Genomic DNA, 57,671 nt, shown 5'->3' on the forward strand with positions numbered 1-57,671 from the left:
ACTTGAGCGGAAATCTTTTTTTGCTTTGGAGAAAGCTTTGGCAAAAAAAAGATTGGGAGCGGAAGGCGGAAATAGCTGCCATAAAAAATATTAAACGATTATCCGACACAGTCAAATAACCGCCTTAAAATTATCGAAAATTAATCAATATCGTCCCAAAAATCGAAATAGTTGAACCATTGAAGCGGATATTTTTGAATCATCGATTCAAGATTTTGAGTGTACGAATTTAAAAGTCCCTGTGCATCACGCTTTTTAACGTTTTCAGCGACTCTTGCATACAAATGATAATGAAGATTTTTTTCTTTCATTACATAGACATAGACCACCGGAACACCCAATCTGGAAGCAATCATGAAAGGCCCTGCCGGAAATTTTGCACTTTTCCCAAGCAAATCTGCTGCGAGGAATTTAGAGCCTTCAAAATAACGGTCACCCGTAAAACAGATTAATTCATTTTTTGACAATGCTTCATTAATGTCGAAAATATGCGACATATCGTCTTTTACATAGATAAATTTGATATTACTCTGCTTCACAGAAACGCTTTCGAGATATTCTTTAATGACTGTAACTTCCTGATCTGTTGTCACTAAATTAATCTGACAATCGAAGTCAATTTCAGCAAAAAAATGCTCTGCAATTTCAAAATTTCCAATATGTGCACTAATGAGAACGCCGCCTTTTTTTTCGGCTAAAAGATTTCTGAGGTTTTCTATTCCGTCGAATTCGTAGGTGTATTTATCCCTTAAACCAGCTGAAATAGCTGTTTTATCAATTAAAATCGTTCCGAAAGTAAAATAACTTTTAAACAAGGAGATTTTTGTTTTCCAAAAACCGTAATTGAGTCTTTTCTGAAAATAATATCGATAATATTTGTTGCTATTTTTTTCGAATAAAAAATAGTAAAAAGCAACAAAGTAGAGCACAAAATATGAACTTCGGATCCCGATATTTCTAATGCACCAGACGAATATTCTATATCCTAAGATGGTACCTTTAGATTTGCCTTTCCACTTGTTCATAAATTCAATTTGCCAATTTATCAATGTACCAGTTTAACAATTCACATCAATTGATACACTGTTAGATTGCTATATTGTTACATTATTTGAGAGTAAAGTTTAATCGATAACTATGCGTTTTTTTGAGCGATTTTGTTTTCTATTGCCGAATAGAAATCATTAAAAGTGATGATGTCTTTAAAGTCTGCTTCACCTAGTTTTATTCCAAAATTAGACTCGATCACCACGACCAAATCTATATAATCTAAACTGTCTAAGCCCAAAGTCTTCTTGAAATGGGCATCATTACTGATTTCGTCACCATCTACCTCAAACTCATTGATTAAAAAATCATTAGCAATGGCAACAATTTTTTCTCTTTCCATGTTTTTTATTCAAATTTTTTAACGATTAATGCGGAATTGGTTCCCCCAAATCCGAAAGAATTCGACAAAAATACGTCAATTTTTTGATTTTTAGTTTCGGAGATTAGATTTATCTTTAGAGCATCTTCATCCGGATTTTCTAAATTGATGTTGGGAGCTATGAAATCGTTCTGCATCATTAAAATTGAGTAAATTACTTCACTTGCGCCCGCCATCCAACATTCGTGACCAGTCATTGATTTTGTAGAACTTACCGGGACTTCGCTACCAAAAATTTCGTGAATTGCTTTTGCTTCGTTTGCATCACCAATTGGCGTTGAAGTCGCATGAGCATTGATATAATCGATATCTTTTACTTCTAAACCTGATTGTTTTAAAGCACGGTTCATCGCTAAAGCCGGGCCATCAATATTGGGTGTAGAAATATGTCCGCCGTTTGATGAAAAACCGTAACCCACGATTTCACCTAAAATGGTTGCTCCTCTTTTCTGGGCAGATTCAAGGCTTTCTACAATTAAAGTTGCCGCTCCACCGCTCGGAATAAGGCCGTCTCTTTCAGAATCAAATGGTCTTGATGCTTTTGTAGGCTCGTTTTCTCGTACCGAAAAAACACCCAAACCATCAAAACTTGCCATTGAATATTTGTTGGTTTCCTGCGCACCACCGCAAACAATCATCTCCTGAAAACCATTTTTAATCATCATATAAGCCAATCCCAAAGAATGAGAACCGCTTGCACAAGCCGCACTGATTGTTAAATTGATTCCTCTTAATTTAAAAATAGTAGAAAGATTCATCGTTACTGTTGAGTTCATCGATTTGAAAATCGCTCCTGAACCCATCAAAGTGGTGTCTTTCTTTTCTCTTGCAATGTCAATAGATTCTACAACAGCCTGAGAAACACTGTCGTTTCCATATAAAATTCCGACTTCGTTTTGATCTAGAAAATTCTGGTTGATATTGGCTTGTTTTAGAGCATCTAATGTTGCAATGTAAGCATATTCGCTTTCCTCGCCCATGCTTACACGCTGACGTCTGCTGAGAAGATTTTTCAAATCAGGTTTTGGAACAACTCCCGTAAGACCTGATCTGAAACCAAATTCTTTTCTTTCATCGACTAAAACAATTCCCGATTTTCCTTGATACAGGGATTCTTTCACTTCTTCCAAAGAAGTGCCGATGCAAGAATAAATTCCCATTCCGGTAATGACTACCCTATTTTCCATGTTAAAAAATGTAACAATTTATCAATTTAACAGTGTAACAATTTTAAATATGTGACAATTAAAAACTCTGTCATTCTGAGCGGAGTGAAGAATCTCATTGGTACATTGTTAAATTATTACATTGCTAGATTATTACGAGTAAATTCCTCCGTTAATATTAATAATTTCTCCTGTGATGTACGAAGATTTTTTTGATGCTAAAAAGGCAACCAAATCTGCCACTTCTTCTGCTTCACCAAATCTGTTGGCAGGAATCATTGCTTTCAATTCATCTTCGTTGAAATCCTGCGTCATATCGGTTTTAATGAAACCTGGTGCAACTGCGTTCACTGTGATATTCCTTTTAGCAACTTCTTGTGCCAAAGCTTTTGTTGCTCCGACTAAAGCACCTTTTGCTGCAGAATAATTGGTTTGTCCAGCCGTTCCTTTTACTCCGGAAACAGAAACCATATTGATGATTCTGCCGTATTTGTTTCTCAATAATTTCTGAATGAAGAAATTGGTCACATTATAGAAACCATTTAAACTTGTGTTAATCACAGAATTCCAGTCTTCACTTGGCATCCACATGAATAATCCGTCTCTTGTGATTCCTGCGTTGTTTACGATAATTTCTACTACAGAATTTGGATTATTTTCCTGCCATTCTCCTAAAACCTTTAAAGTTTCTTCAGCATTTCCTACATCGAATTTAAGAATTTCTCCGGTAGAACCCAATTCTTCCACTTTAGCTAAAGTTTCCTTTGCTGCAGCTTCATTTGAAGTATAATTAATTAATATGTGATAGTTTTTCTCTTCAGCCAGTTTTATACAGATTGCTCTTCCAATTCCTCGAGAACCCCCTGTTATGATTGCACATTTCATATGTGTTTCGGTTTGTTTATATATTGACAACTAAAAGCAGTCAATAATTACGTTGTCTTTAAATATTTTTTCACTTCCTCCAAATAAGGATACATTACCATGTCATTCGAAAATACCGGAATAATCTTTCTGATATCATCATATAATGCTTTGGTTTCAGATGAAACTTTATCTTGGTACCCAAGGTATTCTATCGCCTGAATCACAGTAATGGCTTCAATCGCCAAAACCTCAAAAGCATTCTCGATTACTTTTCTGCAGATCACTGCTGCATTGGTCCCCATACTTACAATATCCTGATTATCATTATTATTAGGAATACTGTGAACGTACATCGGGTTTGATAACATCTGACTTTCTGCTGTTGTAGAAGTTGCCGTAAACTGAACGCCCTGCATCCCAAAATTGAAACCTAATTTACCCAAATTTACAAATGGAGGCAGAATTTCATTAATTTTTGAGTTTAAAAGATAATTCAATTGTCTTTCAGCCAGCATCGTCAATTTTGTCACTACAATTTTAAGCTTATCCATTTCCAAAGAAATATAATCTCCATGGAAGTTTCCGCCGTGGTAAACATGTTGGTCTGCCACGTTGATGATTGGGTTATCGTTTGCTGAGTTGATTTCGTTTTCCAAAACCTTTTCAGTGTATTCCAACGTATCGAGAACAGGCCCTAAAATTTGCGGAATACATCTTAAAGAATAATATTCCTGCACTTTTTCTTTAAAAACCTTTTCCTGCTCCTCAAAATGAGTGTACAAATGATCGGCTCTTTTTCTTATTAATTTACTGTCAGACAAATGAACACGCATTTTTTCAGCGATTTTCTGTTGCCCAGCATGAAGTTTCGTTGCGTTTAACACTTCCGAAAAGTGATCGTCGTACGCCTGAACTATTTCGTTGATTGCACACGATAATTTCAATGAGATTTCAGTAAGCTGATTCGCTTTATAAGCATTAACCACACCTATCCCGGACATCACAGAGGTTCCGTTCATTAACGCTAAACCTTCTCGAATCTCTACCTGAATAGGTTCTAAATTTTCAATTTCAAAAATTTCTTTTGTTGATCTTCTTTCGCCTTTATAAAAAACTTCACCTTCCCCAATTAGAACTAAAGCTAAATGTGCCAATTGCACCAAATCTCCGCTTGCTCCTACGCCTCCGTGCTCGAAAATAAGTGGTGTAATATTTCTGTTAATTAATTCTTTAAGTAAATTGACAACAGATTCATGCACTCCCGAATTTCCACGAGACAAAGTGTTCAATCTTGCCAACATACAGGCCTTAACTTCATCAGCAGGAAGGGGATTTCCTATACCCGAAGAGTGGCTTCTGATTAAATTATATTGTAACTGGTGCGTATCTTCATCGCTTATTTTGAACTGAGCCATCGGTCCAAAACCGGTATTCACTCCATAAATTACTTTATTTTTCGAAAATTCTTTAAGAAAAGAAAAACTTTCATTCACCCTTTGGAGAAGTGAAGGATCCAATTCTATGCTTTCGTTTTCAACAATAATTCTTTGAAAATCTCTCAGTTCTAAAAAGTTATTTATTTTCATCAATTAAAAGTAATAGTATATAATTTTGTAGAATATAATTAATTGTCACTAATTTTGCGCAAAGATAAAAGTTTTATTAAACAAATGGACAAAGAAATTGTTGATGTTTTAGTAATTGGAGCTGGGCCTTCCGGATGCGTATCTTCTGCTTATCTGAAGAAGAATAACATCAATGTGAAAGTTGTTGAAAAAACAAAATTCCCCAGACTTGTCGTTGGCGAAAGCCTTATTCCCAGAGTGATGGATCATTTTGACGAGGCCGGATTGTTTTCTGCATTAGATAAAATGGGCTTTGAAAAGAAACTCGGCGCACGTTTTATGCGGGGAGACGAAGTCTGCATTTTTGATTTCAGCAACAAATTCGGAGAAGGATGGGACTGGACGTGGCAAGTTCCAAGAGCAGATTTCGACAATACTTTGGCTCAGGAAGTTATCAATAAAGGTGTTGACCTTGAATTTGAAACTGAAGTAATAGGAATTGAATTTAACGGAACAAATTCTATCACCACCGTAAAGAACAAAGACGGAAAAACAAAAGAGATCCACGCAAAATTCGTGATTGATTCCAGCGGCTACGGAAGAGTTTTACCTAGACTTTTAGATTTAGAAAAACCATCAAAATTATCTCCGCATTCTGCTATTTTTGCACATGTAGAAGATATTAACAGAGAAGAAGGGGAAGAAGGAACTTTAATTTCTTTTGATATTATAGAAACCGAAGTCTGGCTTTGGGTCATCCCTTTTTCTAATGGAAATACAAGTATCGGAATCGTCGGTCCGACCGAATATATCGAGAAATTATCTGAAAACGGAGATCCTACAGAAGCTTTGAGAAAAGCTATTTCTCTTTCTGATTATTACGTGAAACGTTTCGGAGATGTAGAATTTCTTTTTGAACCAAGGCATTTAAAAGATTATTCCTGTTCGGTTAAAAAATTATACGGTGACGGATTTGCTTTGACGGGAAATGCGTCAGAATTTCTTGATCCAGTATTTTCATCAGGAATGGCATTTGCCACCGAGGGCGGAATGACTGCCGCAAAGCTGGCAATAAGACAATTAAACGGCGAAAAAGTCGACTGGCAAAAAGAATATTCAGATTATATTTTATACGGAGTCAACGTTTTTACAACCTACGTGAAAGAATGGTACACCGGAAATCTTCAGGAATTATTTTTCCATCAGCCGGAAAATCCTGATGTCAAAAGAAAAATTTGCGCTGTTTTGGCAGGTTATGTCTGGGACAAAAAAAACACATTCGTGCGAATACACGATACCGCAGTCGTAAACCTGGCAAATTTCATTAAAGCAGAAAAAGAACAAGCATAAAAAAACCGGTCTGAAAATTCTCAGACCGGTTTTTTTATTTTAAAGCTTCCTTTATTGCTTTTCCTAGTTCTTTCCCTGTCTTTTCGTATGCTGCAGCGATCCTACCGTATTCCATACCGTAATCTACTTTGCTTCCGCTGCCTTCGATTTTATCTCCTTTTATTGTTGCTAAAACATTTGAAGGATTTGCAGTTTCAACAATCGTTATTTCTGATGATAATTTCCCGGGTTGCATGATAAATCCACTCCATCCTGCGTACATCCATTTTGGATGGATGATTAAGGTATATTTTGCAGCAACATTTTGGCTAAATTTGATTTTCTTTGATTTATTTAAACCTTCGATGAATTTTTCTGTCCAAATCGTTTCCGCATGCTGCTCCCAAATATCAATCCATTTTTTCCACGCTTCTTCCCCTTTTTTGGCTACCGTTTCTTTATGTCTTCTTTCTAAATATTCAGTTTCTGTAAAATTTTCGGCCTGAAAAAGCGGGCTTCCGTAATTACGTTCAACATTAACTTCTGTTTGGCCTTTTAAAAAATTCAGATTTCCAGATTCTACGGTCAGTTTATTTTGAGCGAAAATAGTTGTGGCAATTGGTAACAACACCAATAGAAATATTTTTTTCATATTTTTAATTTAAGATTACAAATATACTGTCAGAAAAAAGAAAATTTATCTTAAATGAACAATAATATTTCTAACTTATTTGAATAAAATTTTAAAATTTACCTTAAATCAATAAACGTAATCGGTTTTCTACTGTTTGGGTTGAAAACTGTTTTAGACAAAATATCAAAATTCACCATTTCAATTTTCGGGCTTACTCTCAATTTTGCACGGAAATGATCTCTCACTTCTCCTTCAAAACGTTCCTCTTCTCTTTCTGTGCTCAGTTTAATGATAATTTCATCTAAACCGATCTCATTCGACTGAATGACAATCTGGTAACATAAAATCCCTTCAAAATCATTCAAAATATCATTCATTGCAGGCGGATACAAAGTTGTTCCTTTATATTTGATCATCTGTTGCTTTCTTCCCACAACCGGACCTAATCTCATCGTACTTCTTCCGCATTGACAAGGTTCGTAATGAGCTTTAACTAAATCTCCCGTTTTAAATCTCAACAAAGGAAGTGCTTCAACACCTAAAGTAGTTATTGTTAATTCTCCACTTTCTCCATCTTTTACTGCATTTCCTTCGTCGTCGAGAATTTCTGTTATAATTAATTCCGGATGTTGATGACCACCAACTTGATGTTCACATTCAGTAAATGCAGTGCTCATTTCCGTGGAAGCATATGTTGAAAATAATTGAATATTCCACTTTTCTTTAATTTTTTGTGAAAGAATATTATCTGTAAAGTCTTGGTTTTTGATACTTTCACCAATACACACAGCTCCGTAAACGCTTGAATTTTTATAATCAATTCCATGCTTTTCAGCATAATCAATCATTTTTAAAAGAAAAGAAGGAACAGTAATCAAATATTTCGGTTGATACCTGAAAATAGAATCCCATTGAAGTTCGGGAATTCCCGGTCCCATTCTTACAACACTTGCACCCATTTTTCTCAATCCTAAAAAATAGGCAAGTCCGGCCATGAATCTTTTATCAATAGTCGTAATCATCTGTACAACATCTCCTTTCTGAATTCCTGCACAGGCAAAAGAAATCGCTTCGTTGTAAGCTAATCTTTCAAGATCTTTATCAGACAAACCGAAAGTTACAGGATCGCCTAAAGTTCCTGAAGTCGTGCTGTAATCGACAATTTTATTTTGTGGAATACAGAAAAAATCGTCATTATTTTCTTGAATATCGTTCTTGGAAGTCGTTGGAATTTTCTGCAAATCTTCCAAAGTCTGAATTTCAGAAATTTGAATATTATTTTCCTTAAATAATTTCTGATAAAAAGGCGAATTGCTTTCAAGATATTGTAAAAGCTCCTGAAGTTTTTCTTCCTGAAATATTTTTATATCCTGAATATCTGCTTTCTCGATGAATGGGAAAAGTTCCAATAGTTTAATTTTTAGAAGACAAATTTATTTAAATTAAAATTAAAAGATTAACGCATTTAACAATTAAAAAAATCTGTGAAATCTGTGCAATCTGTAGGTTTTATATTTCCTGCTGATTACATAGATTTTCACAGATGATTGCGTCGAACATTAAATTAAAATCTTTAAAATCTGCGGGAGAAAAATAAGTTTTGACTAAAGCCAATTTCGGTCTTCAAATTTGAAAGCGGGCTAAAGCCCACTCCTATTGATAAAGACACATACATTATATTTCAAGATTTTAAAAATTCACATTTCACCATTGACAATTCACAATTTAAAACACTCTTATTTCTTACAACTTTTCAATAGACGGAATCAAAATAAAACATATATTATAAACCGACAAAAATCACTAAATTTGCCAACTTGATTAATCAACGAAATTGAGAAATTACAATGAGCCAATTTAAAGAATATAAAAACCTCAACCTTATAGATGTAGCCGAGAATGTTTCGGAATTCTGGAAAGCAAACAACACTTTCGAAAAAAGTGTAGAAACACGTCAGGGAAATCCTGAGTTTGTGTTTTACGAAGGTCCGCCTTCAGCCAACGGAATGCCCGGAATTCACCATGTTATGGCAAGAGCGTTGAAAGATATTTTCTGTCGTTACCAAACGCAAAACGGGAAACAGGTTTTCCGTAAAGCGGGTTGGGATACGCACGGACTTCCTGTGGAATTAGGAGTTGAAAAAGAACTCGGAATCACTAAAGAAGATATTGGCAAAAAAATTTCGATTGAAGATTACAACAAAGCTTGTCGTGAAGCAGTAATGCGTTACACAGATGTTTGGAATCACCTGACCGAAAAAATCGGGTATTGGGTAGATCTTGAAGATCCGTATATCACATACAAGTCGAAATATATGGAAACAGTTTGGTGGTTGTTGAAGCAGTTGTACAGCAAAGAATTGCTATATAAAGGTTACACCATTCAGCCTTATTCTCCAAAAGCAGGAACCGGACTTTCTTCTCACGAATTAAATCAGCCGGGAACTTATCGTGATGTTACCGACACAACAATTGTTGCTCAATTTAAAGTTAAAAAAGATTCTTCTGAATTATTCAACGATGTTGGTGGAGATGTAAACGTTTTAGCATGGACGACAACTCCTTGGACTTTACCTTCAAACACAGCTTTGGCGGTAGGAAGAGATATTGAATATGTTGTGGTGAAAACTTTCAACCAATATACTTTCGAGCCTATAACGGTTGTTTTGGCGAGAGTTTTATTAGAAAAGAATTTCGGTAAAAAATTCGTGGAAGGAACTGATGAAGATTTGGCAAACTATACTTCAGACAGCAAAACAATTCCATTTAAAATTGTAAAAGAATTTACCGGAGAAAAATTAGCCGGAACTCAATACGAACAGTTAATTCCTTGGTTTACGCCGGATGAAACCCCTGAAAAAGCGTTCAAAGTAATCATCGGGGATTTTGTAACGACGGAAGACGGTACAGGTATCGTTCACATTGCTCCAACTTTTGGTGCGGATGATGCGAGAGTTGCGAAAGAAAACGGAGTTCCGCCGATGTTGGTGAAAGATGAGAATGATAATTTGGTTCCGTTGGTTGATTTGCAAGGTAAATTTATCAAAGGAGATAATGTTCCGGAGACTTTCTCAGGAAAATACATCAAAAACGAATATTATAACGAAGGAACTGCACCTGAAAAATCTTGGGATGTAGAACTGGCCATTGTTTTAAAAACAGAAAATAAAGCTTTTAAAGTTGAAAAATATGTTCACAGCTACCCTCATTGCTGGAGAACCGACAAACCTGTTTTATACTATCCGTTAGATTCTTGGTTCGTAAAAATGACGGCTGTAAAAGACCGTTTGGTAGAATTAAATGAAACCATCAACTGGAAGCCAAAATCTACAGGAGAAGGCCGTTTTGCCAATTGGTTGGAAAACGTAAACGACTGGAATCTTTCCCGATCAAGATATTGGGGAATCCCTTTACCAATCTGGAGAACAGAAGATTTAAAAGAAGAAAAAATCATCGGTTCTGTAGAAGAATTATACAACGAAATTGAAAAATCTGTTGCTGCAGGATTAATGAAAGAAAATCCGTTCAAAGGATTTGAAATCGGAAATATGTCTGAAGAAAATTATTCTTTGGTTGATCTGCACAAAAATGTGGTTGACAAAGTAGTTTTGGTTTCAGATTCAGGAAAAGCAATGAACCGTGAAAGCGACCTTATCGACGTTTGGTTCGATTCAGGGGCGATGCCTTATGCGCAGTTGCATTATCCTTTTGAGAATAAAGAATTAATCGATAATAATAAAGCGTTCCCGGCAGATTTCATTGCGGAAGGTGTTGACCAGACTCGTGGTTGGTTTTACACGCTTCATGCTATCGGAACTGCGGTTTTTGACTCAGTTGCTTACAAAAATGTAATGAGTAACGGACTTGTTTTGGACAAAAACGGTCAGAAAATGTCAAAACGTTTAGGAAATGCAGTTGATCCGTTTGAAACTCTTGCGGTATACGGACCAGATGCAACGCGTTGGTACATGATTTCGAATGCAAATCCTTGGGAAAACCTGAAATTCGACATTGAAGGAATTGATGAAGTGAGAAGAAAATTCTTCGGAACTCTTTACAACACGTATTCATTCTTTGCTCTGTATGCAAATGTTGACGGATTTAAATTCGCCGAACCCGCGGTTCAAAATCGACCGGAAATCGACCGTTGGATTTTATCTGAATTGAATCTTTTAATCAAAGAAGTAAAAGCATTCTACGAAGATTATGAGCCAACAAGAGTGGCAAGATCGATCAGTAATTTCGTGAATGACAATTTATCAAACTGGTATGTAAGATTGTGCAGAAGACGTTTCTGGAAAGGAGATTATTCTGATGACAAAATCTCTGCTTACCAAACTTTATATACGTGTCTTGAAACTGTTGCCAAATTATCGGCACCAATCGCTCCGTTCTTTATGGATCAATTGTATCAGGATTTGAACAAAGTAACAGGAAAAGACAGTGTAGAATCTGTGCATTTAACGGATTTCCCGGTTGCGGATGAAAGTTTAATCGATCAGGATTTGGTTGAAAAAACCCATTTAGCACAAAACATTACGAGTATGGTTTTCTCTTTGAGAAAAAAGGAAAACGTAAAAGTTCGTCAACCGTTACAAAAAGTGTTAATTCCTGTGTTGGATAAGAAAACTGAAGAGCAAATTTTAGCCGTTGCAGAATTAATTAAGCAAGAAGTTAACGTTAAAGAATTACAATTGATCAATGCCGAAGAAGCATCTCATTTAATTGTAAAACAGATCAAACCAAACTTCAAAACTTTAGGCTCGAGACTTGGAAAAGACATGAAAGTTGTTGGTAGTGAAATTACTAATCTTTCTGCTGAGCAAATCTCATCTTTAGAAAAAGAAGGAAAGATAGATATTCAAGGATATGAAATTACATTGAATGATGTAGAAATTTCAACAAAAGATATCCCGGGATGGACGGTAACTTCAGATGGAAAAACAACTGTGGCACTAGATTTGAAGATGACTGATGAATTGAAATCTGAAGGTATCGCAAGAGAATTTATCAACAGGATCCAAAATCTGAGAAAAGAAAAAGATTTTGAATTAACAGACAGAATAAGCATCGTTTTGGAAGAAAACACACCGTTTCTTCAACAAATCAAGCAAAATGAAGAATATATTTCATCTGAGGTCTTGTCAAATAAAATAGAAATTGTATCTTCACTTTCAAATTTTAACGAAATCGATATTGATGAGATTAAATTTAAAGTGAATGTTGAAAAAAATTAATATATAACTATTGTTTTTTCAATTTCCAAATCATAAATTTATTAAAAAAGAAAAAGACAATGCAAGACGAAAGAGTAAAATATAACGACTCTGATTTACAAGAGTTTAAAAAGATAATCAAAGAAAAAATTGAGAAAGCAGAGAAAGATTTACAACTGATCAGAGAAAGCTTTATCAACGATCAAAATAATGGGACTGACGATACTTCGCCTACCTTCAAAGCTTTTGAAGAAGGTGCAGAAACGCTGAGCAAAGAGCAAAACTCTATTTTGGCAGGAAGGCAGGAAAAGTTTGTAAGAGATCTGAAAAATGCTTTGATAAGAATTGAAAACAAAACATATGGCGTTTGTAGAGTCACGGGAAAACTAATTCCGAAGGAAAGACTTTTGGCTGTACCGCATGCTACTTTGAGTATTGAAGCTAAAAATATGAAGAGATAATTATTTTTATCTTATTTTTGTAAATAATTAATTGGGTTTATATAATGTTTTACAGCATTGTATAAACCTAATTTTTAATTATATCTATGAGTGAATTTTTGATTTTAGGGATTATCCTCGTCGTTGTTTTATGGTTTTTTAATAAAGATCGAATCAAAAACAGATTCTATCCGGAAAAGCCTAAAAATCTGACGATCGATCAGCAATTCAACTCAGACAAGCGAGAAAGAGAAAAAGAAATCGACAGACTTCTCAGCAAAATGGGCAAGAACGGAATCAATGATTTGTCTGCAAAAGACAGAAAAAGGCTCGACGAACTTTCAAAACATTAAGTCTTCGATTACGCTGAGACTGACAAAAAAAATAAAATTAAAATGGAAGCATTAATTGTACACCCAAAAAACCAAATGGAGCTGAATGCGCTGAAAAGCGTAATGAAAGACATGGGAATTCGATATGAAAAATTTCATACCAGAGGCGCAAAAACTCAAACTTTTGAGAAAAAAACTCCTGTTAAGAAAGAAAATACTGGTAAGGATTTTAAAGACAAACCAAAGACGAATAGGTAATGAAGAAGATTGCACTCATCACTTTTCTTATTTTATTAATAGATCAGGCTTCAAAAATTTACATCAAAACGAATTTTAACCTTAACGACAGTGTTTCTGTTTTTCCGGGTTTTAAATTAACATTTGTAGAAAACCCGGGCATGGCTTATGGTTTTCATTTTGGCGGAATGCTTGGCAAATATTTTTTAGTGATTGTTCGTATTTTTCTGATTGGCGGAATGGTTTACTTGTTCAACAAATGGCTTAAAAGAGGCGAATCTAATTATCTGATTATTCCAATGTCGATTATTTTTGCCGGAGCAATTGGAAATCTTATCGACGGAATGTTCTATGGTTTAATTTTCGACAGCGGAATGGTTTACGACGAAAACGTCAATCAATGGATTGGTTATGGCGGAGTTTCTAAGCTGGTTCCTTTCGGAGAAGGATATTCTACTTTTATGAAAGGCTGCGTTGTTGATATGCTGCATTTTCCGTTAGTGGACTGGTACGTTCCTGAAAGCTGGCCTTTAATTGGAGGGAAACACCTTGAGTTCTTCAAATACATCTTTAATGTTGCCGATTCTGCAATCACTGTTGGGGCCGCATTACTTTTAATTTTCAGAAAAAAAGCTTTTCCAAACGGACTTGAGTTCTAAAATATTTCATACTTTTATGAAACCTTCAAGGTTTAAAATGTATGAAAAGAATTATAAAAAATACAATCAAAATTTTCCTGCTGCTTTTTGTGGCAGGAATTATTTTTATCATTTGGTCAAATTTTACCATTAATAATCAGTCGGAAGATTATGTAACTTCTAATATTTCAACTTTACCAAATGAGAAAACGGGACTTCTTTTAGGAACAAGTAAAACTTTATCCAACGGAGCACCGAATGCTTATTTTTTTAATCGAATTGAAGCTGCTGCAGAATTATTTAAATCAGGGAAAATTCAAAACATCATTGTAAGCGGAGATAACTCTAAAAAGGATTACAACGAGCCCGAAGAAATGAAAAATGAGCTCATTAAAGCCGGAGTTCCTGCTGAGAAAATTTTCGAAGATTTTGCGGGTTTCAGAACTTTAGATTCTGTTCTTCGTGCAAAAGAGATTTTTGGACAAAATTCATACATCATTATTTCTCAGAGATTCCATAATGAAAGAGCGGTTTATCTTGCTAGAAAAAACAATATTGAAGCTTGGGGTTATAATGCTGCAGATGTGAATAAATATGCCGGTTTAAAAACTAATGCGAGAGAAAAACTGGCAAGAGCAAAGGTTTTCTGGGACTTTATGTTTGGGGTAGAACCGAAGTTTGGCGGGGAGAAGATTTTAATTCCTTAACTTTATTCTTCCCGCTAATTTCGCAGATTTACACAGATTTTTTGTTGAAAAATATTTCATTTCAAATAATGTTTTTACAAAATATAAATCTGCTAAATCAGCAGAATCCACGAGAGAATTTTAATTTTTGGCTAAAGCCAATTACCTTTCTAAATAAATAGAGCTGGCTAAAGTCTGCTTCTATTGATAAAAAACTTTCTATAATCCTCGGTGTAAATCTGTGAAATCTGTAGGATAAATACCTAAATTTGCAGTTCAATAATTTCTTAAAAATAATTTTAACAAATGTCAAGAATTCTTACCGGCATACAAGCCACCGGAACACCGCACCTTGGAAACCTTTTGGGTGCAATTATTCCTGCAGTAGAGCTTTCTAAGCAAGCAGGAAACGAATCATTTTTATTCATTGCGAATCTTCATTCGCTGACGCAGATTAAAGATGCAAAAGAACTAAAACAAAACACCTACGAAATTGCTGCGGCTTGGCTTGCCTGCGGACTTGATACCGAAAAAACATTTTTTTACAGACAGAGCGACATCCCTGAAACCTGTGAACTTTCTTGGCATTTATCATGTTTTTTTCCTTATCAGCGACTTACTTTAGCGCATTCTTTCAAAGATAAAGCAGATAGACTCCAAGATGTAAATGCAGGGTTGTTTACTTATCCTATCTTAATGGCTGCAGATATTTTATTGTATGATGCAGAAATTGTTCCTGTAGGAAAAGATCAGCTTCAGCATTTGGAAATTGCCCGTGATGTAGCTTCAAGATTTAATAATCAGATGGGTGAAGTTTTGGTTTTACCTCAAGCCGAATTGCAGGAAGACACCAAATACGTTCCCGGACTTGATGGCCATAAAATGTCTAAATCGAGAGGAAATATCATCAACATTTTCTTACCCGAAAAAGAATTGAAAAAGCAGGTAATGAGCATCGAAAGCGATTCTAAATCTCTGGAAGAACCGAAAGATCCTTCTACAGACAAGACTTTTGCTATTTATGAATTGATTGCGACGCCTGAACAAACAGAAGAATTAAGAGCAAAATATTTAGCCGGGAATTTCGGTTACGGCCATGCTAAAAAAGAGCTTTTAGATTTAATTTTAATAAGATTTGAAAAAGAAAGAGAATTGTTTTCTTACTATATGAACAATCTTGAAGAACTTGAAGCAAAACTTCAGGAAGGTGCAGCAAAAACAAGAGTAATTGCTACGGAAACTATTAAAAGAGTGAGAGAAAGTTTGGGAATTTAATTCTGAACACCGAGAGGTCAAAAAGCAATATAAATATTTCAACCAAAGCAAATTCATTTTTGCTTTGGTTTTTTCTTTTATATTTTTCATGCATGCAAAATTTCACATTTATTCATAAAGACAATAGAAAAATAAATATAAAAACCTATAATACAAGCACTTAAAATTTTATATTTTTCAAAAAAAAGTGAAAAGTGTTGCATGACAATTATTTTTTTGATTCATTTGTAAAGTTGAACCAAATGCGCAGAAAGTTTAAACACAAATTAATTTTAATTATTAAATAATTATTAAATGAAAAAATTATTATTCGCAGCTTTTTTAGTTGCCGGAACAACTTTAGGGTTCGCTAAAGACAACGTACAAAATCCAAAATCTACAAACAACGAATCATCGAAAGTAGAAAGCAATGTTGAAAAACCTCAAACAATTTACCAGTTTGACTCTCTTGAAGAGGCACAAAAATTTTTAGCAGAGTGTAAAGATCTTGTGGTAGTTACAACAGTAAAGGATGGACAAACAGTAATACTCTCAACACATGAGTCAACTCGTCCTTGTATTCTTGAAAATCCAGGAACAAGAATTTATGTGATAAAAGCGTAGTTTATTTTCAAAAAAGAAGGCAAGAGGTTTTCTCAACCTCTTGCTTTTTTAAAAAAACAATTTTATGAATAAATACATTACAATATTCGTACTAATTTGTTCTACACTCACATATAGCCAAGTTAGTGTTACTTACGAATCTATTATTAGACCAATCATAAATTATAATGGTTTTAATTTTCCAGATAGTCAAAAAGCAGAAATCGAAAGACAGATTTTAGAGAATGCCAAAAAACCGGAAAAATATGTGCTGTACTATAATGATGGTAATAGTTTTTTTCAAAGAGATTCTAATGAAAAATTATCAACAAGAGAGCAAAAGACGGAATTCTTTCGCTTAAAAGATAATAGAGGTCTTTATAAATTAAGTGATTATATTGTAGAAGAATTTTATGGATATTATCCCATGGATGATGTAAGCGTAGAGTTTACAAACGAAACACAAACTATTGAAAACTATAACTGTAAAGCAGCACTTTACAAAATAGGAAATGATGAGAGCAAAGTTTGGTATACCGAAGATATTCCTGTTTCTGCTGGACCGTACAATTACTATAAAGTACCTGGTCTAATTCTAAAAGTAGAAAGTCCGAATCTTTTATGTTATGCAACCAATGTTTCAAAAAATGTGAGTGAAAATGACATAAAAAAGATGGACCCGACCTTAAAAGTATATGAAGGTGACAAACTAAAACTCAAGAATCAAGAAGGGGGTATTAAATTTTTAGAAAATAAAAGAATGAAAGCTAGTGAAATGATAAAAAACATGCAAAAGAACTAAAGAACCGAAAGGTTTTGTATTGATTATAAATACTAATGAAGTATCTAATTACTTTCCCTTTTCTTTTCTTTGTTCACTTTTTTTGGGGGCAAAATATTGAAGTAAAAACAATTAGCAAAGAAAAGAAAAATCTTGATAATGTAAATGTACAATTAATAAAAAACAACAAAACAATAAATTTCAAAACTACAAACGAAAACGGTGTTTGTAGTTTTGTTGTTTCTGAAAAAGGCATTTATACTTTAAAATTTACTTCTTTGCTCTACAAAACAAAATTTGTAGAGATAAATACCTTTGAAAAATCTGATTTTGAAATCTTATTGGAGCAACAAATTACCGAAATTCAAGAAGTTAAAATAAAAGCACGCCCAAAAATAGCATTTGCAAAAGGAGATACTATTTCCTATAATATAAAGGTTGTAAAAGACGGAACAGAAAGAACCGTAGAAGATTTAATCAAAAAATTACCCGGGCTGGATATCAATGAAAACGGAAAAGTTACCAATAATGGAAATATTGTAGGACAAGTTTTGGTTGATGGTAACGAATTTTTTGGTAAAAACCATAAAATGGCAACCCAAAACATTACTGCAGATATGATTGATGGTGTTGATTTTTGGAAAAACTACACAACCATGAGTGGAAATCAATCGACTGCTTTAAATTTAAAATTAAAGGACGAATACAAAGGACGAATAACGGGAAATGCACAAGCCAATTACGGCAATAAAAATAGTTATCTTGCTCATGCCAATTTATTCAAATTTAGCAAAGCAGGCAATATAGCCATAATCGCAAATGCTAATTCCATTGCCAAAGACCCTATAGGAATGATGGATTTTTATGAAATGAACAAGCAAGATGATGGAGATAATGGGAATGATGCTACACGTCTTGATACACCTACGTTCTTAAATAATGACGGAAGGGTGAAAGATAAAAACAATCAATTTGGTGCACTACAGTATTCAAAATCAAACAAAACCTTTTCTATAACTGCATTTTCAATCTTCAATACTGCCCAATTAGAAAAACTATCAACTATTAGCAGAATTGCCTTTGAAGGACAACCTGCAACATATAATTTATATGAAACTCGGACAGAAAAAAATAAAGGATTTTTTGGTACAACACAGATAAAAATAAAAAAGACATTCGCAGACAAAAGTTTTCTTTATTACAATTTTGGATTTAATACTGCGGAGGATAACTTTAATCAGGAAATAAATAGAAATTCAAATCTTATCAATACATTCTATGATATAGAAAATGGTATTAAAAGTAACACATTAGGAAATTTTATTTCCTGGAATAAAAAATTCAATATCACTAAAATCTCAATTGATTTTTCACAGCAAAAAAATACAAAAAAATCAATTTTACAGATGAACTCTTCAGAAAATCTATTCCAAAATCCCTTCAACAATTTATTACAAATTTTGGATTTAGATTCAGAAAAATATTCTTTACAGTTTAACTTAAAAAACAATTTTAGCTTTGCGACGATAAATTATCGTTCCGGATATTTTTATAAAAATGAGGATGCCAGATTATCAGAATTTTTCACCTCTGAATCTGAAGTGAAAAATTTAAAAACTTACGATTTTATCAATGAAATATTTATTCAAAAGGGCATAGGAAGCTTTGATTTATCAGGAACTTTAACATCTCATTTTCTTAATTTTAACCAAGTAGAAAAGTATTATTTCGACAAAAATTTTAAGATACAATACAAGTTACAATCAAAGGCAAGTATGGTTTTCGCTTTGGAATATATAAATCAGTATAAATCTCCCGATTTTATTCAACTATTATATGATCAAAATTACAACCGTAACTTATCATATATGCGGAATGCTTCATTATCCCCAGAAACTTTGGTTAATGCCAATGCTTTCAAATTCAATTTTATTAGTTTTAATTTATCCAAAGGAAATTATTTTTTTTCAATACTAGCGTACGAAAAAGCCAACTCCAATTTTTCAACAGACGTAACCAATTTTGGATTTTTTTCTCAATCACTTAATGTTCTTGGTAATTTAAACGATCGCTGGTTCTTACTTACTTCAGATGATAGAAGAATAGGAAATTTTCTCACATTGAAATCTAAATTTACAGGATCATACAGCCGCACAAATAATTTCGTCAGTCAGCAATCCAATGAAACCAGCATAAAAAACATAGAAATAGGGCAAAAAATTTCATCCAAATCTAAGGAAATTCCTGTACAATTTGATTTAGGATATACATTTACTAAATCATTTTTTAAGCAAAGTCTTTTTAATACATCTTCAAGTCAACAAAATCTAAAATTATCTTTAGGGTTACGTGCAAATATTCATAAAGAATGGTTGGGAAATATATTAGGAGAGTACTTCATTCAGAAAACGCAACAAACTATATTAAAAGACTTTCTGTTGGGCGGACAAATTTCTTACAGAAAAGAAAATTCTAACTTTGAATACAATTTACTATTCAATAATATACTGAATTTAAACAATTTTGAATATATTAATAGTTCTGTAAGTTTATTAGGAACGGAAGAAACTGCAATAGTTGCATTACACGGTTATATTACGGGAGGTTTAAAATATTATTTTTGATCATTAAGCATTTCAGACTTTCTTACAAATATTCTTTAATCTGTAAAAGATGTTTTATCACTTTAAGATTTTCAACTTCTTTATTTTCATTTAAAACATCAAAGAAAATAACATCCATGCCAAAGTTCTGAGCACCGATTACATCAGCAATCCAATCGTCACCAATCAAAATACTTTCTTCTTTTTTAGCATCAGAAAGCCCTAAAGAATACTCAAAAATTGCAGGATTAGGTTTTCTTACTCCAACCGAATCTGCGCTTGTAATCGTCTGAAAATAATGATCAACTTTTGAAAGAATACATTTTCTTTCCGTCACTTCCTGAAAACCGTTTGAAATAATATGAAGCGTATAATTTTTAGCTTTTAAATAGTCTAAAATATATTGTGCGCCTTCAACCAGATGATTATAATTCAAAATTTTATCTAAAAAATGTTCTTCAAAATACATTGATAATTCCAGATCATCAATTCCAAAACGCTTGAATGTATCGTAAAAGCGGTGCTTTCTAAGATATTCTTTATCAATTTCGCCATCTCTGATCTGCTCCCAAAGCTTTTCATTGATTTCATGATATACAGAATGAAATTCTTCAAAATCAATAGTATGTTTTAAAGTAATTTCCTCTTTATCGAAAAGATCTTTTATTGTTAAATAAGCGTTTCTGCGGTGATCCCAAAGCGTATTGTCGAGATCAAAAAAAATGTGCTGAATTTTCATACAGCACAAAATTAATGATTTTTAATTTTTCGAAAGATGGTAATGATTATTTTTAATCTTTACAACGTCAAGACTTTTTGAGAAACTAAGCAAAAAATCAATGGTTTGTTTTTTGGGTTTCAAACTTTTCACTTTTAAAGAATCGTTATTTTTCATAGGCAAAAAATGTTTCTTCTTTAAAACGTGAAACATTGTGAATTATTATCTCGTCAGGACAATATTATTTTCTTCCATTATTTTTCTTAGGTTGATTAATGCATAGCGAACACGTCCCAAAGTAGTATTAATACTCATATCTGTATGCTCGGCAATCTCTTTAAAACTTAGTCCGTCAAAAAACCTGAGTTTTATCACCTCCTGTTGATTCTGTGGTAAAAACTGCAGCATTTTTAGCAAATCCTCCTGAATCTGCAGGCTTACCAACTGATCTTCAATATTTTCTGAAGGCTCTCTAATTAAGTCGAAAATAGAAAACTCGTCACTTTCAAAAGTAGTTTCTGAAACTTTTATATTTTTTGCTTTAGCACGAAAATGATCAATAATAAGATTCTGAGCAATTCTTTTTGCCCAAAGAATAAATTTACCTTCTTCGTTGTAACGCCCTTCTTTAAGCATTACAATAATTTTTATAAAGGTATCCTGAAAGATATCATTCGCCAAATCCTGATCATTTATTTTATATAATATAAACGTAAACAATTCTCTCTGGTGGCGATGTATAAGGGTAGATAATGCTTCTTCGTCTCCTTTTTGGTATAGAGAAATTAATAGACTGTCCGTTGATTTCATAACTCATCTCATATATTATCCGCCGACAAACATTTTCCTGACTTAAATCAAGTGAATTTTTAGTTTGCCAAAACAGTATTAGAGTAGAGTCTTATCTATAAGCATTTAAATTATGCTGTAAATATAAATAAAATTTTAATAACTGTTAACCATTTATTAATAATTCTGAAGAATTATTTAAAAAAGATTACTTTAACATGTCATGTAAGAAAGATGTTGGAATATTTAATGTGAAATTAACATTTACTCCTTTCAATTCTTTACCATTTAAACCAGAATTTCCAATAGGAAAAGCATAACCTCCGGTAAGATCTAAAATTCCAAAAAGAGTAACTCCAATTTTGGGAGCCACATACTTATTTGTTCCCTCAACTCCAGCAAGAAAATAGTAAGAATGATAAAAATCTACATTCTTTTCAAAATTAAACAAAACATCAGCCTGTAATTTGGGCATTATGGCAAAATCCGAATTTGCAGAACCCATCAAAGCGGAAGCTCCCAAACGATAAATGACATCATCATTTTTAAGAAACATCAGTTTCCCGCCTACTTCACCGAAGCTTTGATTTTGGTACACATATCCTACATTAATCATTTTGTGCACTGTGTATTGTGCTTTTATAAAAGTGCTTACGAAAAAAAGTAAAAGTATGGTAATTGCAAATCGCATTTTCATTGTAAAGTATTTAAGTGTAAAAATAAAAAAAACTGCTTTAGCATATTCATGTTAAAGCAGTTTCTATACCGAAAAGCAGAATTAAATTCCGAAAGCGGATTTAATTTCTTCTACTTTATCTAATTTCTCCCATGTGAAAAACTCTAAACCTGTAAGAGTCAACTCATTTTTGTGCCCTTTATTAAAGGTTTTATCTGCAACGAAATGCTCTCTTCCCATGTGTCCGTAAGAAGCAGTTTCCTGGTAGATAGGATTTCTTAATTTTAAATTTTGCTCGATAGCGTAAGGTCTCAAATCGAAAACCGTAGAAACTTTTTTAGCAATTTCACCATCATTTAAGCCAACTTTAGAAGTTCCGTACGTATTGATGTATAAACCACAAGGTTCAGCAACACCGATAGCATAAGAAACCTGCACCAAAACTTCATCTGCAACACCGGCAGCAACTAAGTTTTTAGCAATGTGTCTTGTAGCATACGCAGCACTTCTGTCTACTTTTGAAGGATCTTTTCCAGAGAACGCACCACCACCGTGAGCACCTTTTCCACCATACGTATCAACGATAATTTTTCTTCCTGTAAGGCCTGTATCTCCGTGAGGACCACCGATCACGAATTTCCCCGTGGGGTTAATGTGATATTTGATCTGATCATTAAATAATGCTTTAATTTCCTCAGTTTGTAGAGCTACAACTCGAGGAATCAAAATCGTTTTAATGTCTTCTCTGATTTTATTTAACATTTCTTCTTCAGCAGCGAAATCGTCATGCTGAGTAGAAACTACAATAGAATCAATTCTTACCGGTTTGTGATCGTCAGAATACTCAATCGTTACCTGAGATTTTGCATCTGGACGAAGGTATTTAATTTCAGAATCTTCTCTTCTGATTGCAGAAAGTTCTTTAAGAATAGTATGTGCTAAATCTAAAGCTAAAGGCATATAGTTTGCCGTTTCGTTGGTAGCATAACCGAACATCATTCCCTGATCTCCCGCTCCTTGTGCGTTTGCTTTTGTTTCGAAAGTTTCGTCGGCAACAACTCGGTCAACACCTTGGTTAATATCCGGTGACTGTTCGTGGATCGCAGAAATTACTCCACAAGAATCTCCGTTGAACATATATTCACCTTTTGTATAACCAATTCCGTTGATTACTTCTCTTGCAATAGTCTGAACGTCCAAATATGCATCAGATTTCACCTCTCCTGCCAAAACAACCTGTCCTGTAGTAACCAAAGTTTCACAAGCTACTTTTGAAGTTTTGTCGTATGCTAAAAAGTTATCGATCAATGCATCAGAAATCTGATCAGCAATTTTATCCGGATGTCCTTCTGAAACAGATTCAGATGTAAATAAATAAGACATATTATTCTTTGTATTTTTTAGATTAAAATATGTGAAGAAAAAATGAATAATTGCCCGAAAATGCTAAAAGAGAATTACTGTTTTAGCATTTTTTTAGAGAGGTTGCAATCAGGTCAAATTTTTCCTCGTTAATAAACGTCTGCAAAGTTAAGTACTATTTTTTAATACTCAAAAACTTTTATCGATTATTATATTTTTATTGAAACATGCTTCAAATTGCCTCCTGATACAATTATTGAGGCTTAATACTTACAAAATCTTTTGGAGCATTATTGAAATTAAGCTTCGTTTCTAGAGAAGTTTTTATAAAAGAACTCAACTCATCAATGATTTTTTGTTTGAAAGTTGGCTTATAATAAATGATCTTGATCTCTCTATATGGGAAAGGTTTTTTAAACCGGTAAACTTTACCTTTTTGTTCTTCTGAAAGTTGATTTAAGGCTAATTCAGGTAAAATACTTATTCCTCCTACTTTGTCAACCATGTGTACCAAAGTCTGAATATTGGATGCTAAAAAATCTAAATTTTTAGGCTTCAAAGTATTTTCTTTTAAATGACAGATATTTTCAAACTGATTTCTCAGACAGTTACCTTCTTCCAAAAGCCAAACCTTTTCTACATTTAATTCTTCAGGAACGATAAACGTATTTTTCTTGTTTGCTTCAGTATCTGAACTGTAAATCATCAATTCTTCATTAAACAAGAAGTCCTGATAAAATTCGTTGGCGTTATCATAAGGCGTAGAAATAATTCCGGCATCCAACTCTCCTGCTTTTAAAGCTTTAATAATATTGTCTGTCGTCATTTCCTTTACATTCATCTGAATTTTAGGATTGTCCTGCAGGAAATTAAAGATTTCTGTAGGCAAAATAAATGAAGAAACGGTAGGAATTATTCCGAGATTAATGGTCCCGCCCAAAATATTATTTAATAGATTCGCCTTGTTTTTAAGCTCATTTACAGCTTCTATAATTACTTTCGCCTGATCTATAATTTGCAATCCGACATCAGTTGTTCTGATGGGGTGAGTTGTTCTGTCAAAGACCTTTACATCCAGCTCATCTTCAAACTTCTGTATCATTGCACTTAATGTAGGCTGAGTAATAAAGCACGCTTGAGCGGCTTTACCAAAATGCTTATACTTATCTACAGCGATAAGATATTCCAATTGCTGAATGTTCATTTGATTAATATTATCTATGACAAAGATATAACGTTTTTGGCAGAAGCCATTAAAAATTCAACTAAATTTGATTCTTAAAAATTCGATTACATCTCAAATCATAACTATATGGATAATAAAAAATTAACAACAGGTAGCGGAGCACCATATTACGAACATCAGGATTCTCAAACTGTAGGTGCGCGTGGTCCGGTGTTGTTACAGGATTTTATTTTACAGGAAAATCTTGCTCATTTTGTGAGAGAAAGAATTCCGGAAAGAATTGTTCATGCCAAAGGAAGTGGAGCTTACGGAAAATTTACAGTCACTCATGACATTACAAAATATACAAAAGCCAAATTATTTTCTCAGGTAGGAAATTCTTGTAAAATGTTTGCCCGTTTCTCTACTGTTGGTGGCGAAAAAGGAAGCGCTGATACCGCAAGAGATCCTCGTGGATTTGCTTTAAAATTCTACACGGAAGATGGAAATTGGGATTTAGTAGGCAACAATACACCCGTTTTCTTTATTAAAGATGCTAAAAAATTCCCGGATTTTATACATACTCAAAAAAGAGTTCCAAAGACCAACTTAAAAAGCCCAACCATGATGTGGGATTTCTGGAGTTTAAATCCGGAATCATTACACCAGGTTCTGATTTTAATGTCAGATCGAGGGACACCTTATGGCTTCAGACACATGCATGGTTTTGGGTCTCATACCTTCTCGATGATTAATGAAAATAATGAAAGAGTTTGGGTAAAATTTCATTTTAAAACAAAACAGGGAATTAAAAACTTCACCAACGACGAGGCAACGAAAATGGCAGGAGAAAACCCTGATTTTGCTCAGGAAGATCTTTGTAACGCAATCGACAATGGCGACTTCCCGAAATGGACGATGTATATGCAAGTAATGACCGAAGAGCAGGCAAAAGAATTTAGATGGAATCCTTTCGATATTACCAAGGTTTGGTTTCAGGGAGATTTTCCTTTGATCGAAGTTGGTGAAATGGAGCTGAATGAAGTGCCGGTAAATTATTTTGCACATGTAGAGCAATCTACTTTCTCACCAAGTAATTTGATCAACGGAATCAGCTTTTCACCTGACAAAATGCTTCAGGGAAGATTATTTTCTTACCCGGATGCTCACCGATACAGAGTTGGCGTCAATGCTCATCAGTTGGAAGTCAACAGATGCCCGTTTGCGGTCAATAATTACCAAAGAGATGGTTTTATGGCAGATTCATCTCATTATCAAGATAAGCCCAACTACTATCCAAACAGTTTTGATGATATAAGACCAGATTCGTCTTACAAAAATTTTGAATATGAGCTGGATAGCAACCATGTGGCTAATTTCAACAGAAATGAAAATGACGACGATCATTACACCCAACCCGGACTTTTATATACAAAAGCAATGAATCAGCAAGACCGAGAAAACCTGGTAAAGAACATTATAGATCACATGAGGGGAATTGATGGACCTAAAAAAGACGAGATTATCAACCGCCAATTGTGTCATTTTTTCAGGGCAAATATTGAGCTTGGCATGAAAGTGGCATCAGGTTTAAGTGTCAATATTGACACCAACATGATGAATCATTCAAAATAAACTATTAAATAATAAACACTTAAAAGGGAAAAAAGTTATTTTTTTCCCTTTTTATTTGCAAAAAATTTTTAATTTGCAAGTTCTTAAAGATTAAGAGAATAATGACTTACGAAAATATACTGCTAAAGAAAGACGAGAAAACTGCTGTAATTACAATCAACAGACCTGAGAGTTTAAATGCATTAAATGCACAAACAATAAAAGAAATCAGTTCTGCACTAGATGAATTACAGTCTGACAATGAGGTAAGAGTAATTATTTTAACCGGAAGTGGAGAAAAATCGTTCGTTGCTGGTGCAGATATAAAAGAATTTAGTAACTTTAGTCAGGAAAAAGCTGAAGAATTAGCCAGAAACGGTCAAAATATTCTTTTTGACAAGATAGAAAACCTGTCTAAACCCGTAATTGCTGCAGTAAATGGCTTCGCTTTGGGCGGAGGTTTAGAGTTGGCAATGGCATGTCACATCAGATATGCATCTGATAATGCTAAATTGGGTCTTCCTGAAGTGACGTTAGGACTTATTCCCGGATATGGAGGAACCCAAAGACTTCCAAAATTAGTAGGAAAAGGGATTGCTAATGAGATGATTTTCTCAGCAAAAATGATTCCTGCACAAAAAGCAAAAGAAATTGGTCTGGTAAATGAGGTTTTCCCTATTGGTGAACTTCTTTCTAAAACAGAAGAATTGGCAAAAACAATTGCAAACAATTCTCCAATGGCTATTTCACGCGCTATTAAAGCAACCAATCTGTCTGATAGTGATAAAGGTTTTGAAACCGAAATTAAGTATTTCGGAGAGCTTTTTGATTTAGAGGACAAAAAAGAAGGAGTTTCTGCTTTTATTGAAAAAAGAAAGCCTAACTTCTAACATACATATCACAAATTATTTCGAAAAAACCGATGCAGAAGTATAATAAGTTTGACAAAGCTTATCTTAAAATGGCTCAGGAATGGGCAAGACTGTCCTACTGCGAAAGAAAGCAGGTAGGAGCTCTTATCGTAAAAGATAGGATGATTATTTCAGATGGATACAATGGTACCCCATCAGGATCTGAAAACTGTTGTGAAGACGAAACCGGCAAGACCTACTGGTACGTTTTACATGCAGAGGCAAATGCAATTTTGAAACTGGCAGGCTCTACACAATCTGCCCGAGGTGCAACTTTGTACCTTACACTATCACCCTGTAAAGAATGCAGTAAGCTGATTTTACAGGCAGGAATTTCGAGATTAGTCTACATTAATGCTTATTCGGATGACGAGGGAATTGCTTTTTTAAAAGAACATCACATTGAAATAATACAGGTTACAGAGAATGAATTAGAAATTTAACAAAAAAACACAACACGATGACTTGGGATGAAAAAATTAAAGATTTTGAAATCTTTCTTCGCTTTGAAAGAAATTTTTCAGAAAACACACTTGACGCTTATGTTCGCGACATTAAAAAACTTAAAGACTACGCAGTAGGATACCTTGAAAATACAGGTCCTGAGAAGATTACCTATGATAATCTACAGGAATACATTTTCAATTTATCTAAACAAAAATTCAGCGAACGGTCACAAGCGAGATGGATTTCTTCCATTAAAGCTTTTTTCAGATATTTACTGGAAGACGAAATTCGAAATGATAATCCTTCAACACTTCTAGAAGGGCCAAAATTAGGGCTTTATTTACCCGACACCTTAAGCCTTGCTGATATTGAAAGAATTATTCAAGCTATCGAAATAGGTTCTGATCTTGGCAAAAGAAATCACTGCATTATTGAGGTTCTGTATGGCTGCGGATTAAGAGTTTCCGAATTAATAGATGTTAAAATATCAAATATTAATTTTAAAGAAAACTATATCAAAGTCGTAGGAAAAGGAAACAAAATACGTTTTGTTCCTTTAGCCGAATATACAGCAAACCTTTTAAAAGAATATATTACGGAAGTACGTTTTAGAAATAAAATTAACAAAAAGCATGAAGACACCCTTTTCCTTAACAGCAGAGGAACTTCAATGTCTCGCGTTATTGTATTTATAATTATAAAAGAACTAACCGATAAAGCGGGAGTAAGCAAGAAAATATCGCCACACACCTTCAGACATTCGTTTGCCACGCACTTATTGCAAAACGGTGCAGACTTGCGTTATATTCAGGAAATGTTGGGGCATTCAAGCATTACGACAACCGGGATTTATACCCATTTAAAAACTGAAGAACTTCGGGATGTGATATTAAATTTTCACCCGAGAAATTCTAATACTGCTTAATGAAAATACTAAAATTTTGTCCGAATTGCGGAAACCAAACCCTCAATTGGGACGGAGAAAAAAAGTGGAGCTGCCCTGAGTGCAGCTTCACTTTGTATAATAATGTTGCCGGAGCTGTTGCTGTCGTCATTCGCTGCGGAGATGAAATCTATTTAACCAGAAGAAATCAGGAGCCTAAAAAAGGGAAACTTGATTTGGCAGGAGGATTTGTTGATCCCAAAGAAAGTGCAGAAAACACATGCAAAAGAGAACTCTTCGAGGAATTGCAACTTGAAATTGATATTAAAAATCTGAGATATCTAACGAGTCTTCCCAATGTTTACCAATACAAAGAAATTGATTATAATACGATTGATTTGTTTTATGAATATCGTGTTTCAGAAAAGTTCGAAGTCAATATAGAACTATCTGAAATTTCGGAAACTCAATGGATTAAAGCTTCAGAAATCAATCTGGAAGATATTGCTTTCGATTCTCAAAAGAAATTCTTTGAACAGTATTTAAAAGATTTTAATTAGAAGTATTTTCTAGTATTTTTTAGAGTCTAGGACTTCTTGAAAATAAACATTTAAAAGCTTCCTTTCATTGGTTGAGAGGTTAGCTTTTTCGTGGTAAATGATATACGCAGGCATTGGCATCATTTTATTGTCAACCATCTCTATTGCTCGGGTAAGCATTTTGTGCTTCAAATCTTTATTGTATGTTTCCCAAACAGAGAAATTTAAATATTTTCTTCCATCGTTCACATGGCTTTTAATCGACCAGGAAAACGGAGCGACATATGCATATTTAGGGTAAACCGTTTCATCGGAATGACAATCATAGCATGCATTTTTAAGTAATGTAACTACTTTTTTCGGAGCATTTTCAACCTTAATAAAGTTTTTGCGTTGATCTACAGGCTTATTTACCTTATCCACCGGAATAAACTGAATGATTGCAAAACCTACCAAACACCAAAAAACTATTTTTTTAAACTTCTGCATTATCTTCTTAATTGAAGGTCTTTATTTCCTCTGGTTCCAGAATTATTATTCTGAATAGAATTATTCATAGGATTGGTTGTCGATTTCTTCTCACCAGACTGAGCTTTTGCAGGACTCGTAGCTGTACCAAATTTACTGATGTCAAGCACTCTTTTATCGTTTAGATCCCAGGTTTCGGTTGATGTCCATAAAGGTCGGATAACCGCAGTCTTGTAATAAGTATACGAATCTTCCGCAAAAGTTGAATTTTCGAAATCTGCAGCATCCCAATAACGGTTTTCGTTATTATCTACCAAAATACGAACGATATATTCTCCCGGTTTCAATATATCAAACGTTACCGTATTTCCGCTTGTATACTTCTGATATATCGGTTTTTCTGAAGAATCTAAAAGCTGTAGCCAATATTTTTTAATCGGAGCATTTTGAAGCTCAATTTTTAAAAGTCCATAATTCTCAATCTTATCAACTTCAAAATCGAAACGTTTCGACTCCGAATTTTTTTCATAATAAGATGAAATCGTAGTTTTCGGAATTGTCAGCTGATATTTTTTCCCGGAAATGAAATCCGACGTTACTAAAATCTGGTAAGGATTTGTTTCAGATATTTTTGCAGTAAATGGTTGTGCCGTTGTGCTATCAATCGTTAAAGTCCACTTTTCAGGATAAATTTTATCAATAATATAATTGGACGAGATTTTGAAATCAGTTTTTGGAGGCAATAAAGCTCCACCATTTTCACTAACAACATCCATCACATTCTTTTTGTTGTACTTATAAAAAGAAACAACAGTATCTTTCTTCGCAGCTGTATCGTAGCTGAACTCAAGTTTTTCGTTTACGGTTTGCCCAACATCGCTTTTTACAGCATCAAACCAAATCTTTACAGAATCTGATTTTGGAGTATGGGTAACTTTGATATCTTTCAATTTTTCACTTATAGAAAGAACCTTTACTTCTTCGGGGTTGCCTTCAAAAGTCATCAAAATCCCACCCGGCATTTCTTTTAATTCAGGGTTTTTAAATGGTTTCTTAGATGGATACAATTTTAAATTTAAGCCTGAAATAGATTTCTCAACAACAACGGTATCTTTTTGAAATCCAATTTTTTCTTTTCCGGGGTTGTAGATAGAGTTTTCATTATCATCATCAAAAGCAATAATTTTGTATTTACCTTTTGCAAGATAATTTAGCTCATAATAACCGTCATCATCTACTTTTGTGATATAATAGGGCTTTTGCCGGTAATCCATACTGTCTTTCAACTGATAAAGACCAACCACCATTTTATTATCGGAGCTGCTTTTCTTTTTTAAAGCTAAAGCATCCGTAACCTCCCCGCTGATGTATAAATCATCGAGCTTTTCGCCTGTAGAAAAAGCAAAATTATAATACCTCAAAACATTTGCTTCACTGTTATCAACAATCGCATTTCCAAAATTGAAATTATACGTTGTATTGGCCTGCAAAGTGTCGGTCCACTGAATCACCAAAAACTTATTGGCAATATTAGATGGGAGAATTCTTTTGATATTCTTTATAGGTGGCGAAATATTAAGATTTTTATTAATATCCTTTAAGGTAATATATTCATTAAAATCTATACGAAGTTCTTTAATATCTCTTCTCACATTGACTCTTGAGGAATCTATATTTGAGCCTATAGCCTCTGGAGCCAAGGTATCTTTAAGACCGCCGACTGGTGATCCCACTCTAGCACAAGACTGTACAAGAATTCCGATAATGAATAAGAGAAGAAATCTTTTCATGAAATTATTTGAGCAAAAATAAACATTATTCTCCAAAAACTTCAGTTCCTGTTTTCAAAGTGTCCTGATTATCATTCATAATGCTGTGAAGCTTATCTTTCTGAGGTGGAAAATCTTCAAACAGACCCGACAAAGCCAGAGCCGAATAAACTTTACCCGAATATTTATTTCCGATAGCTATAATAGTAACTTTTGATTTTAAAAGGTGAGCAAAAACAGAATTTGTGCCGTGCCACCAACCGTTATGATAGGTTAGTTTTTCTCCGTTATCAAAAATTTTCATTCTAAAGCCTAGACCATAATTGTTTTGTCCGGCCTTTTCATTGCTGTAAGGCGCAAAAATCATCTGCATCAATTCCGGCTTTAAAAAATCTTTAGAAAACATGGCTTTAGAAAAATTATAAAGATCTCTTGGCGTTGTATACACATTTTTATCCCCATAAATAAGATCTAAACGATCTAAAGGATACAACTTATTTCCACCATAATAAAATGACTGCGACGCGGTAGGAATATCTTTTTCCTGAAAGATATAGGTATTATTCATTTTCAATGGTGTAAAAACCATTTCTTGCATCGCCTGCGGAAAAGGAGTTTTAGTAACCTTTTCAATCAATAAAGCTAAAAGCGCAAAATTGGTATTGCAATACATAAAACCAGTATCGGTATCTCTTGCCAGCTCAGGTTTGTATTTGATGATCATATTCAAAACATCCTGATTGGTAATGTAAGTTTTTGAAAGTTCTGCAGGAGCCGGATGAATTTTGGTAATGAAGTATTCGTATTTTGGAAGACCGCTTCTTTGGTCTAATAAAGTCTGAACTGTTACATTCGGATAAGGAAATCCAGGAAAGAATTGCGTCAAATGGTCGGAAAGCTTTATTTTTCCGGCCTCAATTAATTTCATCATTGCCATTGCTGTCATCGTTTTTGAAACGGAAGCAACATGCAACGGTGTATTTTTGTTTATAGGATTTTGATTGCCCTCTCGTGCAAAACCTCTGTAATTTTCATATAAAATCTGATCTCCTTGTGCGACCAAAAAGCTCCCACTCAAATTACCTCTTTCCCAAACCTTCTTATAATATTGGTCGATATAATTTACCGCATAATCTTTATCTACAAGATTAAAATCTCCGGAAGCAAACACTTTGGTTAAATCTACATTTCCGTAATTGGGAAGATTGGTCGTAGATTCTGCTGCTTCAGAATTTTTTTCAGATTTATTTTTACAAGAAAACAGGAATAAAAATAGAGTAGTAATAAATACAAGGTTTAACTTCTTCATGAGATCAAAAAAATGAACGGCAATTTAACAAAACTCTATTCAAATATGAAAAGGCCGTTATCAATTATGAATTATTTAACACAAAATTTCACACCCCAAAAGAGTAATCTAATTTGCTGATTTTTAAACTAGCCAAACGATGCTATAATTTTATCTACAATCACCTGCGCCAGCTTTTCCTTGCTTTGATGGGTCCATCCTGCGATATGAGGGGTTACGATTACTTTTTCTGAGTCTAAAAGATATTGCAGATCTTCATTTTCTCTTGTGCTGAGCGAGGTCGAAGTATCTAATTTTTCAAAAGAAGCTTTCTCATATTCTAAAACATCAAGACATGCACCTTTTACCTTTCCTGACTTCAACGCTTCAACTAAATATTTCGTTTCTACATTTTTTCCTCTTGCCGTATTCACAAAATAGAACTCATTTTTCATTTCATTAATAAACGTTGAGTCAATTAAATAATGAGTTTCATTTGTCATGGGAATATGTAAGCTTAAAACTTCTGCTTTTTGTTTTAGCTCTTCCAAAGAAACCTGCGTTGCAAATTCATCTGAAAGACCCGGAAGAATATCATGAAAAATCACCTTACAGCCGAAACCCGAAAGTCTTTTTGCGGTAGCTTTTCCCATATTTCCATAACCGATAAGACCAACTGTTTTCCCCAACAATTCATCACCACGGTTTTCTTCACGCAGCCAAATTCCTTCTTTCACTTCATTTGAAGCGATGAAAAGACGGTTCATTAGAATCAATAACATTCCCACCATATGCTCGGCAACAGAATCTCTGTTTCCTTCAGGAGAATTAATCAATTGAATTCCCAATCTTTCAGCAACAGGAATATCAATATTTTCCATGCCCGCTCCTACTCTTGCAATGAATTTTAGGTGAGTTGCTTTTTCTAAAAAGTTTTCATCTAAAGGAATTCTGCTTCGAATAATTACCCCATCATAATTTTGAATTTTATCACAAACCTCATCATATGAAGACGTAAAATCTTCTTCTAAAATAAAGTTTTTAGCTAAAAGCTGTTCTGTAATAAGGGGATGGTTTTTATCTAAAAGAAGGATTTTCATAGCTTAAACATTTAGAATCAAAAAAATAAATGCTTTTAAGTTTGCAGAGGCATTACACTCAACAAAATTAAAAGCATTTAAGATATAAAACAATTATTTATCCGTTTCTGGTTGTGGCTGTTCCTGGAACAATTTTTTAAGCTCCACAGAATCCGAAGGCTTCATTCTTCCGGAAAGAATTAAAGAAAGTTCTTTTCTTCTCAATGCTGCAGCATAACGTTCTTTTTCAACATCAGTTTCCGGCTCCATATCTGGAATTGGGATTGGTCTGTTGAATTCATCAACCGCCACAAAAGTGTAAATACCTTTATTGGTCTGAATCTTTTTGTGATTAATCGGATCGTCTAACCAAACATCTACATAAATCTCCATCGATGTAGAAAATGCACGAGAAACTTTAGATTCCATTACAACAATACCTCCTTCCGGAATAGGATGGTCGAATGAAACATGGTTTACAGAAGCTGTCACCACTCTTCTTTCGCAATGTCTGGTTGCCGAAATGGAAGCACAACGATCCATTCTTGCCAACAACTCACCTCCAAAAAGATTTCTAAGCTGGTTGGTATCATTGGGAAGTACGATATTGGTCATTATCGTCAAAGATTCTGACGCTTTTTTTATTTTTGCCATTTTTTTGATTTACTTTTACTGGAATTGGGTTTCCAAGTTTTTGCAGCCTGTTTTATTGAATCTTTTCTTAAAGAATCCGCTCTAAAAGCTTTTACAGAATCTGCTTTTTTTATCTGCGCCGAATCTATTTTTACCAGCATTTTCTTTTCAATTCTCTTCGTTTTGGTTTGCACCGAAACATCATCAAAAGATTTTTTCCCGAAGAGAAGTTCCTGTTGAGTATATCCTACATACAATATCCCCAAAACCGGAATGATGAAAAGGAAAATCCAAAGAATAGATTTATTAAACTTATAATCTTTCTCTTTGTTTACAGGGCTCTCGAAAGATTCTCCTTCGTTGATATCAGAAAAACGAATTTCTTCCAAACCATAAAAATCCGGATGATCAGATTCCAGGCGATTTCCTTTGAAATGGAGCTGGCCGTCTTCAATAAAAACAGTTCCTAAATTCTGAATCTCCAAAACCTGCTCGGCCTGAAGTTTTTTCTTCCAAAAATCTGTCTGAATCTGCAATTCATTCTCCGCAGCTTCTTTTGAAATTGCTTTTTTATTGCTGATAAATCCTATCAAATCGTCAGATAAAACCTGATAATCAGAATGGAATGCTATTTTTGAAGAAGGAGGAAGAATACTTCCGTTTTCTGAGTTGATGACCGCTTTAGAATTTTCCAGAGAAAATACACCAAACTTTGGAACGGTAACGGTTCCAAATTGCTTCAGATAGTCTAAAATGTAAGCTGAAATATTCATTTGGTGGCAAATTTATGACTTTTTCGTGACTTTTTGAGAGATTTATTTATAATGTATAATAAGCAATAAGTTAAAAATTAAAACTAAAAAAGACTGCCGAAACAGTCTTTAAAAAATTTAATCTGAACTTTACTTGAAATATAATGATATGAAATGGTGTCGAATTTTAATTATTGGATTTTCCAGCTGATTCCGAACATGAAGTTGGTTCCTGCCTGAGAAAAATAAACAGGACCATTGTAAACGTAACCGTTGTTTACATATTTCTGATTAAAAATATTATTAACCAAAAGCTTTAAAGCAACCTCATGTTTTGCAATTTTAAAGTCATATTGCGCATTAAAATCTGTAAGAAGATAATCGGCAAGCTGTAAACTCTGAGTTTCTGTATTATCAAGATATTGCTTCCCTACATACTGATTCATCAATGCCAATTGGAAATTCTTAGTTGGGGTGTATTTCAGACTAAGATTGGCAATCAAATTGGGTGAAAAAGAAATTTCTGTATTCCCAAGCTCGGTAATTTCTTTTTTATTTTTAATTCTGAAATCAAGATTTCTGTTTTGGCTTACACTTACGTTTCCAGAAATCTCCCATTGTTTTGAAAGTTTTGCCAAAGCTCCAATTTCTAAACCTCTTCTGTAACTTTTCCCGGAATTGGTTCTGATAAACTCTCCGATATTACTGATCTGCCCATTCAGAACCAGCTGATTCAGATAATACATATAATAAAGATTGGCTGTAAAAGCGACTTTTCCAAATTGCTTTTCAATTCCTGCTTCAAAATCATGTAGTTTTTCTGATTTCACATCATTGTTTGATATTAGATCATCACGATTGGGCTCGCGTTGCGCATGAGCATAAGAGAAGAAAACTTTTCCGTTTCCTAGTTTATAATTAACTCCTGCTTTTGGATTAAAAAATAACCAGTTTTCATTAAGATTAGCGCCTTCTCCATCACCTTCCATTAATATCTTTGTATCATAATCAATATTTCTCAACTGAAGATCTCCAAAGAATTCAAAATCATTCACTTTGATTAATGCTTTGGCAAAAGCTGCAACTTCAGTTTTCACCGAACGATTACGGTAATATTCATATTCATCAATATTTGGAAAATACACTCCGGTAACATTCCCATAATGTCTTCCGTAATACTGATTTCCAACCAATCCGAAATTCAAATCTAGATTTTCAAATTTCCCATACAAAGTAGAAACCAAGCCATAAAAATCATTATTCAACCATTTTTTTCTGATAAAATCGGTTTGATTTACAGGAGCTCCATTCAATTCGAATACCGGAAGATTGTAATTGGAATAATGTGTTGCTTCCTCATCTTCTTCGTTTACTCTTACGTAATTTTCATAAAACCCTCTTCCTTTAGTATAATGAAGAGTCGTTTCAAGATTCCAGCGTTCGTTGATGTTTTGTTCCCATAAAAACTGATAATGATTTTGTCTGTAATTATCGGTTTCGTTATCATAAAATTTTTCCTCGCCTGTAAAAAGATCTGTATACTGACCAGAATAGTTCAGTTTAGGAGTTGTTTCCCAGGTTTGCCTGTCGATTCCGTTCCAGGCCTGATACGTTTTTTCTTTTCCTCCAAAGGCCATCAAGCGAAGTTTTGTTTTTCCTTCTTCAAATAAGGCTGTGAAATTGTAAGAATTTAAATCTGAAAAAGCTCTGTCTATATACCCATCAGAATGAATATATGAATATCTTCCCATCACAGAAAGACGGTCTTTCCAGAATTTACCGGAACCTACTTCAGCTGAATATTTATAAGTGTTAAATGACCCGTAGCTGTCATCTGTTTTAATATAAAATTTTTCTTCAGGCTCTTTAGAAATCACATTGATACTTGCGCCAAAGGCAGAAACTCCGTTATTGGAAGTCCCCACACCCCTTTGAATCACGATTTGTGAAGCCGAGCTGGTAAGATCCGGAACATTAACAAAGAAAGTTCCCTGGCTTTCAGAATCGTTGAACGGAACACCATTCATCATCACATTAATCCCTCTCCCGGCAACTCCACGAATCCTAAATCCCGTGTAGCCGACTCCGTTTCCGGCATCAGAAGTAGAAATAATTGAAGTTTGATTTTTTAAGAGAATAGGAAGATCCTGCCCGAGATTTCGTCCGTCAAGATCTTTCTGTACATTGATGATTTCTTTAGCAACGGGAAGTCTTCTGGTAAAGTTGACGGCTTCAATTTCTCTGATTTTCAGAGAATCATTATTTAGAGTTTGAGCAAAACTCAATGAACTTGCGGTAAGCCCTAAAAAAAATAATCCTTTCATTCTTATAAATTTTAAAAATTTAATGGAATAAAAGGGGCGACTATATTTATAATCGATAAATTATGATTGATAAGTGATTTAATTTATAGTTTATCATTTATCATTCATCAATTATAATGAATGTTTCCCTAAACAGCATTACCCGTTCCAGGTTCATTGGGTATAATCTCAGCCCCGACTGGAGCACCCCTTTATTTCAGCGGCAAAATTACTAAAAATATGTGAATTAAAAATATTTTGATTTGGGATTTAATTTCACACTAAAACTAATAAGATCGGTTGTAAGAATCTATATAATAATAATTTTTATCATCTTTTGTGACTTCAAACATTTTCCCCAATTTCCAGCTGTAATTTCTTTTTATATCTGAATATTCAAATGGAATAATGATTTTGTTATTAACATCAATTACACCAAATTTATCGTTATACGTTGCTATGATCATAGGATTCGACGTGTCGTCGCCCTCCAAAATGTAAAGATACTGGTAACTTGGATAAATGGTAAACTGATTGCGGTCTGATGGATTTTTAAACTTCGAATCTTCGATAATTCCATACTTTCCACTAAGAATATAAGCATGAAACAATGCTTTTTTCAATTCTTGCTGGCATCTTCCCAGATCATTACTATTATATTGGTAAACTCTTTTTCCTGATTTATTAATTCTAAACGCAATACCGCCCTTTTCTACAGTAGCAAAATCTCCGCTTCCGAACTTTTTAACTTTCTCGTTAGGCGAGTTTAAAAGATTACAATCTTCACCAAAAAACATCACCAAATCATATTCCGGCTGAATTATAAATTTCCCTTTTTGATTGACAAACCCGGATTTTCCGTTCTTTTTTTGCGGAATCAGCAATGGCAACTCCTCATTAACTACTGGAAGTTTTGTTACAGTATTTTTAACAATATTTGATTTTACAGCTTTTTTAGATACACTTACATTGCTTTTTTTCAAAGGTTTAGATTGCGAAAAAGCAAAAACAGAACATGTTATCAAAAAACCCAACTTCAATTTCCTTAAAATCATTGTATGTTTATTTTGTGTCAAAAATAGAAAATATAAAATTCATATTTATAAAGAATCTAAATAATTTCAACCTTACAAAATAGTAAAATTTCGTAAATTTGGAAACATTTTCAAGTGTTTAATAACGGAAAACTAAATTTTGAAGATTTTTTTGATAAATCTAAAAAAATAACATCAGTTCTTATCTGTTAAATTTTTATATCAGAAAAGATTTTCAATAGACAGCTTCAATTTCCGATAACAAACTTAGAAAGATTTACGAATAAATCGTCAAACTATTTGAAAGTGATGCGTATTAGGAATCTCATTACATCCCGAAGGCGCATTTAAAATGAAAAGACTTCTAGAATTATGAATATTTATCAGGATTACATCCAAGAAATCGAAGAAAGAAAAAATCAGGGGCTTCACCCAAAACCAATTGACGGCGCAGATCTATTAAGCGCAATTATTGAGCAGATTAAAGATACAGCAAACGAATATAGAGCTGATTCTCTTAAATTTTTTATTTATAATACTTTGCCGGGTACCACAAGTGCTGCAGGCGTAAAGGCTAAGTTTTTAAAGGAAATTATTCTTGGCGAATCTGTGGTTGAAGAAATTACTCCAACTTACGCTTTCGAATTACTATCTCATATGAAAGGCGGACCTTCAATTGGGGTTTTACTTGATTTAGCTTTAGGAAATGATGAGGCAACTGCAAAACCGGCTGCTGAAGTTCTTAAAACTCAGGTTTACTTATACGATGCTGACACAGCACGTTTGAAAGCATCTTTCGAATCTGGTAACGTAATCGCTAAAGATATTCTTGAAAGCTATGCAAAAGCAGAGTTTTTTACTAAACTTCCGGAAGTTGCAGAAGAAATTAAAGTAGTAACATTCATCGCTGGTGAAGGTGACATTTCAACAGATTTATTGTCTCCCGGAAATCAGGCACACTCTCGTTCAGACAGAGAATTGCATGGGAAATGTATGATTACCCCTGAAGCTCAGGAAGAAATTAAGGCTTTACAGGCAAAACATCCTGATGCAAGCGTAATGCTTATCGCAGAAAAAGGAACAATGGGAGTTGGTTCTTCTCGTATGTCGGGTGTAAACAACGTTGCACTTTGGACAGGGAAACAAGCAAGCCCTTACGTACCATTCGTAAATATCGCCCCGATTGTAGCGGGAACAAATGGTATTTCTCCAATTTTCTTAACAACTGTTGATGTAACCGGAGGTATCGGAATTGACCTACAAAACTGGGTGAAAAAAGTTGACGAAAACGGAAACCCTCTTCGTAATGAAAATGGCGACATTGTTTTGGAAGAAAAATATTCTGTTGCTACAGGAACCGTTCTTACCATCAACACCAAAGAAAAGAAATTATACAACGGAGATGTTGAATTGAAAGATATTTCAAAATCATTTACTCCTCAAAAATTAGAATTCATCAAAGCGGGTGGTTCTTACGCCATTGTTTTTGGTAAAAAAATTCAAACTTTTGCTGCAAAAACTTTAGGAATTACAGCTCCTGCAGTTTTCGCTCCTTCTAAAGAAATTTCTATTGAAGGACAAGGTTTGACGGCTGTTGAAAAAATCTTCAACAGAAATGCAGTAGGTGTTACTGAAGGTAAATTATTACACGCAGGTTCAGACGTTCGTGTAGAAGTAAACATTGTTGGTTCTCAGGACACGACAGGTTTGATGACTTCTCAGGAATTGGAATCTATGGCAGCAACCGTGATTTCTCCGATCGTAGACGGAGCTTATCAGTCTGGTTGTCACACTGCTTCAGTTTGGGATAAAAAAGCACAGGCTAATATTCCTAAATTAATGAAATTCATGAACGATTTCGGAGTGATCACAGCTCGTGACCCGAAAGGTGAATATCATGCAATGACAGACGTTATTCACAAAGTTCTTAATGATATTACGGTTGACGAATGGGCAATCATCATAGGAGGCGACTCTCACACAAGAATGTCTAAAGGTGTTGCTTTCGGAGCCGACTCCGGAACTGTAGCTCTTGCTTTGGCAACAGGTGAAGCTTCAATGCCGATTCCTGAATCTGTAAAAGTAACTTTCAAAGGTGATATGAAAGAGCATATGGATTTCCGTGATGTAGTTCACGCAACTCAGGCTCAGATGTTGAAGCAATTTGACGGAGAAAATGTTTTCCAAGGTAGAATTATCGAAGTTCACATCGGAACACTTCCGGCTGACCAAGCGTTTACATTCACAGACTGGACTGCAGAAATGAAAGCGAAAGCTTCAATCTGTATTTCTGAAGACGATACTTTGATTGAATCATTGGAAATTGCGAAAAGCAGAATCCAGATCATGATTAACAAAGGAATGGATAATCACAATCACGTTCTTCAAGGTCTAATTAACAAAGCAAACAAGAGAATCGAGGAAATCAGAACTGGTGACAAACCAGCGTTGACTCCGGATGCTAATGCAAAATATTATGCAGAAGTAGTTGTTGACCTAGACATCATCGTTGAGCCAATGATTGCTGACCCGGATGTAAACAATGACGACGTTTCTAAAAGATACACTCATGATACCATCAGAGACCTTACTTTCTACGGCGGTGAGAAAAAAGTTGACCTTGGTTTCGTAGGTTCTTGTATGGTTCACAAAGGGGATTTGAAAATCGTTTCTCAGATGTTGAGAAATCTTGAACAGAAAAATGGTAAAGTAGAATTTAATGCACCATTGGTTGTAGCGGCTCCTACTTATAATATCATTGATGAATTAAAGGCTGAAGGTGACTGGGAATTATTAGAAAAATATTCCGGTTTTGAATTTAATGATAGTGCTCCGAAAGGTGAGGCTCGTACTCAGTATGAAAATATGATGTATCTTGAGCGTCCAGGTTGTAACCTTTGTATGGGTAACCAGGAAAAAGCTGAAAAAGGAGATACTGTTTTGGCAACTTCTACTCGTCTTTTCCAAGGAAGAGTTGTGGAAGATTCAGAACGCAAAAAAGGTGAATCTTTATTAGCATCGACTCCGGTTGTTGTATTGTCTGCAATAATTGGAAGAATTCCAAATATTGATGAGTATAAAGCAGCAGTTGAAGGTATCGATTTAACGACTTTCGTTCCATCTATCAAAGAATTGGTTACCGTTGGTCACTAATAGATTTTAAATTGTAGTCGAAAGACTATTTCAAATAATTAAAATGGAAGATTTCTTTTTGAAGTCTTCCATTTTTGTTTAGAATGTTTCCATTTAAGAGCAACTTAAATTATTTTAACTTATGTCAACGATTCAAATTTTATTTTTCCTTAACTTGATAGGTATAAATAATCTCAATCATTCATCATATTTATCTCATCTTATGGATCAGAGGAATAGTATTTGATGAATGAATTATGGTATATTTTTTCCTTCTTAAATCTAATTTAAAGAATAGGAAAACTTATGAAAAAATAGAAAAATTAAATTAAGATATGACTTTCGACATTGACATGATCAAAAAAGTGTACGAGCGTTATCCTGAAAGAATTGCTGCAGCAAGACAAATTACAGGAAAACCATTGACACTTTCAGAAAAAATTCTTTACACACACTTGTGGGAAGGAAATGCAACACAAGAATACGAAAGAGGAAATTCTTACGTGGATTTCGCTCCGGACAGAGTTGCAATGCAGGATGCCACTGCGCAAATGGCACTTTTACAATTTATGCAGGCTGGAAAAGCTAAGGTAGCCGTTCCTTCAACCGCTCATGCCGATCACCTGATTCAGGCAAGAGTAGGTGCAGAAGCAGATTTACAGGAAGGAATTAATAAAAACTCTGAAGTTTTTAACTTTTTAAGTTCGGTTTGTGATAAATACGGTATCGGTTTCTGGAAACCGGGAGCCGGAATTATTCACCAGGTTGTCTTAGAAAACTACGCATTTCCGGGAGGAATGATGATCGGAACTGACTCTCATACGGTAAACGCAGGAGGTCTTGGAATGGTTGCCATTGGAGTTGGTGGTGCTGATGCGGTAGACGTAATGGCAGGAATGGCTTGGGAATTAAAAATGCCTAAATTAATCGGTGTAAAATTAACCGGAAAAATGTCTGGCTGGACTTCCGCTAAAGATGTTATTCTAAAAGTTGCCGGAATTCTTACCGTAAAAGGAGGTACCGGATGTATCGTAGAATATTTTGGAGAAGGAGCAGAATCTCTTTCAGCAACTGGTAAAGGTACAATCTGTAACATGGGTGCTGAAGTGGGTGCCACGACTTCTACTTTCGGATATGACGATTCTATGAGAAGATACCTTGCTTCTACCGGAAGACAGGACGTTGTAGATGCAGCCGACAAAATTGCTGAACATTTAACGGGTGATGCTGAAGTATATGCAAACCCTGAACAATATTTTGATCAATTAATAGAAATTAACCTTTCTGAATTGACTCCACATTTAAACGGACCTTTCACACCAGATTTGGCAACACCTGTATCTGAATTTAGAGAAAAAGCAATCGCAAATGGGTGGCCGATAGAAGTTGAATGGGCATTAATTGGTTCTTGTACCAACTCTTCATATGAAGATTTGTCTAGAGCAGCTTCCATTGTTGAAGATGCAGTAGCAAAAGGGGTAAAACCAAAAGCAATTTTGGGAATTAATCCGGGTTCTGAGCAGGTGAAATTCACAGCAGAAAGAGATGGTTTCCTAGATTCTTTCAGAAAGTTTGAAAATACAAGAATCTTTACAAACGCTTGCGGACCTTGTATTGGGCAATGGGACAGAGAAGGTGCTGATAAAGGTGAGAAAAACTCTATCATTCACTCTTTCAACAGAAACTTCGCGAAAAGAGCTGACGGAAACCCTAACACTCACGCATTCGTAGCTTCTCCTGAAATGGTTGCTGCTATTGCAATTTCGGGAAGATTAGATTTCAACCCAATTACAGATACGCTAATCGCTGAAAACGGAGAACAAATAAAACTGAATGAACCAAGCGGCTCTGAATTACCACCAAAAGGATTTGCGGTGGATGATAACGGTTATCAGGCACCATCGGAAGACGGATCCAGTGTTCAGGTCAATGTAAGCCCAACTTCAGACAGACTTCAGTTACTTGAAGAATTCCCGGCTTGGGACGGCAAAAATATTACCGGTGCACGAGTTTTAATAAAAGCTTTCGGAAAATGTACCACCGACCATATTTCTATGGCGGGACCTTGGTTGAAATACAGAGGTCACCTCGATAATATTTCAAACAACATGTTGATCGGTGCCGTAAATGCCTACAACATGGAAACCAACCACGTTAAGAGTGAATTAACTGGTGAATACGGTGAAGTTCCGGCTGTACAAAGAGCTTACAAAGCCGCAGGAATTCCTACGATTGTTGTCGGAGACCAAAACTACGGTGAAGGTTCTTCCAGAGAACACGCTGCAATGGAGCCTAGACATCTTGGTGTAAAAGCAGTCTTGGTAAAATCATTTGCCAGAATTCATGAAACAAACCTTAAAAAACAGGGAATGTTGGGAATTACATTTGCGGATGAAGCTGATTACGATAAAGTTCAGGAAGATGACGTTGTAAATTTCCTAGATTTGGATCAGTTTGCTCCGGGAAAACAGTTGACTTTAGAATTCATTCATACAGACGGAACTAAAGACATTGTTATGGCAAACCATACCTATAATGCTCAACAGATTGATTGGTTTAAAGCTGGTTCTGCTTTGAATTTAATTAAACAACAGGAAAACTAATTTTAGTTTTTTAATATATACAAAAAGCAACTTCACATGAAGTTGCTTTTTTATTTCAGTTTATCTAAAAAATTCGTTCTATACATTTCTCCGATCGGGATTTCTTGTTCAGAATTTATAATTATCTTCTTCGAATTCAAGCTTTTCACTTTATCTACATTTAAAATAAAAGACTTATGAACCCTTACAAACTTCGCCGGAAGCTGATTTTCGAGCGATTTTAAAGTATCTAAAACAATGTATTCCTGAGATTCGGTTTTGATGTTGACATAATCTTTAATACTTTCCACATACAGAATGTCGTCAAAATTAATACGATGTTGGTGACCGGAAGATTTTACGAAGAAATGACCGAGTTCACTAGCTTCTGCTAAAGGGAAACGCTCCCGAGCCTTCAAAACACTTTTATTAAAACGATCGAAAGAAATCGGTTTTAAAAGGTAATCAACAATATTGTGATCATATCCTTCCAAAGCGTATTCGGAATATGCGGTCGTAAGAATATATTTCATTTTATTACCAACAATTTTCATGAAATTGATTCCCGTTAATTCCGGCATTTGAATATCCAAAAAAACAAGATCTGTAGCATTTTTCTGAATAAATTCTAAAGCTTCAATTGGATTTTCTGACGAGAAAACAAGCTCAAGAAACGGAATTTTCTCAACATAATTTTCGAGTAGCGAAACAGCCAATGGCTCATCATCAACAATAATGCATTTAATTTTCTTCATTCTTCAGATCAATCTTTAAATCTACGGTAAAATCCGTTTCAGTTTCAATTATTTTCAGTTCGTATTTTTTAGGGTATAAAATTTCAAGCCTTTTTCTTACATTTTCAATCCCGATTCCGGAAATAACGTCTTTCATCTTCTCTTTTTTGTAATTTAAAAGATAAAAATGCAGAACTTTATTGTTATCTGAAATTTTCATTTCAAAACCTTTATTTCTAAAATCTCCATGTTTGAAAGCGTTTTCAACAAACGGAACTAAAAGCATTGGCGAAATGTTGAGTTTCGGATGTGACAGCTTTTTTTCAACATTTAATAATTCAGGATTTTTAATTCTCAATTTTTCTAAAGCGATTAAACTGTCTAAATATCCGACTTCTTTATCTAAACTAATAAAATCTTTCTCAAGATCTTTTGTGCTGTATCTTAACAATTGTCCTAATTCTTCAATGGCAGGCAACGCTTTATCTGAATTTTGATAGACTAAAGCATAAATATTATTTAAAGTATTAAAAATAAAATGCGGATTGATTTGTGTTTTTAAGGCCTGAAGTTGCGAATTTTTATTTTCTTCAATTAACTGACGCTTTTCTCTTTCTGTTTTTAATGCATTATTCAATAACCAAATTAAAGTAGCCACAAAAATAGCATTGTAACTGAAGAAAATATTATCATAAATATAGTAAACTAACGTTGTTTTCTCATTATAATTTCTAAAACCAAAAATAATAGGAAAAAGCACCTCTTCGATAGAATATCGTAACAAACTAAAAAACAAAATTATACTTACAATCCCGCCAATGATTGCATACATTTTCTGCTTCTTATATACAAAAGGCATTAAAATGAAATAATTAGCATAAAAAGTTACCAGATTAACGAATAGAAAAGAATAACTTAAAATATAACTTTGAAGTTCTACATTTGAATCTTCCGGTACAAATGCAAATCTAAATTGGTAATAAATAAAAAATAACCAATATAAAAGATGCAAAAAGATGATTTGCTTTTTTTTCATTTTAATTCTTTGTCGTTAACGATGATTGCTTGAGAAGAGTAATAATGCAAATATATAGAAACCGGAACTGTATTTCTGTTCTCTAATTTCAACGTGCTTTTTTTAGGCAGTCTGTATTTAAATTCAGACTTACCCAAAACTTCAGAAGGTATTTTCAGCCCAGAAACTAAAGCTATCTTTTTATCCGAAAGATTTTTTATTTCTAAAGTTACTGGCGCTTTTACTTTATTAATGTTAATGCTTTCGTTCGGAGCAATCGTAATTGTTTTCCAAACATCTACCCTATGATTGGCAAAGGATTGCATCAAAATGAAACTTAAAACGAGAATTATATTTTTCATTCACCAAAAATAAATACAATAGCATAACCAGACTTTCCAAAATCTACAAACACTCTTTTTTTCCGATGAAAATATTTTAAACTGATATATTTTCCACTTGATCGAAACGCTGTTTTATCAAATCGTGGTGAAATCTAAATTTGTAAAAAATATTTAAAACAAATTATTATGAAAACATCAATATTAATCGTGTTAATTACAATGTCAACATTCTTATTCGGGCAGAAAAAACCTTCAGAATATTTTCCTGATCCTAAGACCAAAGTCTTGGTTGTCGGTTCATTTCATTTTGACTATCCCAATCAAGATGCGCATAAAACAAAAAAAAGTGACCAGGTAGATGTTTTAGAACCCCAAACAGCCGCTGAAGTAACAGAACTTGTTAATTACATTAAAAAATTTAAGCCTACAAAAATCGCCATTGAAGCTTGGTCAGATTGGAAAGCCAACGAAAAATTAAAAGAATATAAAGACGGGAAATACAGAGATCAAAGAGACGAGCGTTACCAACTGGCAATGCGCATCGCAACAGAACTTAAAATTAATGAATTATACAGCATTGATGCGAATTCCGTTTTAGATGATTTTACAGAAAAATTTGGTAAGAGAGATTCAGTATATTTTAAAAATATGCTTAAAGATTATGATTTCTTAAGTGACGACCGTATTTCTAAGCAATACAATACTTTTATTAAAAATACTGAGCGAAAAAACTTCAAATCTCTTCTTGATATGTTCAAATATATGAACAGCAAAGAATATCATCAATACGAATATGGAGCGTATTTGACAGGCGATTTTAAATTGAGAGAACACGACGGTGCAGATCTTCTAGCTCTATATTGGTACAACAGAAATCTTAGAATGTTCAGAAAAATACAGGACATTCCAAAAAATGCAGAAGACAGAATTTTGGTGATTGCAGGAAATGGTCATGCTACCGTTCTCAGACAGCTTTTTACCTCTTCGCCAGAATATGAATATGTTGAATTTTCAAACTTAGATTCAAAAAAATAATCTTTTTACCTCATCAATCTAAACCATTCATTTCTCATGAAAAAGACATTCATCATTGCTGTTTCCTTGTTATATATTTCTTCTTTTGCTCAAAAACAAGACACTTTACAACTGAAAACTATAGAATCTGTTACGATTGAGGGCAAGAAAAAACTTCTTCTTGAAAGAAAGGCTGACAGACTTATCTTTAATGTTGAAGCTTCTGTAGCTTCACAAGGAATGGATGGCGCAGAAACCTTAGCCAATGTTCCGATGCTGAAGGTAGACGAGAATTTAGGAAATTTATCCATTACCGGAAAAAGCAGTGTCAATGTAATGGTCAACGGAAGAATGCTGAATCTTTCAGGAACGAATCTTATTAATTATCTGAAAACGATACGCTCGGAAAATATTGCCAAAATAGAAGTAATCACTACTCCACCTGCAAAATATGAAGCTCAGGGAAACAGTGGATTGATCAATATTATCCTTAAGAAAAATCCAAACTTAGGTTGGAGTGGCTCAGTAAATACAGGATTGAACCAAAGGACATATTCAGGCGGAAATTCGACTGGGACATTAAATTATCAGACTGAAAAACTAAGCTTATCTTTAAAAACAAGCTATGCAGACGGAGCAAAGCGTTCAGAAGAAAACTACAGTATTTTAGGTGCTTCCCAAAATTACAGCCGTTCTGTAAGAAAAGATATGTGGAAAGAATTAACGCCTAACCTAAATTTTTCGTACAAGCTCAACAAAAACTCCGAAATCGGAATAGAATATATTTTTTCTCATCAGAAATCCGGGATGGATATTGTAAACGAAACACGAAATGTAAACACCGACTTATCCGCAGAAAATCTTTTAACAAAAACTTTTCACCGTGAAAAAACTCCAACTCATACTTTGAGTGCTTATTATGATTTGAAATTAGATTCGTTAGGAAAAAAATTGAGTTTTGCAGGAAACTTTTTTAAAAATAATTCCGATACAGATGTTAACTTTTCAACATTGAAATTAAGTAACAATTCACTTCAAAACGTTAATACAAAATCAATTGTTGAGCCACAGGTTTTTTCTTTGCAGGGAGACCTTGAACTTCCGTTTTCTTTTGGTACAATTGAGACCGGACTTAAATTTAATCAGTTTAAAAATGCTACCGATCTGCAATATTTTAACATCATCAACAATCAGTACATTCCGGATTTGCAAAGAGCCAATTTATTTGAATATCGAGAAGAAAATTATGCTGCGTATTTTAGTTATGCCAAAAGTTTTGGGGAACACTGGGAAACCAAAGCTGGGCTTCGTTATGAAAATACTCAGGCGCAAAGCTTTACTCCTTCAACAAACTTAGAAAACAAATACAATTACGGACAGTGGTTTCCATCGGCTTTTGTTTCTTATAAAAAAGATAAAAATGTCTTCAGCCTTTCTTATTCAAGAAGAATCAACCGACCGAGTATGAGCAATCTTAATCCTTTCAGGTGGTACGAAAATCCATATTCTTATTCTTCAGGAAACCCTTTGTTGACTCCTTCATATATTAATAATCTGGAATTGGGATATACTTACAACAGTAAATTTTCTGCAAGTATTTATTATTTGAAACTTAAAAATGGTTTCGGGCAAGTTGCTTTAATCGATGGACTTTCACAGATTGGGACTTATCTTAATTATTACAACAATAATTTTTATGGTTTTAATGCTTCTTATATAGATAAATTGTTCAAATTTTGGGAAACAAGTCTTTCACTGAACGGATCGCTCACAGATTCTAAAGTATATAACATCGAAGCTGAAACTCAGAAAGGGCATTCGATCAGCTATTCGATCAATAACACCTTTACAATCAATAAAAACAAAACAGTTTTCTTTTTTCTAAATTATAGTCAGGATTTACCTTATGAAAATGTCAATTCCTATTTTCATAATTTTTCTAATCTTACCTCCGGAATAAAAGTTTCATTAATGGAAAAACAGTTACAGATTAATGCTACTGTAACCAATGTTTTTGCCCAGAAATATCGTGGTGATATGTATTTCAAAGATAACAGCCAACATTTTAATAATTATTGGGATGGAAGAAGCTTCCGTTTAAACGTCAACTACACATTAGGAAATAATAAAAAGAAAAGGAGTACAAAAAGCATTAGTTTTGAGGAAAAAGACAGAGCGCAATAAAATTTTGTAACAAATAAGATTTTCTATCGTCTAACTGATTAGATTTACTCACATCATGAAGAAAACTTTATTTACTCTCTCATTTTTAGGTTCAATTTTAGGTTTTTCACAAGAAACCAAAGACAATAATGACAGCAAACTAAAAGAAAAGGAAATAGAAAGCGTTGTTATTACTAAAACTAAAAAAGCCGTTGAGCAAAAAGCAGACCGTACCATTTTTGACTTTTCTGAGCAGCCAAGCTTAAACTCAGGCTCGTTGATGGAAGGAGTAAAAAAACTTCCCGGTTTGGTGGTTTCGGATATGGTGGGAATGATGTATCAGGGAAAACCGTTGGATGTTTATATGGACGGAAGACCTTTAAACATTTCAAGCAATGAGCTGAATGCTTTTCTGGAAGGAATGCCCGCAAATTCTGTTGAAAGAATCGAAATCATTACACAACCGGGTGCCGAATTTCCTGCAACTTCCGGAGGTGCAATTTTAAATATCATTACAAGCAAATCAGCAAAAAATTATCTGACTGCGGTCTACAACGGAGGTTACCGTTTCTCAAGCTACGATAAGTACCGTAGCAGATTTAATAATTCAATCGCTTTAAACTCAAGAAATAAATGGTTTGGATGGCAGGTAAATTTAGGTCAATATTACCGTGAAAGTTTATCGCTTTCTGAATTGGATGCGCTTACCAGAAATCACTCCAATTCTTTAGGGCGCACGTATTATATGAATTCTGCTTTCACTTTTGAACTCGGAAAAGACAGATTATTACTAAACTACGACATCAATCACAACAACGGAAATGCAGATGTTACAAGTGACAATTTTTTAAATAATACGTCAACATCTAATTATACAAATAATAATGGTTTGAGACAGGAAGTTGCGGCAACGTATCAGAAAAAGTTTGAGGATAAAAATAAGAAACTTGATTTTAAAGCCATTTACACCAACAGTAATTCAGAATTTAACCAGTTTGGAGCTCAATCATTAAACAACTCTTCTCTATTTAATCTATATAATTTCAGAATTGATTATTCTCAACCTCTGAAAATTTTAGACGAAGGAAAGATGAGTTTTGGAGGATTGTATGATCAGCAAAATTTTGAGACGAAAAATGGAAGTCTTATTAATCTCGATTACACAAGACAAACCACTTCTGCCTACTTGGAGTTTCAGGCAACTTTGAAAAAGTTTGATTTCATCGCGGGAGCAAGAGCCGAAAACTATGACATCACAGGAATTACACGATTCTATGATAAAGGCATTTTAAATGAAAGCAATTTAAATCCATTCAAAAAATTTAAAGTTTTTCCCAATGCAAGTGTGCAGTATAATGTAATGAAACAGCTTTTCGTTAATGTCAATTACAACAAAAAAATTACTCTGCCAAGTGTTTCGCTCTTAAACCCAAATAACAATACTCTTATAACAGAAACAGTTACGTCTAGCGGTAACCCAAACTTACAGCCTACTATTTTCGACAATGCTGAAATTAAAATCAGCGCATTTGATTATGCTTATATCGGCTATAATACAAGCTGGGTAAAAGATCAGATTGTACAGAAAGTTTCCAGAGAAAACAATGTGATCAAGAATGAGCAGGTACAGGTGAACAGCATCAGAACGCATAACTTTAACTTCGGAATGCCTATTCCGTTTATGTTGTTTACAACACCTTTCAGCGAACTGATGAAATTTAATGTGAATCCTGATAAAATGAATTTACTCTATGTTTATACAGGTTATCAGGTTCAGGAAATGCCGGATATAAAGACAAAAGGATTCTGGATTTTCAGTTTAATGGGACAGTTTATTCTTCCAAAAGACATCAGACTTCAGGCAAATTATAATGTGATCCCAAAAGGAGGAAATTTCTATTATTTTCAAATTGAAAAACCTTTAAACAATGCTTTTGATTTGACGATATCTAAAAAATTTATGGCCGACCGTCTAAATCTTTCGTTGTATGCAAGAGATATTTTTAATCAGAATAAAAGTGTCATCGTGGCAAATTCTTTAGACGGAAAAGTATTTACTTCCAACAAATTCGACAGCAGAAGTTTCGGAATTACGGTGAATTATAAAATACCTACTAAAAATAAGCTGGCAAAAGAAGATCCGAATATGATTAAAACAACCAATCAAAGCGACAGCAACGGCGGGATTCTGCAGCAAGGACAATAATGTGTAAAAGAAAATTTATCAATAGAAACGGGCTTTAGTCCGTTTTTTTTATGCCTAATTTATTCAAAAAACAATTCACTTTTAAAATTGACAATAGTAAAACCACCCGTCAAAAATTCTTTTAATTTTCTCCACCCTTCAAAGGAGGGGAATTTTAACTTGTGAGATTTAGGTTTAAAAATCAATTGTCTGGAATCTCCAGTTTAAAGTGTCAATTAATGTTATTTGATTTAAATTTAATGGTAAATCCGTTATTATTTTCAAAGCTTGGTTTGCCATCATACTTCCTACAATTCCCGGCAATGCACCTAGAACTCCGAGACTATCGCAATCGGGAAGATCTTCATCAAAAGGAGATTCCGGGAAAATATCTCTTAAATTCTTACTTCCTTTATAATTAAAAATTGCGACCTGTCCGGAAAAGCCAAGAATGCTCCCGTAAACTAAAGGTTTTCTAAGCTTTACACAAGTATCATTAACTAAATATCTCGTTTTAAAATTATCAGAACCGTCAATAATGACATCAAATTGTGAAATAATTTCTTTAATATTATAATCACTAATGTTAGTTTCAATTCCTATAAAACTGACCTGATGATTAAGGTTTTTTACAAAGTCTTCCGCACTTTTTACTTTTGATTTCCCTACAGAACTTTCCTTATGAATGATTTGTCGGTTTAAATTATGCAATTCAACCTCATCAAAATCTGCAACGCCCAAAGTTCCAACTCCCGCCGCAGCCAAATATTGAATGACCGGACTTCCCAAACCTCCTGCTCCAATCACCAAAACTTTAGCATTCATTATTTTTCGCTGACCTTCCAAACCTATTTCTTCAATAAAAATCTGTCGGCTGTATCTTGAGAAAATATCTTCGTTTTTCATTTTTTTGATTTTATTTGAATCAGGTTGTTCGAGATTTGTTTTTAGCCTCACGTCAGTTCGAGTGTTTTTCGTAATGGAATGGAGAAAAATGTATCGAGAACTTTCATTAAGCAAAACTTCTCGATACGATTTTTTGCAAAATCTACTCGAAGTGACGTTCGTTATATTTCTGATAGAGTTTTTATTTTTAGATTGTTTAAAATTTCAACCTTTAAACCCCACTATACACAGAATCCCAATCTTTCATGATTGGATCATATCCTGCTTTTTTAATAATATTTTTAATTTCATCCATACTTCTTTCGTCACTCGTTTCAAATTGTTCCAAAGATTCTTTATCTACAGCATAACCACCTGGATTTGTTTTTGAAGCAGCACTCATCGCTGTTGCACCCAAGGAAATAATATGATCTCTAAATTTTTCGTTTTCTCTGGTTGAAATAGAGATCTCTAAGTCTTCATTCCAAATTCGGTACGCACAAATTAATTGGAGTAAATCTTTATCTGACATCATGAAATTAGGCTCAATAATTCCTTCTGCAGGTCTTAATCTCGGAAATGAAACTGAATATCTACTTTTCCAATATTGTTTTTGAAGATAATCGATGTGAAGTGCATTGAAAAAACTATCAATCCGCCAATCTTCCAAACCAAGCAAAACTCCTAATCCCATTTTATGAATTCCGGCTTTTCCAATTCTGTCGGGTGTTTCCAGACGAAAATTGAAATTCGATTTTTTTCCTTTAGGGTGATATTCTTTGTAAATTTCCTGATGATAGGTTTCCTGATAAACCAAAACAGCATTCACACCCGCATCATGAAGCTGTCGGTACTCTTCCTCCGACAAAGGCTGAACTTCAATCGAAATATTTGCAAAATGGGTTTTCAACAGACGAACAGCATTCAGAAAATAGTCAATTCCAACTGTTTTATTTGCTTCTCCGCTTACCAGCAACACATGATTCACACCCATTGATTTTAAAACTGTCGCTTCGATCATCAATTCGGTATCAGAAAGCGTTTTTCTTTTAATGGAATTATCTAAACTAAAACCACAGTACGTGCAGATATTCTGACATTCATTACTCAAATACAGCGGCGCATACAACTGAATTGTTTTTCCGAACCGCTTCTGAGTAAGTTGCTGCGTCATTTTCGCCATTACTTCTAATTTCTGAGCAGCAACCGGTGAAAGAAAGTTCAGAAAATCATCTATTGTTTTATTCTTTTTTTGAAGGCTGTTTTCCACATCAGACAATGTCACTTTTTCAAGTTTTACTTTCACCTCATTCCATTGGTATTTTTCAAAAAAATCTTTAAAACTCTTCATATAATTTTGTTTAAAATAACTTATAGATAGGATTTTATCCTATCCTTTATTAAATCGTCCCTTCGGGACTTTCTAATTCTTATTCAAAAGCCTCGTTTAATCAAACAAAAAAGAAGTCAGCGGACTTGATGCTTGTGCATGATTTCCAATAGCTCCCAAACCAGATTCAAAAGCTCTTCTTCCCCCAATTACGCCTTCTTTAAAAGCCAATGCCATATTTACAGGATTTCTTGCAACAGCAATTGCAGTATTCACCAAAACCGCATCAGCTCCCATTTCCATTGCTTTTGCAGCATCAGAAGGTGCTCCAATTCCGGCATCAACTACTACAGGCACATTACTTTGAGCAATAATAATTTCTAAAAAATCTAAAGTTCTTAAACCTTTATTTGTTCCGATCGGCGCTCCCAAAGGCATTACAACAGCTGTTCCTACATCTTCCAGACGTTTGCACAAAACCGGATCGGCATGAATGTAAGGCATCACGATAAATCCTAATTTTGCCAATTCTTCCGTAGCATACAATGTTTCGATTGGATCAGGAAGCAAATATTTTGGATCAGGATGAATTTCCAGTTTCACCCAATTGGTTTCCAAAGCTTCTCTTGCCAATTGCGCTGCCAAAACCGCTTCTTTAGCAGTTCTTGCTCCCGAAGTATTCGGTAAAAGGTGAGATTTTGTAGGTTTTAAAGCATTCAACAAATCATCTTCTGAAGATTGCGAATCGATTCTTTTTAAAGCCATTGTCACCAGTTCACTTCCCGACGCAATGATAGAATCGGTCATTTCTGAAAAATTTCCGAATTTTCCGGTTCCTAAAAATAATCTCGATTCAAAAGTTCTGTCTGCTATAATTAATGGTTGATTGTTCATTGTAAAACTGTTTTAAATTCTTTGGTAATAGAAGGTTGATTGGTGATTTGCCCCGAAACAGCGACTCCGTAAATTCCGATTTGTTGTAAGAGTTCGATGTCTTTCAAAACCACTCCGCCAATGGCGAATATCTTTGGTATTTCTAATGATTTTGATCGTAATCCTTCAATAATTTTTTGATATCCTTCAAAACCCAAAATCGGACTTAGCTGCTCTTTCGTTGAAGTAAAACGTAAGGGTCCCAAACCTATGTAATCGCATGATTCATTCATTCTTTGCAAAACATCTGAAATGGAATTTGCCGTTCCGCCGATAATTTTATTTTTTCCTAAAATTTGTCTTGCAATTTCAATCGAAATATCTTTTAAACCCAAATGAACACCGTCTGCATCAATATCTTTTGCAATCTGAGCATGATCGTTGATAATACAAACTGATTGATATTCTGAACACAGCAGTTTTGAATTTTCACAAAGCTCAATAAACTCATTTTCGGGAGCATTCTTCCAGCGAACCTGAATCCATTTTATGCCGTTGTCTAAGGCTTTTCTTATATTTATTTCCTGTTCGGCTATTGTAAAGCCTTGAGAAATATATTGTAGTTTTTCCATTTTTAAATTTGAATAAATCTTAATAAATTACATTCTGTCTGCATTTTTTGAAAACACCTAAAGGTTCATCACTTTCCCAAATTGCTCCTAACAAAGCCACTCCATCTATTTCACTTTCAAAAACTTCATTGATATTATTTTCATTAATTCCTCCCAAAGCAATCAGTTTCACATTTGGATTATCTCGTTTTTTAATATCATTCAAAATATTCGAATTTTCACCATATCCTTTTTTAGAAATACTCGGAAAAACCGGACTAATAAATGCATATTCCCATTCTTTATTCAAGTGATTAAAACTTTCAATATCATGAACAGACGTTGAAATTATTTTATCTGTGAAAGATTGAAATAAACTATTTTGCCTGTCAATTTCCCTGAAATGAAATCTTGAGATATTAAAGTTTTCTGCTAAATCATAATGACTGTATAAAACCAATTGAGACTGAAATTTTGAATCTATCTTTTGAATAAAATCCGTCATTTCATTTTGGTTAATAAAAGGCTTTCTGATATGAAGCAAATCCAAACCTTCCTGAAATAATTGATTGATGATCTCAGTTTCATTTTGAACTTTATCTTCGGGAGTGATTACGATAATCATATATAAATTTCTTTCCCTTTTTCGATGAATTCCTGAGATTTATCAAACATTCCTTTTTCTGCAGATTCACGAATTTCCTGCGTAATTTTCATTGAACAGAATTTCGGTCCGCACATCGAACAGAAGTGCGCAATCTTCGCGCCGTCCGCAGGAAGTGTTTCATCATGATAAGATCTCGCCGTATCCGGATCAAGAGAAAGATTGAACTGATCTTCCCATCTGAATTCAAATCTTGCTTTACTCAAAGCATTGTCTCTGTATTGCGAACCAGGATGACCTTTCGCCAAATCTGCAGCATGAGCAGCCAACTTGTAAGTGATAACTCCAACTTTTACATCTTCTTTATTTGGAAGTCCCAAGTGTTCTTTCGGGGTCACATAACACAACATCGCGCAACCAAACCAGCCAATCATCGCTGCACCAATTCCGGAAGTAATGTGATCGTATCCCGGTGCAATATCCGTAGTTAAAGGGCCTAATGTGTAAAACGGTGCTTCATCACATATCTCCAATTGCTTATCCATATTTTCTTTGATCATATGCATCGGAACGTGTCCCGGACCTTCAATCATCACCTGAACATTGTGCTTCCAAGCAATTTTTGTCAGCTCACCTAAAGTTTCCAATTCGGCAAACTGTGCCTCATCATTTGCATCAGCAATTGAACCCGGGCGAAGACCGTCTCCTAAAGAAAAAGCAACATCATATTTTTTCATGATCTCGCAAATCTCTTCAAAATGAGTATATAAAAAGTTTTCTTTATGATGGAACAAACACCATTTTGCCATGATAGAACCACCTCTGGAAACAATTCCTGTCACACGTTTTGCGGTCAAATGAATATATCTCAACAAAACTCCGGCATGAATCGTGAAATATGAAACTCCCTGTTCTGCCTGTTCGATCAAGGTATCTTTAAAAATTTCCCATGTTAAATCTTCTGCAACACCTTTTACTTTTTCCAATGCCTGATAAATCGGAACGGTACCGATCGGAACCGGACTATTTCGGATGATCCATTCTCTGGTTTCGTGAATGTTTTTTCCGGTTGACAGATCCATAATCGTATCTGCTCCCCATCTGCAAGCCCAAACTGCTTTTTCAACTTCCTCTTCAATGCTTGATGAAACAGCACTGTTTCCGATGTTTGCATTAATTTTAACTAAAAAATTTCGCCCAATAATCATCGGCTCGCTTTCGGGATGATTGATGTTATTTGGAATAATTGCTCTTCCGGCTGCAATTTCGTCTCTTACAAATTCGGGAGTTATCTTTCTTTTCGGAGTTCTTGCTCCAAAACTATTTCCCGGATGTTGAAAAGCCATCTCTTTTGAAACAGAATCTAATTGCTCGATTCTTTGATTTTCTCTAATGGCAATATATTCCATTTCAGCAGTGATAATCCCCTGTCTTGCATAATACAATTGGGTAACCTCTTTTCCTTCTCTGGAAACTTTTGGCTGATGGTTATACGAAAAACGCAGTTCATCTAATTTTGAATTGGCAAGACGGGCTTTTCCGTATTCTGAGGTAATTCCGTCTAAAACTTCGACGTCATTTCTATCCAAAATCCATTGTTCTCTAATTCTTGGAAGTCCTTTTTCGATATTAATTTCAGAATTTTCATCGGTGTAAGGTCCTGAAGTATCGTAAATGGTGACAGGAAGATTTTCTTCTAAATTTCCGTTGGTTAATTTTGTCGGACTTAGTTGTATTTCACGCATCGCTACATTGATTGGGTGAATTTTCCCTTCAACATAGATTTTTTTTGAGTTCGGAAACGGCGAACGTGTGATTTTATGAGCCATAAAAATATTTTTTAACCGCCTTGAGTAGCAGTGATAATTAAAATTGAATCTTGGTTGTTGAGAATAGTTTCCGCCCAGAATGACTGCGGAATAATACGATTGTTGAGCGCTACGGCAATACCTTTTTTCTTTTCAGGTAATTCCATAGCGATAAGTGCTT

The 57,671-nt window shown here is 34.3% G+C and carries 51 protein-coding genes and 1 riboswitch (1 of these 52 only partly in view); of the genes, 21 read left to right on the plus strand and 30 right to left on the minus strand.

The window, feature by feature from the left end:
• Positions 1–140 precede the first annotated feature (140 nt).
• From OH814_RS12400 to OH814_RS12420, 5 genes are all read right to left on the minus strand, one after another.
• Complete coding sequence (locus OH814_RS12400) at positions 141–1,025, minus strand: lipid A biosynthesis acyltransferase (protein ID WP_308828355.1); 885 nt, start codon at positions 1,023–1,025, stop codon at positions 141–143.
• 110 nt (positions 1,026–1,135) lie between these two features.
• Positions 1,136–1,390, minus strand: a complete 255-nt coding sequence (locus tag OH814_RS12405) for an acyl carrier protein (protein WP_076561937.1) — start codon at positions 1,388–1,390, stop codon at positions 1,136–1,138.
• A gap of 5 nt (positions 1,391–1,395) precedes the next feature.
• Positions 1,396–2,616 (minus strand): beta-ketoacyl-[acyl-carrier-protein] synthase family protein, encoded by a 1,221-nt coding sequence (locus OH814_RS12410; protein WP_308828356.1) that lies wholly within the window; start codon positions 2,614–2,616, stop codon positions 1,396–1,398.
• Positions 2,617–2,748: 132 nt separating this feature from the next.
• On the minus strand, positions 2,749–3,480 hold the full coding sequence (gene fabG, locus OH814_RS12415) for a 3-oxoacyl-ACP reductase FabG (protein WP_308828357.1): 732 nt from the start codon (positions 3,478–3,480) through the stop codon (positions 2,749–2,751).
• 47 nt (positions 3,481–3,527) lie between these two features.
• A complete protein-coding gene (locus tag OH814_RS12420) occupies positions 3,528–5,048 on the minus strand; it encodes an aromatic amino acid ammonia-lyase (RefSeq protein ID WP_308828358.1) in 1,521 nt (506 codons plus the stop codon).
• Positions 5,049–5,132: 84 nt separating this feature from the next.
• Between OH814_RS12420 and OH814_RS12425 the strand changes: the two genes are divergently transcribed.
• On the plus strand, positions 5,133–6,377 hold the full coding sequence (locus OH814_RS12425; RefSeq protein ID WP_308828359.1) for an NAD(P)/FAD-dependent oxidoreductase: 1,245 nt from the start codon (positions 5,133–5,135) through the stop codon (positions 6,375–6,377).
• Between the two features lie 34 nt (positions 6,378–6,411).
• Here OH814_RS12425 and OH814_RS12430 read toward each other — a convergent pair whose 3' ends face one another.
• A complete protein-coding gene (locus OH814_RS12430; RefSeq protein WP_308828360.1) occupies positions 6,412–7,008 on the minus strand; it encodes a hypothetical protein in 597 nt (198 codons plus the stop codon).
• Between the two features lie 98 nt (positions 7,009–7,106).
• Positions 7,107–8,399, minus strand: a complete 1,293-nt coding sequence (locus OH814_RS12435) for an AMP-binding protein (RefSeq protein WP_308828361.1) — start codon at positions 8,397–8,399, stop codon at positions 7,107–7,109.
• A gap of 438 nt (positions 8,400–8,837) precedes the next feature.
• Here OH814_RS12435 and ileS point away from each other — a divergent pair, with 438 nt between their 5' ends.
• The 10 genes from ileS (at position 8,838) to OH814_RS12485 (ending at position 19,801) form a co-directional block, all read left to right on the plus strand.
• Positions 8,838–12,227, plus strand: a complete 3,390-nt coding sequence (gene ileS, locus OH814_RS12440) for an isoleucine--tRNA ligase (RefSeq protein WP_308828362.1) — start codon at positions 8,838–8,840, stop codon at positions 12,225–12,227.
• Between the two features lie 59 nt (positions 12,228–12,286).
• Positions 12,287–12,667: a TraR/DksA C4-type zinc finger protein gene (locus OH814_RS12445; RefSeq protein ID WP_066678201.1), complete on the plus strand. Its 381-nt coding sequence runs from the start codon at positions 12,287–12,289 to the stop codon at positions 12,665–12,667.
• An 86-nt stretch (positions 12,668–12,753) separates the two neighbouring features.
• Positions 12,754–12,999: a DUF6576 domain-containing protein gene (locus OH814_RS12450; protein ID WP_076561945.1), complete on the plus strand. Its 246-nt coding sequence runs from the start codon at positions 12,754–12,756 to the stop codon at positions 12,997–12,999.
• 42 nt (positions 13,000–13,041) lie between these two features.
• Complete coding sequence (locus tag OH814_RS12455; RefSeq protein WP_308828363.1) at positions 13,042–13,236, plus strand: DUF2683 family protein; 195 nt, start codon at positions 13,042–13,044, stop codon at positions 13,234–13,236.
• On the plus strand, positions 13,236–13,874 hold the full coding sequence (locus OH814_RS12460; RefSeq protein ID WP_115620961.1) for a lipoprotein signal peptidase: 639 nt from the start codon (positions 13,236–13,238) through the stop codon (positions 13,872–13,874). Before OH814_RS12455 ends, OH814_RS12460 begins: the two co-directional genes overlap by 1 nt.
• A 41-nt stretch (positions 13,875–13,915) precedes the next feature.
• Entirely contained in the window at positions 13,916–14,560 is a 645-nt protein-coding gene (locus tag OH814_RS12465; protein ID WP_308828364.1) for an ElyC/SanA/YdcF family protein, read from the plus strand.
• A gap of 285 nt (positions 14,561–14,845) precedes the next feature.
• Entirely contained in the window at positions 14,846–15,814 is a 969-nt protein-coding gene (trpS, locus tag OH814_RS12470; RefSeq protein ID WP_308828365.1) for a tryptophan--tRNA ligase, read from the plus strand.
• Positions 15,815–16,108: 294 nt separating this feature from the next.
• Positions 16,109–16,417 carry a hypothetical protein gene (locus OH814_RS12475; protein WP_308828366.1) on the plus strand — a complete coding sequence of 103 codons (309 nt, stop codon included), beginning with the start codon at positions 16,109–16,111 and terminating at the stop codon, positions 16,415–16,417.
• Positions 16,418–16,481: 64 nt separating this feature from the next.
• The gene (locus tag OH814_RS12480; protein ID WP_076561952.1) at positions 16,482–17,198 is read left to right on the plus strand and encodes a GLPGLI family protein; all 717 of its coding nucleotides are present in this window, start codon (positions 16,482–16,484) and stop codon (positions 17,196–17,198) included.
• Positions 17,199–17,233: 35 nt separating this feature from the next.
• Positions 17,234–19,801: a hypothetical protein gene (locus OH814_RS12485; protein WP_308828367.1), complete on the plus strand. Its 2,568-nt coding sequence runs from the start codon at positions 17,234–17,236 to the stop codon at positions 19,799–19,801.
• A 22-nt stretch (positions 19,802–19,823) separates the two neighbouring features.
• Here OH814_RS12485 and OH814_RS12490 read toward each other — a convergent pair whose 3' ends face one another.
• The 5 genes from OH814_RS12490 to OH814_RS12510 form a co-directional block, all read right to left on the minus strand.
• Positions 19,824–20,519, minus strand: a complete 696-nt coding sequence (locus OH814_RS12490) for a YjjG family noncanonical pyrimidine nucleotidase (protein WP_308828368.1) — start codon at positions 20,517–20,519, stop codon at positions 19,824–19,826.
• Between the two features lie 201 nt (positions 20,520–20,720).
• Entirely contained in the window at positions 20,721–21,308 is a 588-nt protein-coding gene (locus OH814_RS12495; protein ID WP_076561955.1) for an RNA polymerase sigma factor, read from the minus strand.
• Between the two features lie 187 nt (positions 21,309–21,495).
• Positions 21,496–21,984, minus strand: a complete 489-nt coding sequence (locus tag OH814_RS12500) for a hypothetical protein (protein ID WP_308828369.1) — start codon at positions 21,982–21,984, stop codon at positions 21,496–21,498.
• 81 nt (positions 21,985–22,065) lie between these two features.
• Positions 22,066–23,346 (minus strand): methionine adenosyltransferase, encoded by a 1,281-nt coding sequence (metK, locus tag OH814_RS12505; protein ID WP_076561957.1) that lies wholly within the window; start codon positions 23,344–23,346, stop codon positions 22,066–22,068.
• Positions 23,347–23,578: 232 nt separating this feature from the next.
• A complete protein-coding gene (locus tag OH814_RS12510) occupies positions 23,579–24,529 on the minus strand; it encodes a LysR substrate-binding domain-containing protein (RefSeq protein WP_076561958.1) in 951 nt (316 codons plus the stop codon).
• A gap of 108 nt (positions 24,530–24,637) precedes the next feature.
• Between OH814_RS12510 and OH814_RS12515 the strand changes: the two genes are divergently transcribed.
• The 5 genes from OH814_RS12515 to OH814_RS12535 all read left to right on the plus strand — a co-directional run bounded on the left by OH814_RS12515 (position 24,638) and on the right by OH814_RS12535 (position 28,905).
• Positions 24,638–26,125 carry a catalase gene (locus tag OH814_RS12515; RefSeq protein ID WP_308828370.1) on the plus strand — a complete coding sequence of 496 codons (1,488 nt, stop codon included), beginning with the start codon at positions 24,638–24,640 and terminating at the stop codon, positions 26,123–26,125.
• Between the two features lie 101 nt (positions 26,126–26,226).
• Positions 26,227–26,994, plus strand: coding sequence for an enoyl-CoA hydratase-related protein (locus OH814_RS12520; protein WP_279196873.1), 768 nt, complete (start codon positions 26,227–26,229; stop codon positions 26,992–26,994).
• A 32-nt stretch (positions 26,995–27,026) separates the two neighbouring features.
• A complete protein-coding gene (locus OH814_RS12525; RefSeq protein WP_076561961.1) occupies positions 27,027–27,458 on the plus strand; it encodes a dCMP deaminase family protein in 432 nt (143 codons plus the stop codon).
• Between the two features lie 17 nt (positions 27,459–27,475).
• Positions 27,476–28,387, plus strand: a complete 912-nt coding sequence (xerD, locus tag OH814_RS12530) for a site-specific tyrosine recombinase XerD (protein WP_308828371.1) — start codon at positions 27,476–27,478, stop codon at positions 28,385–28,387.
• Entirely contained in the window at positions 28,387–28,905 is a 519-nt protein-coding gene (locus OH814_RS12535; RefSeq protein WP_308828372.1) for an NUDIX domain-containing protein, read from the plus strand. The genes xerD and OH814_RS12535 overlap by 1 nt, the downstream gene beginning before the upstream one ends.
• Positions 28,906–28,914: 9 nt before the next feature.
• Here the strand turns inward: OH814_RS12535 and OH814_RS12540 are convergent, their stop codons facing one another.
• The 8 genes from OH814_RS12540 to OH814_RS12575 form a co-directional block, all read right to left on the minus strand.
• Positions 28,915–29,373, minus strand: a complete 459-nt coding sequence (locus OH814_RS12540) for a heme-binding domain-containing protein (protein ID WP_115620949.1) — start codon at positions 29,371–29,373, stop codon at positions 28,915–28,917.
• Complete coding sequence (locus OH814_RS12545) at positions 29,373–31,142, minus strand: Ig-like domain-containing protein (protein WP_308828373.1); 1,770 nt, start codon at positions 31,140–31,142, stop codon at positions 29,373–29,375. The genes OH814_RS12540 and OH814_RS12545 overlap by 1 nt, the downstream gene beginning before the upstream one ends.
• Before the next feature lie 25 nt (positions 31,143–31,167).
• Positions 31,168–32,430: a serine hydrolase domain-containing protein gene (locus tag OH814_RS12550; protein WP_308828374.1), complete on the minus strand. Its 1,263-nt coding sequence runs from the start codon at positions 32,428–32,430 to the stop codon at positions 31,168–31,170.
• 128 nt (positions 32,431–32,558) lie between these two features.
• Positions 32,559–33,509: a 2-hydroxyacid dehydrogenase gene (locus OH814_RS12555; RefSeq protein ID WP_308828375.1), complete on the minus strand. Its 951-nt coding sequence runs from the start codon at positions 33,507–33,509 to the stop codon at positions 32,559–32,561.
• 93 nt (positions 33,510–33,602) lie between these two features.
• Positions 33,603–34,142 (minus strand): acyl-CoA thioesterase, encoded by a 540-nt coding sequence (locus OH814_RS12560; protein WP_076561967.1) that lies wholly within the window; start codon positions 34,140–34,142, stop codon positions 33,603–33,605.
• Positions 34,130–34,894, minus strand: coding sequence for a hypothetical protein (locus OH814_RS12565; RefSeq protein ID WP_308828376.1), 765 nt, complete (start codon positions 34,892–34,894; stop codon positions 34,130–34,132). The genes OH814_RS12560 and OH814_RS12565 overlap by 13 nt, the downstream gene beginning before the upstream one ends.
• 170 nt (positions 34,895–35,064) lie before the next feature.
• Entirely contained in the window at positions 35,065–37,197 is a 2,133-nt protein-coding gene (locus tag OH814_RS12570) for a TonB-dependent receptor plug domain-containing protein (protein ID WP_308828377.1), read from the minus strand.
• Between the two features lie 107 nt (positions 37,198–37,304).
• A riboswitch (TPP riboswitch) is annotated at positions 37,305–37,398 on the minus strand.
• Between the two features lie 65 nt (positions 37,399–37,463).
• Positions 37,464–38,231 carry a WG repeat-containing protein gene (locus OH814_RS12575; RefSeq protein ID WP_308828378.1) on the minus strand — a complete coding sequence of 256 codons (768 nt, stop codon included), beginning with the start codon at positions 38,229–38,231 and terminating at the stop codon, positions 37,464–37,466.
• Between the two features lie 351 nt (positions 38,232–38,582).
• Here OH814_RS12575 and OH814_RS12580 point away from each other — a divergent pair, with 351 nt between their 5' ends.
• Both OH814_RS12580 and OH814_RS12585 read left to right on the plus strand, forming a co-directional pair.
• Positions 38,583–41,363 (plus strand): bifunctional aconitate hydratase 2/2-methylisocitrate dehydratase, encoded by a 2,781-nt coding sequence (locus OH814_RS12580; protein ID WP_308828379.1) that lies wholly within the window; start codon positions 38,583–38,585, stop codon positions 41,361–41,363.
• A 314-nt stretch (positions 41,364–41,677) separates the two neighbouring features.
• Positions 41,678–43,945, plus strand: coding sequence for an aconitate hydratase (locus OH814_RS12585; RefSeq protein WP_308828380.1), 2,268 nt, complete (start codon positions 41,678–41,680; stop codon positions 43,943–43,945).
• 50 nt (positions 43,946–43,995) lie between these two features.
• Here OH814_RS12585 and OH814_RS12590 read toward each other — a convergent pair whose 3' ends face one another.
• Genes OH814_RS12590 through OH814_RS12600 form a run of 3 tightly spaced genes read right to left on the minus strand, consistent with a single transcriptional unit; the run spans position 43,996 to position 46,035 of the window.
• Positions 43,996–44,679 carry a LytTR family DNA-binding domain-containing protein gene (locus OH814_RS12590; RefSeq protein WP_308828381.1) on the minus strand — a complete coding sequence of 228 codons (684 nt, stop codon included), beginning with the start codon at positions 44,677–44,679 and terminating at the stop codon, positions 43,996–43,998.
• Positions 44,666–45,694: a histidine kinase gene (locus tag OH814_RS12595; RefSeq protein WP_308828382.1), complete on the minus strand. Its 1,029-nt coding sequence runs from the start codon at positions 45,692–45,694 to the stop codon at positions 44,666–44,668. The genes OH814_RS12590 and OH814_RS12595 overlap by 14 nt, the downstream gene beginning before the upstream one ends.
• On the minus strand, positions 45,691–46,035 hold the full coding sequence (locus OH814_RS12600; protein WP_308828383.1) for a hypothetical protein: 345 nt from the start codon (positions 46,033–46,035) through the stop codon (positions 45,691–45,693). Before OH814_RS12600 ends, OH814_RS12595 begins: the two co-directional genes overlap by 4 nt.
• A 168-nt stretch (positions 46,036–46,203) precedes the next feature.
• Here OH814_RS12600 and OH814_RS12605 point away from each other — a divergent pair, with 168 nt between their 5' ends.
• Genes OH814_RS12605 through OH814_RS12615 form a run of 3 tightly spaced genes read left to right on the plus strand, consistent with a single transcriptional unit; the run spans position 46,204 to position 51,400 of the window.
• Positions 46,204–47,052, plus strand: coding sequence for a DUF5694 domain-containing protein (locus OH814_RS12605; RefSeq protein WP_308828384.1), 849 nt, complete (start codon positions 46,204–46,206; stop codon positions 47,050–47,052).
• Positions 47,053–47,088: 36 nt separating this feature from the next.
• The gene (locus OH814_RS12610) at positions 47,089–49,215 is read left to right on the plus strand and encodes a TonB-dependent receptor domain-containing protein (RefSeq protein WP_308828385.1); all 2,127 of its coding nucleotides are present in this window, start codon (positions 47,089–47,091) and stop codon (positions 49,213–49,215) included.
• 55 nt (positions 49,216–49,270) lie between these two features.
• The gene (locus tag OH814_RS12615; protein ID WP_308828386.1) at positions 49,271–51,400 is read left to right on the plus strand and encodes an outer membrane beta-barrel protein; all 2,130 of its coding nucleotides are present in this window, start codon (positions 49,271–49,273) and stop codon (positions 51,398–51,400) included.
• 174 nt (positions 51,401–51,574) lie between these two features.
• Here the strand turns inward: OH814_RS12615 and OH814_RS12620 are convergent, their stop codons facing one another.
• The 7 genes from OH814_RS12620 to thiS form a co-directional block, all read right to left on the minus strand.
• Positions 51,575–52,285, minus strand: a complete 711-nt coding sequence (locus OH814_RS12620) for a HesA/MoeB/ThiF family protein (protein WP_308828387.1) — start codon at positions 52,283–52,285, stop codon at positions 51,575–51,577.
• Between the two features lie 211 nt (positions 52,286–52,496).
• Positions 52,497–53,615, minus strand: a complete 1,119-nt coding sequence (gene thiH, locus OH814_RS12625; protein ID WP_308828388.1) for a 2-iminoacetate synthase ThiH — start codon at positions 53,613–53,615, stop codon at positions 52,497–52,499.
• A 96-nt stretch (positions 53,616–53,711) separates the two neighbouring features.
• Positions 53,712–54,488, minus strand: coding sequence for a thiazole synthase (locus OH814_RS12630; protein WP_308828389.1), 777 nt, complete (start codon positions 54,486–54,488; stop codon positions 53,712–53,714).
• A complete protein-coding gene (gene thiE / locus OH814_RS12635; protein ID WP_308828390.1) occupies positions 54,485–55,099 on the minus strand; it encodes a thiamine phosphate synthase in 615 nt (204 codons plus the stop codon). The genes OH814_RS12630 and thiE overlap by 4 nt, the downstream gene beginning before the upstream one ends.
• Positions 55,100–55,118: 19 nt before the next feature.
• A complete protein-coding gene (locus OH814_RS12640) occupies positions 55,119–55,703 on the minus strand; it encodes a thiamine phosphate synthase (RefSeq protein ID WP_308828391.1) in 585 nt (194 codons plus the stop codon).
• Positions 55,700–57,511, minus strand: a complete 1,812-nt coding sequence (gene thiC, locus OH814_RS12645) for a phosphomethylpyrimidine synthase ThiC (RefSeq protein ID WP_308828392.1) — start codon at positions 57,509–57,511, stop codon at positions 55,700–55,702. Before thiC ends, OH814_RS12640 begins: the two co-directional genes overlap by 4 nt.
• A gap of 11 nt (positions 57,512–57,522) precedes the next feature.
• On the minus strand, positions 57,523–57,671 hold the 3' portion of the coding sequence (gene thiS, locus OH814_RS12650) for a sulfur carrier protein ThiS (RefSeq protein ID WP_074230369.1). 58 nt of this gene lie beyond the right edge of the window; only the last 149 of its 207 coding nucleotides appear in the window; the start codon falls outside the window, past its right edge; its stop codon occupies positions 57,523–57,525.

It is taken from the genome of Chryseobacterium sp. CFS15, assembly GCF_031118795.1.
Lineage (GTDB): Bacteria > Bacteroidota > Bacteroidia > Flavobacteriales > Weeksellaceae > Chryseobacterium > Chryseobacterium indoltheticum.

Bases quoted from the DNA above. Each gene is read 5' to 3' on its own strand.
- OH814_RS12400 (WP_308828355.1), bottom strand. From the start codon at position 1,025: ATGAACAAGTGGAAAGGCAAATCTAAAGGTACCATCTTAGGATATAGA.
- OH814_RS12405 (WP_076561937.1), bottom strand. From the start codon at position 1,390: ATGGAAAGAGAAAAAATTGTTGCCATTGCTAATGATTTTTTAATCAAT.
- OH814_RS12410 (WP_308828356.1), bottom strand. From the start codon at position 2,616: ATGGAAAATAGGGTAGTCATTACCGGAATGGGAATTTATTCTTGCATC.
- fabG (WP_308828357.1), bottom strand. From the start codon at position 3,480: ATGAAATGTGCAATCATAACAGGGGGTTCTCGAGGAATTGGAAGAGCA.
- OH814_RS12420 (WP_308828358.1), bottom strand. From the start codon at position 5,048: ATGAAAATAAATAACTTTTTAGAACTGAGAGATTTTCAAAGAATTATT.
- OH814_RS12425 (WP_308828359.1), top strand. From the start codon at position 5,133: ATGGACAAAGAAATTGTTGATGTTTTAGTAATTGGAGCTGGGCCTTCC.
- OH814_RS12430 (WP_308828360.1), bottom strand. From the start codon at position 7,008: ATGAAAAAAATATTTCTATTGGTGTTGTTACCAATTGCCACAACTATT.
- ileS (WP_308828362.1), top strand. From the start codon at position 8,838: ATGAGCCAATTTAAAGAATATAAAAACCTCAACCTTATAGATGTAGCC.
- OH814_RS12445 (WP_066678201.1), top strand. From the start codon at position 12,287: ATGCAAGACGAAAGAGTAAAATATAACGACTCTGATTTACAAGAGTTT.
- OH814_RS12450 (WP_076561945.1), top strand. From the start codon at position 12,754: ATGAGTGAATTTTTGATTTTAGGGATTATCCTCGTCGTTGTTTTATGG.
- OH814_RS12455 (WP_308828363.1), top strand. From the start codon at position 13,042: ATGGAAGCATTAATTGTACACCCAAAAAACCAAATGGAGCTGAATGCG.
- OH814_RS12460 (WP_115620961.1), top strand. From the start codon at position 13,236: ATGAAGAAGATTGCACTCATCACTTTTCTTATTTTATTAATAGATCAG.
- OH814_RS12465 (WP_308828364.1), top strand. From the start codon at position 13,916: ATGAAAAGAATTATAAAAAATACAATCAAAATTTTCCTGCTGCTTTTT.
- trpS (WP_308828365.1), top strand. From the start codon at position 14,846: ATGTCAAGAATTCTTACCGGCATACAAGCCACCGGAACACCGCACCTT.
- OH814_RS12475 (WP_308828366.1), top strand. From the start codon at position 16,109: ATGAAAAAATTATTATTCGCAGCTTTTTTAGTTGCCGGAACAACTTTA.
- OH814_RS12480 (WP_076561952.1), top strand. From the start codon at position 16,482: ATGAATAAATACATTACAATATTCGTACTAATTTGTTCTACACTCACA.
- OH814_RS12485 (WP_308828367.1), top strand. From the start codon at position 17,234: ATGAAGTATCTAATTACTTTCCCTTTTCTTTTCTTTGTTCACTTTTTT.
- OH814_RS12490 (WP_308828368.1), bottom strand. From the start codon at position 20,519: ATGAAAATTCAGCACATTTTTTTTGATCTCGACAATACGCTTTGGGAT.
- OH814_RS12495 (WP_076561955.1), bottom strand. From the start codon at position 21,308: ATGAAATCAACGGACAGTCTATTAATTTCTCTATACCAAAAAGGAGAC.
- OH814_RS12500 (WP_308828369.1), bottom strand. From the start codon at position 21,984: ATGAAAATGCGATTTGCAATTACCATACTTTTACTTTTTTTCGTAAGC.
- metK (WP_076561957.1), bottom strand. From the start codon at position 23,346: ATGTCTTATTTATTTACATCTGAATCTGTTTCAGAAGGACATCCGGAT.
- OH814_RS12510 (WP_076561958.1), bottom strand. From the start codon at position 24,529: ATGAACATTCAGCAATTGGAATATCTTATCGCTGTAGATAAGTATAAG.
- OH814_RS12515 (WP_308828370.1), top strand. From the start codon at position 24,638: ATGGATAATAAAAAATTAACAACAGGTAGCGGAGCACCATATTACGAA.
- OH814_RS12520 (WP_279196873.1), top strand. From the start codon at position 26,227: ATGACTTACGAAAATATACTGCTAAAGAAAGACGAGAAAACTGCTGTA.
- OH814_RS12525 (WP_076561961.1), top strand. From the start codon at position 27,027: ATGCAGAAGTATAATAAGTTTGACAAAGCTTATCTTAAAATGGCTCAG.
- xerD (WP_308828371.1), top strand. From the start codon at position 27,476: ATGACTTGGGATGAAAAAATTAAAGATTTTGAAATCTTTCTTCGCTTT.
- OH814_RS12535 (WP_308828372.1), top strand. From the start codon at position 28,387: ATGAAAATACTAAAATTTTGTCCGAATTGCGGAAACCAAACCCTCAAT.
- OH814_RS12540 (WP_115620949.1), bottom strand. From the start codon at position 29,373: ATGCAGAAGTTTAAAAAAATAGTTTTTTGGTGTTTGGTAGGTTTTGCA.
- OH814_RS12545 (WP_308828373.1), bottom strand. From the start codon at position 31,142: ATGAAAAGATTTCTTCTCTTATTCATTATCGGAATTCTTGTACAGTCT.
- OH814_RS12550 (WP_308828374.1), bottom strand. From the start codon at position 32,430: ATGAAGAAGTTAAACCTTGTATTTATTACTACTCTATTTTTATTCCTG.
- OH814_RS12555 (WP_308828375.1), bottom strand. From the start codon at position 33,509: ATGAAAATCCTTCTTTTAGATAAAAACCATCCCCTTATTACAGAACAG.
- OH814_RS12560 (WP_076561967.1), bottom strand. From the start codon at position 34,142: ATGGCAAAAATAAAAAAAGCGTCAGAATCTTTGACGATAATGACCAAT.
- OH814_RS12565 (WP_308828376.1), bottom strand. From the start codon at position 34,894: ATGAATATTTCAGCTTACATTTTAGACTATCTGAAGCAATTTGGAACC.
- OH814_RS12570 (WP_308828377.1), bottom strand. From the start codon at position 37,197: ATGAAAGGATTATTTTTTTTAGGGCTTACCGCAAGTTCATTGAGTTTT.
- OH814_RS12575 (WP_308828378.1), bottom strand. From the start codon at position 38,231: ATGATTTTAAGGAAATTGAAGTTGGGTTTTTTGATAACATGTTCTGTT.
- OH814_RS12580 (WP_308828379.1), top strand. From the start codon at position 38,583: ATGAATATTTATCAGGATTACATCCAAGAAATCGAAGAAAGAAAAAAT.
- OH814_RS12585 (WP_308828380.1), top strand. From the start codon at position 41,678: ATGACTTTCGACATTGACATGATCAAAAAAGTGTACGAGCGTTATCCT.
- OH814_RS12590 (WP_308828381.1), bottom strand. From the start codon at position 44,679: ATGAAGAAAATTAAATGCATTATTGTTGATGATGAGCCATTGGCTGTT.
- OH814_RS12595 (WP_308828382.1), bottom strand. From the start codon at position 45,694: ATGAAAAAAAAGCAAATCATCTTTTTGCATCTTTTATATTGGTTATTT.
- OH814_RS12600 (WP_308828383.1), bottom strand. From the start codon at position 46,035: ATGAAAAATATAATTCTCGTTTTAAGTTTCATTTTGATGCAATCCTTT.
- OH814_RS12605 (WP_308828384.1), top strand. From the start codon at position 46,204: ATGAAAACATCAATATTAATCGTGTTAATTACAATGTCAACATTCTTA.
- OH814_RS12610 (WP_308828385.1), top strand. From the start codon at position 47,089: ATGAAAAAGACATTCATCATTGCTGTTTCCTTGTTATATATTTCTTCT.
- OH814_RS12615 (WP_308828386.1), top strand. From the start codon at position 49,271: ATGAAGAAAACTTTATTTACTCTCTCATTTTTAGGTTCAATTTTAGGT.
- OH814_RS12620 (WP_308828387.1), bottom strand. From the start codon at position 52,285: ATGAAAAACGAAGATATTTTCTCAAGATACAGCCGACAGATTTTTATT.
- thiH (WP_308828388.1), bottom strand. From the start codon at position 53,615: ATGAAGAGTTTTAAAGATTTTTTTGAAAAATACCAATGGAATGAGGTG.
- OH814_RS12630 (WP_308828389.1), bottom strand. From the start codon at position 54,488: ATGAACAATCAACCATTAATTATAGCAGACAGAACTTTTGAATCGAGA.
- thiE (WP_308828390.1), bottom strand. From the start codon at position 55,099: ATGGAAAAACTACAATATATTTCTCAAGGCTTTACAATAGCCGAACAG.
- OH814_RS12640 (WP_308828391.1), bottom strand. From the start codon at position 55,703: ATGATTATCGTAATCACTCCCGAAGATAAAGTTCAAAATGAAACTGAG.
- thiC (WP_308828392.1), bottom strand. From the start codon at position 57,511: ATGGCTCATAAAATCACACGTTCGCCGTTTCCGAACTCAAAAAAAATC.